The sequence below is a fragment of the Arthrobacter sp. NQ4 genome, from assembly GCF_029077345.1.
GTDB lineage: Bacteria > Actinomycetota > Actinomycetes > Actinomycetales > Micrococcaceae > Arthrobacter.
In genome coordinates, this window is record NZ_JARETC010000019.1 from 1 (window position 1) to 40,553 (window position 40,553).

Consider the following 40,553-nt stretch of genomic DNA (forward strand, 5'->3'; position numbering starts at 1 on the left):
CGCGGGTGCGCCGGTCCAGGTCAATCCCGCCGGGTTGGCGTGCTGCTGCCTTGTCCCCGGCGGTGCGGGGGTTGGTGGCGGTGTTCATGACGGTGAGGAGGTGTTCGTATTGGTCGGTGGTGGCGAAAATCTCGAGGTGATGGAGGCCGTGGCGGGGCTTGCGGATGAAGGCGCCCTGGGTGTGGCGGAGGGCTTCTTCGGTGGGTTCGGTGCCGTCGGCGTCGATGGTGTCGGTCCAGCGAGGCGAGGCGGGTCAGGAAGTCAGGGTCGGTGGTGGTGGCTGTTGTGGTGAGGTGGTGTTCGATCGCGTCCAGGGTCTCGGCGGTGGTGTGGTGCTGGAGCCGGTCGAGGGTTGCCGTGATGATGGCCGCAGCATGCGAGGACACGGCAGGTCCGTACCCGGCCGGGGACATGATCCCGGTGTCGGTGGTGGGAGTGGTTCGCCGGTAAGGCTGGTGGCTGGGAGGACGTGGTGGGCGACGGCGAGGCGGCGGCGGGCTTCGCGGATGGGGATCCGCAAGCGCAGGCGGAGGAACTCTGCGGTGTTCCGGCACCCGTCATCCGCCGGTGACACCACGACCGGGTGGCCGGGACCGGCGGCCAGGCTGGGCCAGTTTCCGGCGGTCTCAGCCATGGCGGCGGACCGGGCGGCACGGGTCCTTGCTGCTGTGTTGGCATAGCTGATGGTCTGGGTGCGGGTCCGGTCCACCGCCCCGGCGCCCAGGAGCTGCAGGTACTCCACGCTCCGGGCGAGCTCCTCCGCGCGGGCGGCGAACTCGGCGGCTTCGAGATAGGAGGCAGACTCCAGCACATCCGGGGCGGCCAGGGAAACGGCCGCGAGCCGGGCCGCCAACCCAGCCAGGAGGTCCTGGTGGCCAGGACCTGTGGCGCGGTGCTGTGAAGCCTCCCCTGGGACCGCATGAAGGTGGGCCGGGTGCGGCAGCCAGCTGCAGGCGTCGTACGCTTTCCGGCCGTACGCCTCACCAAGATGCTCCCCGATGGCCTCCATAACCACACTCTGCCAGCCACCCCGGACAACGAAGAGACCCAAAGACCCCTATGTGGAATACGCGCGAACCGTAGTGGATCCACCCTTAAACACTGCCGGCCGCCGCGTCCCCCAAGGATCGCGACGGCCGGCAAGGCGATTCAGTTGTAGCACAACGGCTGGTCATTCCCATGTCATGCGGGGGGACCCGCGTCATGAATGACCGGTGAAGCGTCAACTAGGACTTCGTGCCGTTCCCATCGGACGTACCAAGGTTGGTGGTCTCCGGGTGGGTGCTGTGGGCTGGGATGTGGTCCCCGCCCAGGGCGCCGGCGTCGCCGGTCCCGGACGTGCCGGTGGAAGTACCAGGGGCAGCAGCAGTAGAGGGTCCTGAGGCCTGGCCGCCACCGGAGGCGCCGTCACGGTGCATGGCAGAGCCGATCACAGTGCCTGCCCTGCGTGCGGCTTCCCCAAGCTGGTCTGCCACTTCAGGCGCCTTTTCCTTGATGGTTTCCGTCGCCACGGACACTTTGTCCTGGACCGGCTTGCTGTCCCAGATGCCGGCCGCGCGGGCCTTCAGCTTGTCGTAAGCAGCGCGGCCTGACCGCGAACCGAGGACGTATCCCACGGCAACGCCTACACCCAAAAGAAGCTTGTTTTTCACGATGATCTCCTGCTCTGCGAGAAGGTTGTCAGTCCCGGCCGGGGCAGCGGGCGCCGGTTGCCGGGGAAAACGAAAGCCGGCCCGGGGATGATGTCCCCAGGCCGGCTTCCTGGCTTGCCCGTGCAGTTATCCGCGGGCGCTGCGCTTGGTGACCATGCCGTAAATGGCAAGGACGATCAGCGAGCCGACGATCGCCAGCAGCCACGTCTGGATCGAGAAGAACTCCTGCAGTCCACTGCCGAAGATCATCCCGCCCAGCCAGCCACCGAGCAGTGCGCCAACGACGCCCAGGATCAGAGTGATGACCCAGCCGCCACCCTGCCTGCCCGGGAGGATCGCCTTAGCGATCGCACCAGCAATAAGTCCGAGAATCAGAAATGCAATAAATCCCATTTGAAGCTCTCTTCCTAAGTAAAGGAGGCCTCCAGGTTCCGGAGGCACTTCATCCTTCTGGCTCAATAGTAATCATGCTTACTATCTTTTTGCCAACCCCGTTTTTGGAAAAAAGTGCAGTTGAGGCTGGTTTCAGTGTCCCGTTTGGTCCGAGTCGTTGCCCGCTCCGGGACCCTCGTCAAGGATCGATAATTCCGCTAGATCCTGCGGATCCAGGGCGAAATCGAACACGTCCAGGTTCTCTGCCATCCGCACCGGCGAAGCGGTCTTCGGAATCGTTACCAATCCGTTTTGTATGTGCCACCGAAGGACGAGTTGGCCAGGGGTTTTCCCATGCTTTTCCGCCAGTTGGGAAAGGATGGGAGCGCCCAATAAACCCGCCCCCGAGCCGCCCAACGGACTATAAGACTCAGTAACAATGCCATGCCGGCTATGGAATTCCCGCTCGGCGGACCGCGTGATGGCCGGACTGAGCTGGATTTGGTTTACCGCAGGCACCACGTCAGTCTCCGCCATCAGCCGCTCGAGGTGCGCCGGCTTGAAATTGGACACTCCGATGGACCGGACTTTTCCCTCGGCCTGCAGCCGTTCAAAGGTCTGCCAGGTGGAGATGTACTGATCCCTGCCGGGCAGAGGCCAGTGGATCAGCAGCAGGTCCACGTAATCCAGCCCAAGACGCGCCAGCGACCCCTCCAGGCCTGCTACGGCGCGGTCGTGGCCTTGGAATTCCCCGTCCAGCTTGGTGGTGATGAAGAGCTCGCTGCGGTCCACGCCGCTGGCCCTGATGCCGTTGCCCACACCGCGTTCGTTGCCGTACTTCACGGCGGTGTCGATATGCCGGTACCCGGCTTCCACGGCCTGTACGACGGCGGCGGCCGCCTGTTCGTCGTCCAGCGGCCAGGTGCCAAGCCCCAGCTGCGGAATCCTGTTGCCGTCATTGAGGTCGATGAGCGGTGCAAGTGTCATGCGATCAGTCTGCCCCCTCCTGGCCGTCCCGGCTCCCGGTGCCCGCGATTCGGGACGGCCCGGAGGATACTGCCGGCGGCCTAGGCCGGTTCCTCCGCCAGTTTCCGCTTCAGGATCTTTCCACTGGGTCCCAGCGGGAGCTCGGACAGTATCCTGACCACGCGCGGATACTTGTAGGCCGCGAGCTGGGCGCTGGCGAAGTCCATCAGCTCGGTCTCGGTGACACTGGCCCCCGCGTCCAGCACGATGGCGGCCGCGATTTCCTGGCCGTGGACATCGTGCGGGATGCCGTAAACGGCGGCGCTGACAACTGCAGGGTGTGTCAGCAGGACTTCCTCCACCTCCCGCGGATACACGTTGTAGCCGTTGCGGATGATCATGTCCTTCTTGCGGTCCACGATGGTGAGGTAGCCGTCGTCGTCCTTGGTGCCAAGGTCCCCGCTGCGGAACCAGCCGTCCACCACGGCCTCGGCGGTGGCCTCAGGCCGGTTGAGGTAGCCCTTCATCAGCAGGTGGCCGCGGATCACCAGCTCGCCGAGTTCCCCGTTGGGCAGCAATTCGATCCGCTCCGTCACCTCAGGGCGGGCGATTTCGATATCAACTCCCCAGATCGGGATACCGATGGTGCCGGGCCGTGGCTGCATGCCCACGTGGTTGAAGGCCGCAACGGGGGACGTCTCGGTGAGGCCGTAGCCCTCATGGATCTCCACGCCGAAGACGTCACGGAACCGGTCCATCACTGCCAGTGGAAGCGAGGCTCCACCGGAGATGCCGTAGCGCAGGGCCGCCGGCCGATCCGGCACGGTCTTGGCGGCCTCCAGGAGTGCCACGTACATGGTGGGGACGCCCAGGAAGATGTTCACGTCGTGCTTCGCCAGCAGCTTCAAGGCGTCCGGGCCGGTGAACCGGGGCATGAGGACGATGGTGGCCCCGGCGCGAAGGCCCGTGTTCAGCACCACAGTCTGGCCGAAGGTGTGGAAGAGCGGCAGGCCGCCGAACAGGACGTCGCCGGGCCGGAAGTCCATCACGCTGGTCAGCAGGACGCTGGTTTGTTCCACCAGGGCGAAGTGGCTGCCCAGTGCGCCTTTGGGCTTGCCGGTGGTGCCTGAGGTGTACAGGATGGTGGCCGTGTCCGATGGGCGGCAGGGTTCGTACGTCCGGATCGGCTCCGCGGCGGCCGCCTCCGCTTCCAGCCGCGGAAGCCCGCCGTCGTCGGGAGCCATGACCGTCAGCACATCGACCCCGCTGGCTGAAGCACCGGCGGCGCCCTCCGTGAGCAAGGGAGCGGCGCAGATGAGCAGCCTGGCGCCGCTGTCCTGCAGGACGTACTCGATCTCGCGGGCCTTGAGCAGGGCGTGGACCGGGACAACGATGGCGCCCAGCGAAAGGATGGCGTAGTACACCCGGGCGAAGTCCGGGACGTTGGGGATCAGGACGGCGACGGCGTCTCCCGGGCCGATTCCCCGCGCCCGCAGTGCACCGGCATACGCGCGGGTTTGGCTCCACAGGTCGGCGTAGCTGACCTGGTCCTCGTCCACAACGAGGGCGATGCTGTCAGGATTCCTCTTGGCTGATTCTGCCAGGACGGCAGCGACGGAGATGGTGGCGAAGCCGTCAGCGGAGTTGTTGTTGGTCATGGCCTGCTTCTTTGTTGGGATGGGTCACGCTGTGAGGATCAGGGCGTCGCCCTGGCCGCCGCCCCCGCAGAGGGCCACGACGCCGGTGCCTCCGCCGCGGCGTTTCAACGCCAGCGCCTGGTGCAGCACCAGGCGTGCACCCGAGGCGCCCACGGGGTGGCCCAGCGCGATGGCGCCGCCTTCGGCGTTGACAGTTTCGGTGTCGATGCCGAGATCGTTGGCGGACTGGATGAGGACCGAGGCGAAGGCCTCGTTGATTTCCACCAGGTCCAGCTCCTGCACAGTGAGTCCCTGGACCTTGAGTGCGCGCTCGATGGCGCGGGCTGGCTGGGAATGCAGGGATCCGTCGGGGCCTGCGGTCTGGCCGTGGGCGCCGATCTCGGCGATCCACTCCAGGCCTGCTGCTTCCGCGGCTGCCTTGCTGGCAATGACCAGCGCCGCTGCGCCGTCGGAAAGGGGCGACGACGACCCTGCCGTGATGGTGGCGGTCTCCGCCTTGGAGAACGCCGGGCGGAGCTGCGCCAGGGATTCCGCGGTGGTGTCCGGACGGATGCCTTCGTCGTGTTCGAGGGTCACGGCAGGTCCCTTGCGCTGCGGTATCCCGATCGGTGCGATTTCCTCCGCCATGATCCCGGCGGCGCGGGCGGCTTCGGCACGCTGGTGGGAGCGGGCCGCGACGGCGTCCTGCTCTTCGCGCGTGATGCCGCGTTCGGCGTTGCCGGCGTCGGTGGCCTCACCCATGAGCTTCTTGCTCACCGGGTCCTGCAGCCCGTCATGGTTCAGGGAGTCCAGCATGGGGGCATCTCCGATGACGACGCCGGCGCGCAGCCCGGGGACCAGGTGCGGCGCGTTGGTCATTGATTCCTGGCCGGCGGCCACGATGAAGTCGGCTTCCCCCGTGCGGATCATCCGGGCGGCGTCGATCACGGCCGTCAGGCCGGACAGGCAGAGCTTGTTGATGGTGATGGTGGGAACGTCCCAGCCGATTCCGGCGGCCAGGCTGGCCTGGCGTGCGGGGCCCTGGCCCGCGCCGGCCTGGATGACCTGGCCGACAATGACGGCGCCGATCTGCTCCGGGGCCACGCCGGTGCGTTCCAGCGCGGCGCGGATGGCGTGGGCGCCCAGTTCGCTGGAGGAAAAGGGCGTGAGTCCGCCGCGGAACCTGCCGAACGGGGTGCGGGCGCCGCCCAGGATGACGGGGATGTTGGCGTTCTGGTTCAAGAACAGTCCTTTCAGGGGATGACGGGCAGCCAAAGCCGAACGGCAGGCTCAGGCGAAGGCGGAGGTGCCGGTGATGCCGCGGCCGATGATGAGCGCCTGCATGGTTTCGGTGCCTTCGTAGGTGTGGATGGCTTCGATGTCGGCAAGGTGCCTGGCGACGCGGTTTTCCAGCAGGATGCCGTTGCCACCCAGCAGGTCACGGGCGTTGGAGGCGATGCCGCGTGCGGTCCGGGTGCAGGTGTACTTCACGAGCGATGCCTGCTCGGGCGTGAGGGTTCCGGCTTCATCGAGCCGCGTCATCTGCACCACCATCAGCTGCATGGTGGCCAGTTCACTGAGCATCCGGGCCAGCCGCTCCTGGACGATCTGGGACGCGGCCAGCGGCCGGCCGAACTGCTTGCGCTGCCTGGCGTACTGGACGGCCGTTTCGTAGCAGGCGGTGGCATGGCCGACGGCGGACCAGGCCACGCCCAGCCGGGTCGCCAGCAGCACCCGGGCCGTGTCTTTGAAGCTGCGCGCACCCGGCAGGACGTTCTCTTCGGGGACGAAGACGTCCTCCAGGCGGATGTGGGCCTGCCAGATGGCGCGGAGGGCAAGCTTGCCTTCGATTTTGGTGGCGGTGTAGCCGGGGGAGTCCTGCGGAACCAAGTAGCCGTGGACCTGGCCGTCGTCGCCCCGGGCCCAGACGATGCTGACGCCGCCCACGGAGCCGTTGCCGATCCACTTCTTCTCGCCGTTGAGCAGGAACCCGCCGTCCGTGCGGGTTGCCGTGGTTTCCAGGGCCACCGAGTCGGAGCCATGGGTAGGCTCGGTGAGGGCGAACGCCGCGTATTCCGTGCCCCTGGCAATCGCCGGCAGCCAGCGCTCCTTCTGCGCCGCGGATCCGCATTCAGCCACGGAGCGCAGGGCCAGGCCGCCCTGGACGGCAATCATCGTGGCCACGGAACCATCGCCCCGGCTGATTTCCATGTTCACCAGGCCGGCGGCCATGCTGCTCATGGGTGCGAAGCCCTCCACGGTGATGCCGTCGCGGAGCAGGTCCAGTTCGCCCAGGCGCTGGAGGAGGTGCAGTGGGTACTCGCCGCGTTCCCAGTAGCCGTCAATGACGGGCAGGACCTCGTCCTGGACAAAGCTGCGGGCGCGCTCCCAGTAGGCGCGGTCCTCGTCTCCGACGCCGGCCAGGATGGACGCCGGGTCCGTCCCGAGGGCCTCGGTCAGGACATATTCCGGCTCCACTGTTCCGGCGGGGAAGCCGGCGGGATCCCCGGTGCGGGTGGGCGCGAGGGCGGGCGACGTCGTCGTCATTGCATGCATCCTTTGAATCAGCGGCGGCGGGAGGGCCGGGACCTTGTGGCCTGGACCACACCAACCAAGGATGCAATGAAACGGAGTTCCACGTCAAGAAACTGGGTACCAAGGCTGGAGGTGGCGCCGCTGGGGCTAGGGGAGCGCGTCCCGGACCGCCTGGGCGATCGCATCCTTGTCGGCAGTGCCGGGAAAAACGGTGACGACGACGGTTGGCGCAGGTTGGGCGGGCGCGGCGGCGTCCGCCGGGCTGCCCAGGAGTGCAGGCCGGAACGTTTCCGCCAAGGCCTGGAGTTCGGCGGCCAGGGCGGTGGCCCTTTCCCGGTCTCCTGCAGCGGTGTCCCCGGCGGCAGGCGCGGCCCGCAGCCATTCCCGCAGGAAGGCGTTGTGCACGGCCACCACCGCTGCAGCGAAGGCGACGGCTTTGTATTCGCGCGGGCTGTTCCGGGGCAGCTTGTCATTCAGGTAGTGCAGGAACGCCCGCTCGTACCGGTGCGAGGTCACCAGTTCCCGGTCGCGGAGGGCCGGCACTGCCTGCAACAGCCCGTACCGGGCGCGTGAGGTCTGGGGGTTCCGCAGGTGGTGGTCGAAAACCAGCAGCGCCGCGTCCGCCACCGCGGCCAGCGGCCCGAGCCTGGATCCGGCGAGCCGTTCATTGACCTGGTGCAGGATCTGCTCGTGGTCGGCGAAGACAACGTCCTCCTTGGACCCGAACCTGCGGAAGAACGTGCTGCGGCTCATGCCTGAGGCTTCTGCGAGTTCCTCAACGGATGTTGCGTCGAATCCCTGCTTCGCCAGGAGGCCAATGGCTGCCGCGACGGGCCCATCGGCAGGGTGCCCCTCGACGGGACGGTGGGAAGGGGGCGAAGTCATGCGCCGAAATCTAGCACAGCCGCGCTCCGGCAGGCTGGCCTGCCGCCGGCTGCGGAAGGCCAGCCTGTGGCCGCTTTCAGGCGCCCTGCCGTGCCCAGCCGGTCAGCTTGTCCGAAAGCTGCATGTACGCCTCGTTGACCTGCTGCAGCTCCGGGTGGTTGTCATGCCAGGCCACGATTTCCCGTGCTCCGTCCGCGAACGGGATGGTGGCGGTGTAGTCCGGGACCAAGGCCTTGATCTTGGTGTTGTCGAAGACCACGGAATGGGACCGGTCGCCCAGGAGGTTGGACCCCAGTTCCTGGTCGTGCGCGGCGATGGTTTGGGACGCCACATGCACCAGTTCCGGTTCCCGGACGCCCGCGGCGCGGGCGAAGAGTCCGTAGATCTGGTTCCACGGCAGGTACTCGTCGGAGGTGATGGTGTAGCTTTCGCCCACCGCCTGCGGCCGGCCAAGCAGGCCGACGAACGCCTTGGCAAAGTCCTTGCTGTGCGTCAGCGTCCACAGCGAGGTGCCGTCACCGTGGACCATGACCGGGAGGCCGCTGCGCATGCGGTGGATGTCCGTCCAGCCGCCCACCATCGCAATCTTGGTGCGGTCATAGGTGTGCGAGGGCCGGACCACCGTCAACGGGAAGTCGTCCTCCCGGTAGGCCCTGAACAGCAGCTCCTCGCACGCGATCTTGTCCCGGGAGTACTGCCAGAACGGATTCTTCAACGGCGTGGACTCGCGGATGGGCAGCCTGGTGGGCGGCTTCTGGTACGCGGAGGCCGAGCTGATGAAGACGTACTGACCCGTCCGCTCCCGGAACAGCTCCATGCTGGTTTGGGCCTGGTCCGGAGTGTAGGAAATGAAGTCCGCCACGGCATCGAACTCCCTTCCGCCCAGCACCTCCCTGACGGAGGCCGCATCGCGGACGTCGGCGTGCAGCACTTCGGTGCCGTCGGGGACAGGCCTGCCGGACTGCCCCCGGTTCAGGATGGTCAGCCGGTGGCCCAGCGCGGCGGCACGTTCTGCCGCCGCCGCGCTGATGACCCCGGTCCCGCCGATGAAAAGGATGCTCCTCGGCGCCACCGTATCTGCGGTGATTGTGCCTACCACGCGTAGTCTTCCGGTGCCGTGCGGTGTCCCGGGAAAATATCTTCCAGGCGCTTGAGTGCGTCCCCATCGAGGGAGACATCCAGGGCGCGGATTGCGGCGTCCAGCTGTTCCTGGGTCCGGGGCCCCACGATCGGTGCGGTCACGGCAGGCTGGTGGAGGAGCCATGCCAGGGCCACGTCGCCGGGTTCGTGGCCCAGTTCGTCGGCGAAGTCCTCATACTGGCGGATCTGGTCCTCGTGCTTCTTCAGCGTTTCCGCTGCCCGCCCCTCCGTGCGGCGGACTCCCTGGCGTTCCTTCTTCAGCACGCCGCCCAGCAGCCCGCCCTGCAGCGGCGACCAGGGAATGAGGCCCAGCCCGTACTGCTGTGCAGCCGGGATGACTTCCAGTTCCACCTGCCGCATGAACAGGTTGTAGATGGACTGCTCGCTGACCAGGCCCGTGTAGTTCCGGCGGCGTGCTGCCTCCTGCGCCTGGGCGATGTGCCAGCCGGCGAAGTTGCTGCTGCCCGAGTACAGGATCTTGCCCTGCTGTACGGCCACTTCGATGGCCTGCCAGATCTCGTCCCACGGAGTGTCGCGGTCGATGTGGTGGAACTGGTAGACATCGATGTAGTCCGTCTGCAGGCGCTTGAGGCTCGCGTCCAGCGCACGGCGGATGTTCAGGGCCGAGAGCTTGGACTCGTTGGGCCGGTCCGTCATGGTGCCGTAGAGCTTGGTGGCCAGGACGGTGTGCTCCCGGCGCTCGCCGCCCTTGGCGAACCAGCGCCCGATGATTTCTTCGGTCCAGCCGCGGTGGTCGGCGCCGCCGTACACGTTGGCGGTGTCGAAGAAGTTGATGCCGGCTTCGTGCGCGGAATCCATGATGCTGTGCGCGTCCGCCTCCTCCGTCTGCGGCCCAAAGTTCATGGTGCCGAGGCAGAGGCGGGAGACTTTCAGGCCGGAGCGGCCCAGATGGGTGTACTGCATGGAAGATCCTTTCAAGGGTAGGCCTGCCAAACCGGTGGGTGGGCCGGCTGGAACCTACATCTGGGTGAAGGAGGCGACGGCGGGATCGGAGCCAATGCGCGCGCCGGACTCCAGTGCGGTGATGGCGGACAGTTCGTCTTCGGACAGCTTGAGGGACGAAGCCGCGAAGTTTTCCCGGATGCGGCCCGGATTCGCGGATTTGGGAATGACGATGTTGCCGTTGGCGAGGTGCCAGGCGAGCACTACCTGGGCGGTAGTGGCGCCGTGGGCGTCGGCGATTGCGGTGACGGCGTTGCCGTTAAGGTCACCGCCCTGCCCCAGCGGGCTGTACGCCTCCACGGCGATGCCCAGGCTGCGGCACTTGGCCGCAAGGTCCGCCTGCTGGTAGCTGGGGTGAAGCTCGATCTGGTTGACGGCGGGCACTGTTTCCGCGGATTCCAGCAGGGTGTCCAGGTGGTCGGACAGGAAGTTGGAGACGCCGATGGCGCGGATCTCCTTGTTTTCGTACAGCCGCTCCATCTCCTTCCATGCCTGGACGAAGAGGCCCTGCGAGGGAACCGGCCAGTGGATGAGGTAAAGGTCGATGAAGTCCAGGCCCAGGGCCTTGCGGCTGTTCTGGAACGCTTCCTGTGCCCGGGCCTGCTCGCCATTGCGGAGCTTGGTGGTCACGAAAATTTCCCCGCGGGGGATCCCGGTAGCCGCGAGGGCTGCCCCTACCCCTGCCTCGTTGCGGTACGCCGCAGCGGTGTCGATGTGGCGGTAGCCCGCTTCCAGCGCATCCTCCACGGTCCGCTGTGTATCCTCCGGCGGGACCTGGAAAACGCCGAAGCCAAGCTGCGGAATGGTGACGCCGTTGTTGAGTGTCAGCTCTGACATGGGTGTACTCCTTGGACGTATGGTGCTGGGAACGATGCCGGTTGCTCGACGAGTGGGGAAACACAGTGAGAAATCGGTTTCCACCGGCTCACCCCTGAGCCTATGCACTTTCCGCCATCAAGTCAGCAGCCAAGGCTGATCCTGTTTTTCCTAGGACCGCCAGTCCTACCTTCGTTGTAGAGCAGGCCACGCCAACGCAGGCACAATGGTCTGCATGGGTCAAAGCGCCGAGTTCGGAAAATTCCTCAAAGCCATGCGGTCCCGGTTGAGCCCGGAAGTCGCAGGGACGGGCCCCAGTACGGGCGCCCGCAGGGTTCCGGGCCTGCGGCGTGAGGAAGTGGCGCGCCTGGCCGGGGTCAGCACCGACTACTACGTGCGGCTGGAACAGGGCCGCAACATCCACCCGTCACGCACGGTCCTGGACGCCGTTGCCAGGGCCCTGAGGCTGGACAGCAGCGAGCACGCGCACATGCTGGACCTGCTCGAGAACTGCGCGGGAGCTCCCCGCGAACCGGGTGCCAATGCAGCCCAGGGCGTCCGGCCGGCGCTGCGCCAACTCCTGGACGCGGTGGGGGAGGTGCCCGCACTGGTGCTGGGTCGCCGCAACGACGTACTGGCGGGCAACAGGATGGCGTTCCTCTTGTTCGCCGATTTCCCCGCGCTGCCGCTGGCGGAGCGGAACCTCACACGCTGGACCATCCTTGACCCGGCTGCGCGGGAACTGTTCAGGGACTGGAAAACCGTGGCGGCAGAAGCCGCGGGCTCCCTCCGCCTGGACGTGGGCCGGCACCCCAACGACCCCCAGGCGAACCACCTGGTGGGGGAGCTGGCGGTCCACAGCGAACACTTCCGCCAGTGGTGGGCGGGGCACCGGGTTGCCACCCGCGCTGCAGGCACCGTCCGGCTGCACCATCCCGCGGTGGGGGACCTGGAACTGAACTTTGAAAACCTGGTCCTGCCGGAGGACCCCGACCAGACGCTCCGGGTGTACTCCGCCCGGCCGGGATCGCCGTCGTCGGACGCCCTGGCACTGCTGGGAAGCCTCGGTGCAGCCCCGGATGCCGGCTTGGAACGGGACCCTGCCGCGGTGGCCGAAAGCGGCGACGCGGGCTGACCGGCCATGCGCGTGCCCACGCCACTGTACATTCGTCCAGCGAAATGGGGTGATTCTGGCCAGCCGCCCATTGGTGGCGGGCCGGCCCTTTCCTAGGGTGGGAGTACCAGATTTCCCTGCCCAGTTCATATCACCCCAGGATGGTCTCAACGATGAAACGCATCGCCCTGCTGAAGGAGCGCCAGGCCTCTGCCGGCGCCGCCTCCACCGCCACCGGTTCCCACTGCCCGGCTTCCGGCCTCTGGAGCCCCGACATCGATCCCCACACGGTCCTGTCCTTCTTCGAGGGCCACGTGTTCCCGGCATTCGACGGCGTGCCCACCGTCTGGCGGCGGCGCAGCCCCGGCACGGCAAACTAGGTCCTGCCTTAAGCACAACTGACCCGCAGCCAACATCGTCAGGAACGTGTTGGCTGCGGGTCAGCTGTGTTTGGCGTTAGTGATCTTCCAGTCGGAAGCCAATCTTGATGGTGACCTGCCAGTCTGCGACCTTTCCGTCCTCCAGGTGGCCGCGGACCTCCTTGACCTCAAACCAGTCGAGGTTCCGCAGGGTCTGGGATGCCTTGGCAATGCCGTTGCGGACAGCGTCGTCCACGCCCTCGGTGGAGGTGCCGACAATTTCAGAAATGCTGTACGTGTGGTTGGACAACTTCGCTCCTCGTGATCGTCGATGCTCCCGGTTGCGGGCCGTTCCTGAAGCCTAGTAGGACTGCGGGAGCGTTGAACAGGGGCCCGGGTCAATCAGGACCGCGGCACGGGAGGCTACTTGGCGTCCAGCACCAGCTGCTTCAAGTCATCGAGGGTCTGCTGCATGTGCGCGTCCATGGCCTGGCGTGACCGGTCGGGGTCACGGGATTCCAAGGCCTCGGCAATGTTCTGGTGATGGCCGATTGCGTGCTCCTGGATCGCAGGGACGGCGGAGGTCTCGGTCCTGCGCTTTTCCAGCACGCGGTGCAGCGGCTCAAACAGGACCGACACGAACACATTCCCGGATGCCCGCAGGATGACGTCATGGAAGGCAAGGTCTGCTTCCACGAAAGCGGCAACATCGTTGATGCTGTGGGCGGCCTTCATCGCGGAAATGTAGTTGAAAAGGGACGTGATGTCTTCCTCGGCAATCCGTCCTGCGGCAAGTTCACAGGCGCCCGTTTCGAGCATCCTGCGCAGCTCGATGAGCTGGATGGAGGCATCGGCGTCGTTCTTGCCCTCGGAAGCGGCGCGCAGCACGGCTTCGAGGGAGGCCCAGCGGCTCAAGGGATTAACGAAGGTGCCCCGGCCGCGCTCCACGCTGAGGATGCGCTGGGCCTGCAGCGTCTTCATCGCCTCGCGGACCGTCATGCGGCTGACCTCGTGGCGGGCGCTCAGTTCGTGTTCGCCGGGAACAGTGGAGCCGGGCGGAAACTCGCCTTCGATGATGCGGTCCAGCAGCTCATCGGCCACCACGCCCACCAGTGACTTCCTTGCCATGTTGCCCCCGATCGCTCTCTCCGGCCGACGCCTGGCGGATATGTCAGACAAGTGTACTTGCGCGTCCGTATGCCGTGTGCCACACTAATTTTCAAATGCAAGATGTCAGACATCTTACAGTTACCTTTACATCTGGATCCGCGAGCCCGGATCGCTACACAACGGAGTGCACTGTGACGCATGAAGCAGACGTTCTGGCCGCCTATCCGGCAGACCTCGAAATTCCCGCCGGGCTGGTTGCCGGCGCGCTGGCCGCTTCCAACGCGGCGGTTCCCCGCGTCCTGGTAGTGCTCGACGACGACCCCACCGGCACGCAGTCCGTGGCAGACCTGCCCGTGCTCACCCGCTGGGAAGTGGAAGACTTCACCTGGGCTTTCGGCCAGGGCAAGCCCGCCGTGTACGTCCTCACCAACACCCGCAGCCTTGACCCGGCCGAGGCGGCAGCCCGCAACGAGGAAGTGGTCCGCAACGCCCTGGCGGCAGCAGGATCGCAGGACTCCGCCGGCTCCAGTCTTCGACTGGGCTTCGTCAGCCGCAGCGATTCCACCCTCCGCGGCCACTTCCCCCTGGAACCGGACGTCATCGCAGCCACGGTTGCCGAAGTCAGCGGCGAGAAGACGGACGGCGTCGTGCTGGTTCCGGCATTCCCGGATGCCGGGCGGCTCACCATCGGCGGTGTCCACTACATGCGCGGCACCGGCGACGCCAAGGGAACCCTGGTCCCCGTGTCCGAGACCGAGTTCGCCAAGGACGCCTCCTTCGGCTTCAGCACCTCCGTCATGGCGGACTACGTCGCCGAAAAGTCGCAGGGCAGGTTCCCGGCAGACTCCGTGATTGTCCTGGACCTGAACATCATCCGTGCCGGCTCCGCCGCCCAGGACCCGGCCATCTCGGCCAAGGCCATCGCCGACGCCATCGAACCGGCCTCCGATTCCACGCCCATCGTCGCGGATATCGTCACCGAGAACGACTTCCGCGCGCTGGCCCTGGGCCTGGAAGAAGCCGAGCGCCGCGGCAAGAAGCTGCTGTACCGCGTCGGCCCGCCGTTCGTCCGCGGCCGCATCGGCCAGGACATCCGCAGCGCGCTGACCTCGGAGGAGGCCTACGCGGGCAACACGCCGTCGGAGGCCGGCGGCCTGATCGTGGTGGGCTCGCACGTGGGCGTCACCACGCGCCAGCTCAACGTCCTCACCGCGGAACACAGCTCCGCCCGGATCATCGAGATCGACGTCGAGAAACTCCTCGGCGAGGAAAATGAAGCCAAGGCGCACCTGGACCAGACCGTGGACGCAGTCGTCGAAGCCCTCCACGCCGGCGACGTCATTGTGCACACCAGCCGGCTCCTCATCAAGACCGACGACCCCGCCGAAAGCCTGCGGATCGCACGGACCGTTTCCGCCGCCGTCGTGGATGTGGTCAACCGGACCCTGAAGACCTTCCCGCCGCGGTTCGTCATCGCCAAGGGCGGCATCACGTCCTCGGACGTGGCAGCCCACGGCCTGGAAATCCGCCATGCCATTGTCCGCGGCCCCATGCTGCCGGGCATCGTCTCCCTCTGGGAACCGGTGGACGGCCCCGCCAAGGGCATCCCGTACATCGTCTTCGCAGGCAACGTGGGCGACGACGACTCCCTGGCCCAGGTCACCCGCAAGCTCAGCAGCACTTTCTGATCCGTCCCACCGCAAGAATTCAACGGAGAACACCATGACCAGCAACTACACCGTCACCGTCCTGGGCCTCGGCGCCATGGGCCTGCCCATGGCCACCCGCCTGGCCTCGCAGCTGACCGTCCACGGCTTCGACATCGCCGAACCCCGCCTGGAACTCGCCCGGGAAGCCGGGATCGCCACCTTCAGCACGGCCCGCGAAGCCGCCAAGGGTGCCGACGCCGTCCTCCTGGCCGTCCGCAACGGTGAACAGCTCAACGACGTCCTCTTCGGCGAAAACGGCGTGGCCTCCGTCCTGGAGCCGGGCGCCGTCGTCATCCTCGGCTCCACCGTGGGCACCGAGGCCATCCCCGCCACGGTCGCCAAGCTGGCCGAATACGGCGTGGACCTCGTGGACGCGCCGCTGTCCGGCGGCCCCAAGCGCGCCGGCGAAGGCGACCTGCTGATCGTCGTCGGCGCTTCCCCTGAAGCCCGCGAAAAGGCCGCCCCCGCCCTGGACCTGCTCGCCTCCACCCTCACCGTGGTGGGCGACAACCCCGGTGACGGCCAGGCCCTGAAAACGGTCAACCAGCTCCTGTGCGGCGTCCACATCGCCGCCGCCGCCGAGGCCCTGGCCCTGGCCGACGCCCTGGGGCTGGACCAGGCCAAGACCCTCGCCGCCCTGGAAGCAGGCGCGGCAGGTTCCTTCATGCTCTCCAACCGCGGACCCCGCATCCTGGAGGCCTACAACGAGGAAGGTGCCGAGGTGCTGTCCCGCCTGGACATCTTCGTCAAGGACATGGGCATCGTGGGCAAGGCAACCCGCGCCGCCGGCCTGGCAGCCCCCGTTGCCGCCGCCGCCGAACAGCTCTACCTCCTGGGCCAGGCCCAGGGCCTCGCCGCCGCCGATGACTCCGCCGTCATCAAGGTGGTCGCGCCCGCCAAGCGCACCAAGTAAGCCACCCCTCCTGCCCTTGCGGCACAAGACGTACGACGACGGCGGTCCCCCCTCCGCCGTCGTCGTACCTCCCAGCGTTGCCGGCGAGTCCCGCACCGTTTATCCCCACCCCACCATTCCCTGATGCCGCCCTGCCCCGGGACCGGCACGTCAAAGGAGACATACCCCCGTGAACCACCTGATGAGCCCGCTGATACAGCGGGCGGCCGATGCCCCGGCCATCAAGCCCGCCGTTGAGCTGGGCACCCCGGTACTGCTCACCATCGCAGCGGTGGGCATCGCCATCCTGCTGGTGATGATCATTCGCTTCAAGATCCAGGCCTTCGTGGCCCTGCTCACCGTCAGTATCCTGGTGGCCGTGGCGGCCACCATCCCGCTGCAGGACATCTTCACCGTGGTCTCCAGCGGTGTGGGCAGCACCATGGGCAAAGTTGCCATCCTGATCGCGCTCGGCGCCGTGCTGGGCCGCATGATCGAGGTGTCCGGCGGCGTCCAGTCGCTCGCGGATCATTTCACCCGCAAGCTGGGAGCCAAGCGCGTTGCCGTGGCGCTGACCGCCGTCGGCTTCCTCGTGGCCATCCCCGTCTTCTTCGAGGTGGGCATCATCGTGCTGGTGCCCATCGTGTACGCCTTCGCCAAGATCGCCAAGGTCCACCCCGTGAAGTTCGGCCTCCCCATGGCCGGCATCATGCTCGCCATCCACGTCGCGGTACCGCCGCACCCCGGAATCGTGGCCGGCGCCGGCGTGCTCGGTGCCGACATCGGGCTCATCGCCCTGATCTCGCTGCTGATCTGCGTGCCCCTGGGCTTCCTGTCCTACTGGGTTGCGTCCATCATGAACCGCAAGGACTACGAGCTGCTGCCGGCCGTGAAGGCCCAGGTGGAGGAGTTCGGCTCCAAATCATTGGTCAAGGTGGGCCACGACGGTCCCGGAGCCGCCGCCATCGCACCCCCGCGCCCGGGCCTGATCATCTTCCTGATCGCAGCGCCCATCGTGCAGATCCTGCTCGGTACCGTTGGCACCCTGGTGCTTCCCAAGTCCGATCCGCTGTACGGCCTCGCGGCCTTCATCGGCAACCCCTTCCTGGCCCTGCTGGTGGCCGTGGCGCTGTCCTTCTTCCTGCTGGCTGTCCGCCGCGGCTGGTCCTTCAAGGAAACCGGCGAGATCTTCGAAGGCTCCCTGCCGCCCATCGCCTCCATCCTGATGGTGGTGGCCGCCGGCGGCGTGTTCGGCAATGTACTGCAGGTCTCCGGCATCGGATCGGCGCTGTCCAAGACCCTGGACACCCTCGGCGTCCCGCTGCTGCTGCTCGGCTTCATCATCTCGCTGGCCCTGCGCGCCGCCCAGGGTTCGGCCACCGTGGCCATCGTGACCACCACCGGCCTGCTGTCCGCAGCAGTCAGCGGCGGCGGCTACAGCCCGGCGCAGATCGCCGTGATCGTCATTGCCATCGGCTTCGGCGCCCTGGGACTGTCCCACGTAACCGACGCAGGCTTCTGGGTGGTGGTGCGCTACTACGGCCTCACCGTCTCCGACGGCCTGAAGACCTGGACCGTCCTGACCACCATCCTGGGCGTGGCCGGCTTCCTGCTGACCTTCGTCGCCTGGATCCTGGTGGGAGGCCTGGGCGCCTGATGCAAACCCGTCTGGACCACCTGGTCACCTCCGCCCTGCAGCAGGGTTCCGCAGTGCCGGCCTTCACCTGCTACGACTTCACCACCGCGCTGGCCGTGGTGGGCGCCGCCGAGGAATCCGGCAGGGGCGTGATCCTGCTGGTGGCACCCAAGACCGCCGCCACCGCGAACGGCCTCCGGCTGATCTCCGCGCTGCGTGGCCTGGCTGACGCCGCAGCCGTCCCCGTCGCTGTGCAGCTTGACCACGCCTCCGACCTCCAGGTGATGGCCGACGCCGTCACGGCAGGGGCGGATTCCGTCCTCGCCGACGGTTCGTCCCTTCCGTATGAGGACAACATTGCGCTGGTCCAGGCTGCCCGGGCGCTGCTGGGCTCCGACGTGGTGCTTGAGGCGGAACTCGGTGGCCTGGCAGGAGACGAGGACCGTGCCTTCGGCGTGGACCCACTGGATGTCGCGGGGGCCGGCCAGTCCGGCGCCGAGGTGGCAGGCCTGACCGACTCAGCCCAGGTGGAGGACTTCGTGTCCCGCACCGGAGCGGAACTTCTGGCCGTCGCAGTGGGCAACGTCCACGGCAAGTACAAGGGCGAGCCGCGGCTGCGCTGGGACGTGCTGCAGGACATTGCGGCGCGGATCCATATTCCGCTGGTGCTGCACGGTGCGTCCGGCATTCCCGCTGAAGAGTTGGTCAAGGCCGCGGCCATGAACGTTGGCAAGGTCAACTTCAACACCGAACTGCGGACCGGCGTCCTGGCCACCCTCCAGGACCAGCTTCCCGCACACCGTGCCGACGGTGAGAACCTGCAGGGCCTGCTGGCTTTGTGGAACACGTCGGCGAAGGGCTTCGCTGCCACCACGCTGGCCACGCTGGCACGGTAACGGGAACGGAATCTTCCACGAACGGGAGGCCAGGATCAAGCAGCCGGTCCTGGCCTCCTCCTTTTAGCTTTCATCCCGCCTGCCAGTCGGGCGGAAGGTCTCGTCGGGAGGCTAGGCTCAAGCAATGATCCTGGCCTCCCTTCTCTTTGCCTTCCTTGCCGCCGCACTGCACGTCTTCATCTTCACCATGGAGTCGCTCACCTGGACCCGGTCCGCCACCTGGAAGCGCTTTGGGGTTGCCTCCCAACAGGACGCTGAGACCACCAAATCCCTTGCGTACAACCAGGGCTTCTACAACCTGTTCCTGGCCGTCGGAGCGTTCGTTGGAGTGGGGCTCGTGGCGCTTGGCGGGTCGGGATCCGTGCAGGACGTGGCAGGCTGGACCCTGATCTTCAGCTGCTGCGTTTCCATGCTGCTGGCGGCCGCCGTCCTGGCGTTCACCGGACGCAAGTACCTCCGCGCCGCGGCAACCCAGGGCACCACGCCGCTGCTCGCCGTCGTGCTCGGACTGCTTGCAGTGCTGCAATAGGGGCAGAAGGGGCGTAAGTCCTTAAACCCGCGCAGGCAACGGGGGCACAATAGTGCCGTGGGCAGCGTCGAGCCGTTGTAGGTCCCATGCGCAGCACCGTGGGGCGGGGGACAGGAACCGGGGCGGACACGGTTGACCGTGATCCGGTCATCGACCTTGTCCGGTTCATCTGCCTGGCGCTGGTGGTGGTGGGGCACTCCATGATGGTCAGCCCGGTCCTGCACCCGGACGGAACCGTGACCACCGAGAACACCCTGGCCCAGCAGGACTGGTTCGAGCCCATCATCTGGATCTTCATGGTCATGCCCCTGTTCTTCGTCACCGGCGGCGTGACCGGACTGCAGTCCTGGCGCCGGCTCAGGGCAAGCGGAGGCACCGCGGCCCAGTTCATCCGCGCCCGGCTCCTGCGCCTCCTCCGCCCCGCCACCCCTTTGCTGGCAACGATGGTGGTGGGTTTGTCCGTGGCGGCGGCGCTCGGCGTGGACCGGCGGGTGGTCCAGCTCATGGCAGCCGGGGCGGGCATGCCCCTGTGGTTCCTGGCCGCCTACCTCGCGGCGCAGCTGAACATCCCGGCCCTGGCGGCACTGCACGCGCGGGCGCCCTGGCTTGGCTTCTGCCTGCTCACCGGGCTCGTGGTTGCCGTGGACTGCCTGCGGGGCGTCCTGCCGGACCTCGCCAACGCCAACCTGGTGTTCGTGTGGTGCGCGGTCCAGCAACTGGGTTTCCTGGCCGCCGACGGCCACTTTTCCCGTCTGTCCCGTTCCGAGCTGCTGGGCATTGCCGTGGCCGGACACCTGCTGCTGGGACTCGTGACCGGGCTGGGGCTGTACCGCGGAAACATGCTGGTGAACCTCAACCCGCCCAACCTGACCCTGGTGATCCTGGCCGTCCCGCAGCTGGCCACCATGGAACTGGCGCGTCCGGTCCTGGCGCCGCTGGCCGGGGTGGGCTGGGTCGGCCGGCTGCTGGTGCTGGTTGGCGGCAGATCCCTCACGGTGTACCTGTGGCACCTGCCGCTGCTGGTGGGCATGTCCGGGCTGCTGCTCCTGGCGCCGATCCCCAAGCCCGGCGCCGGCACCGCTGCATGGTGGTGGTCGCGGCCCCTGGTGGTCCTGGCGCTGCTCATTTTGCTCCTGCCGGTGGCCGCCGCGTTTGGCCATCTGGAGGAACGGACGACGACGGCCGTCACCCTGCGCTGCCGGCCCGCCACGGCGGGGGCCGCCGTCGTCGTGGTCTTCATTCCCGTGGCGGACGCCGCGCTCAGCGGACTGTCACTGGGCCTGCTGGCCGCCGGCACGGTGTGTTTCTCGGTGGCGATCGTTTTGCTGGGCGGTTTTCCGCTGCGGCGCCGGCAACCATACCGGCGCCGCCATGGCCGAAGGACCATTGCCAGCGGACTGAAGTAGTGCCAGTGTCGAACCATGACCGAGAACACCACGTCCGCTGAGGACAAGTTCACCGCAAATGTCTCGCTGCGGCGCAATGACGCACAGCACCGGTACGAACTCCTGGTGGACGGCAAGCTGGCTGTCCAGGCCTTTTTCCACGATCTTCCCGGGCACATCGATTTCACCCACACCGAGACCGGCGAGGATTTCGAGGGACAAGGCCTGGGCAAGGTCCTTGCACACTTTGCCCTGGATGACGTGGTGGCCACCGGCAAGCGGATCATTCCGCACTGCCCGTTCATTTCCAGCTACCTGCGAAAGCACGAAGGCTACGAACAATTCGTCGATTGGCCGGAGCGCTGATCCCGGGCCGCCGGCATTAGTGCCGGCGGCGGGTCAGCTGGCCAGCGCCTGGTCGGTGATCCCCATGGCGGTGCCCGGATCATCGATAGTGAAGCCGCAGGCGCAGCGGTAAGTGACGATACTGTCCGGGACGGACCCGGGACGCAGTGAAACTACGGTGTCCCCGTCAACATAGACGGGCTGCCGGACCGGAAGCTCGTCATGGTCGACGCGCTGCATTGGCGTGCGGCAGTGCATGCGCGAATTCAGGGTCATCAGCAACCCTGCGTCCACGGGTACGGTTGTGGACAAGAGCTGCCCAGCTGCCTCGGTGCGCGCCCCAAACGCCGTCAGCTGGTGTTCCATTGCGGTGGTCATTATGTTCTTCCTTGGGCTTCTTCACGGAACCGCCGGCATTGGCAGCCCCGCCGCGAACTGCTTGCGGAGGTTCATCTATCACCGTAAGCAAAGCATGCTTACTATTTGTTGCACAAGTTACGGCTGGGAATCAGCCCCGCAGCCAGCAGCCACAACAGCCCACACAGCCGTCTCTCTGGCTAGGCTTGCAGCATGACGCCAACCACCACCCGAACCACAGCACTCGTTACTGGCGCCAGCGCCGGCCTGGGCCACGAATTTGCCGAGCAGCTCGCTGCCCAGGGGCATGACCTGGTCCTGGTGGCGCGCAACGCGTCCCGGCTTGCAGAAACAGCGGAAGACTTCCGGCGGCGGTACGGCGTCACGGCTGAGGTGCTTCCCGCCGACCTGACGCAGGACGACGACGTCGCGGCCGTCGTCGAACGCCTTGAGGACGCCACGCGGCCGGTGGGGATCCTGGTGAACAACGCCGGGATCGGCCTGCTGCACAACTTTGAGGACAACCACGCAGCGGAGGAGAGGCGCCACCTGAAGCTGCACGCGGAAACGTCCATGGTGCTCACCCACGCGGCACTCAGGGGGATGCTGGAGCGCGGGGAGGGCAGGATCATCAATGTGGCCAGTGTGGCTGCGTTCCTGCCGCGCGGCACCTACTCGGCGGCGAAGGCGTGGCTGGTGAGCTTCAGCCGGTGGGCAAACCTGGCCTATCGCAAGCGGGGCATCAAGGTCACAGCCGTCTGCCCGGGCTTCACCCATACGGAGTTCCACGACCGGATGGGGATGGACAAGTCGGTGGCCCCGTCCTGGACGTGGCTGCGCGCGGAGCGGGTGGTCAGGGAAGGCCTGGCGGACAATGAACGCGGCAAGGCGGTGTCCATCCCCTCCAAGAGGTACAAAGTGGTTGCCGCCGTGGCCAAGGTGGCGCCGGCGCGGCTAATGGCCGGGCCGGCGCGGAAGCCGAAGTAGGCCGGGGCGCCTGGCCGGCAGCCCGGGAAGGGCCTTCCGCGGCCGGGCACCGGACCTGCGGACGGCCAGCACCACCAGGATCCCCAGCAGCGCGCCCACCAGCGTCTCCACGGCCCGCTCAAGGATCAGGACCCGGGGTTCGGTGGGGGAGGCCAGCTGGGTTATCAGCAGGATGACCGGGGTGAACCAGACCATGGCCAGGCCATAGTGCCTGGTCATGAACAGTTCCGTGGCGAACTGGAAGAGGATCACCAGCAGCGCCAGCACCACCGCCCGGTGTACCGGCTCCTGAAGCGCCGGGTACAGCGCCGCCAGGGTCCAGGGTCCCGGGATGATGACGACGGCGGTGACCGCCAGTCCCAGGAACGTCCCGACGATGCGGTGGACGCCCCGCCGGACGCTGCTGGGCAGGTCTGCTCCGGCAAGGGGTACGGCGGCCGCGGCCATGGCCCAGTGCGGGTGGCCGCTGCCGCTGATGACGCCCACGGTCCCGGCGGCACCCACCGCCAGGACGTACCGGGCGGCGTGGACTGACAACTCCCGGCGCCCCGCCGCCGAACGGCGCGGGACGCTCCGGGTGGCTCCTGGCTCCCAGGACCGCCGCCGAACCCAGCCGCTGAAGCCAATCAGGATGGAGAATACCGACGACGCCACCGCGATGAGCATGGCGGTGTACCAGGGGACTGCGGTGGGAACGGAAGCGCAGGCGCCCAGGGCGAGGATTCCAAAGAAGGGCCCGTTGGGTTTCAGCCGTACCCTGTCCGCGTATACCGACCCCACTCCGGCCAGGGTCGCTTCCACTGCCACGAGCCACCAGGAGTGGATGTGGTTGATGGAGAGCGTTACTCCCACCACCACGCCGGTGAGCAGCACCAGGGCGCCCTGGCCCTGGTGGCGGAGCCGGAGCTGGTGCGGTTCCGAGCGGCCGTACATGCCGGTGAGCGCGCCGAACACGGCGTAGATGATGAGGTCGGTACGGCCGGCGGCCAGCAGGAGCAGCGACGGTACCGCCACGCTGAGGGCCACGCGGAGCGCGGCAAGGTGGTCGCCGTTGGCAGGTTCCAACCGGTGGAGCGCGCGTACCTGCTCCACAACGCGCTTCATGTCCCGACCTGTCCTGTTTCTATGGATCTACTGCAGCCCGAGGGCCCTTGCGACCGTATCACCGCGCCCCATGCAGAGCCACATGCCGGCAGTCACGGGAGGACATCGGGCAGGCGCGCAAAGGCCCGCCCAGCGTGCTTCCCCCAAGGAAGCACGCGGGACGGGCCTGTGAGCGTGGGCTACAAGAGTGCCCGGGAGGCTGGGCCTATGCCCCGGCCGGAACCCCGCGGTGTGCGTGGGGGTCGGTGCCGTCCTGGGTGTCGAACGGCAGTTCGTCCAGGTTGATCAGCGGGTTCTCGTCCTGGGTCGCCACCAGTTCCTTGGCCTCTGCCTGGGTGTCAACGCTGGGCATCGATCCCGGGAGCGGCCGGTTGGCGGATTCCTTCAGGAAGTAGATGGCCACGGCGCCCACCAGTGAGGTGGCCATCAGGTAGTACGCCGGCATCATGTCGTTGCCGGTGGCCCCGATCAGCGCGGCCACGATGAACGGGGTGGTTCCGCCGAAGATGGCTACGGCGAAGTTGTAGGCAATGCCCATCGCTCCGTACCGGCTGGAGGTGGGGAACTGGGCCGGCAGTGCCGATGCCAGGTTGGCCACGTAGAAGGTCACGGGGAAAGCGATCAGGGCCAGGCCCGCGAGGGTGGACCAGATCTGCCCAATGCCAATCAGCATGAACGCCGGGATGGCCAGGACGATAGTACTGACAGCGCCGATCCAGAGCACGGGACGGCGGCCAATCCGGTCGGAGAGCTTGCCGGTCAGCGGGATGCAGAGGCTCATGACCACCAGGACGGGGATCGTCAGCAGCGTGCCGTGCACCTCGTCGTAGCCCTTGGACTCGGTCAGGTACGTGGGCATGTAGGACGTCAGCGCGTAGCCGGCAGTGTTGGCAGCGGCCACAACAACCATGGCCACAATGATGGGGCGCCAGTAGGCCTTGACGATACCGACGGGTCCCTTGGCCGTGGCGGTGTCCCCGGCGGAGGCGTTCTTGGCGTTTTCTTCCTGGGCGTCAAGGGTGGCCTGGAACTGCGGCGATTCCTCGATCTTGCTCCGGAAGTACACGGCGATCAGGCCCAGCGGCCCGGCAACCAGGAACGGGATGCGCCATCCCCAGTCCTCCATGGTGCCCTGGCCCAGGGTCAGCTGCAGGACAGAGACCAAGGCAGCGCCGATGGCGAAGCCGAGGTAGCTGCCCAGGTCCAGGAAGCTGGCGAAGAAGCCGCGGCGCTTGTCAGCGGCGTACTCGCTGACGAACGTGGTGGCGCCGGCGTACTCGCCGCCGGTGGAGAAGCCCTGGATGACCTTGAGAAGCACCAGGAGCGCTGCAGCCCAGAGGCCGATCTGGGCGTATCCGGGCAGGAGGCCGACGGCGAACGTGCTGGCCGCCATGATCATCAGCGTGGTGGCCAGGATCTTCTGGCGGCCCATCTTGTCGCCCAGCCAGCCGAAGATCACGCCGCCCAGGGGACGGGCGATGAAGGTGGCGGCAAAGGTTCCCAGCAGGAACAGCGTCTGGGTGGTGGGATCGGATTCAGGGAGGAACACCGGGCCCATGGTGGTGATGAGGTAGCCGAAAACGCCTACGTCGTACCACTCCATGGTGTTGCCAACGATCGTGCCGCCCAGTGCTTTTTTGAGCATGGGCTGGTCCACCACGTTGACATCGGATTCCTTGAGCCGGCGGCGTGGCAGCAGCCTGGGCTTCTTGGCAGCCGTGGGGGCTGCAGGGTCGGTTCCGCGGGCGCTCCTGGCGCCTGCTGAAGAGTCGGTCATGCTTCGGTCTGTGGGCATTTGGGCAACTCCTGTGGAGGTCATTTGCTTGCGACTTGTAGCTGCCCCGCTCCGGGCAGGCCTTCAATTTTACGGGATTCCTCTAGCGTCCGGGCAGTTTGATGGCGTAGCATGCTCCCTTTTGGGCCCGATATGGGGCCGGTTCCGGAAATTTTTCCCCCGGCTTTTCCCGCGTGATCACTGGGAAGCAGGCTGATGAACGGCGCCGTTACCAAAATTTTTCCAAGTTGCTCCGTTTCAAGCCCGCTCCCGCGGGAAACCGGCCGCAAAAAGTGACCGCTGCCACGGTCCCCGGAGGGGTTCCCAGCAGCCCCGGACGTGCCTATGGTAGAGCGATGAACACACTTCTTTCCGGGCAGTAGTCCGCGCGCCCGGGCGCTTTCGTCGGCATTCGTTTCAAGGAAGAACGAAGGAAAGAAGGGAAGAACCACATGGGTGAAGAATCCAACCAGTTCCACATCAGGCCTGAGGTGGCGGACCACCTTGCCGCAGCCATGGATGCGCCTGTTACGCCCGGCCCCGCGGCAACGGGTGGCGTTCCGCTGGCAGGGCAGGGCGGGTGGCCGGACGGAATGGGAAAGCGCAGGCACCCGAAGGACCGCGGCGCCGGCCACGGCCGGATGGGGCACGAGGCCGCCGTGGTGGCGGTCCACCGCACCGGCCGGCCGCAGATGCCGCACTCCTCATAGCTGCCTGCAGCGCGCGGATCCAGCATGGCGACGCGCGCTGTCCATATCGACACGGAAGTTACCTGGCGCCCCCGACATCGGGGGACGCCAGGTAATTTGCGCGCCGCGGACCCGCAAGCGCGCCGAAAAGCGTGCGCCCCGCCGGGAGTCATCGCGCCGGGCTCACCCTTCGCGGACCACGTCAGACGGGTCCTTGTCGAGGCGCCAGCCCCGCCACCGTGGATGCCTGAGCCTGCCCGGGCCCGTCCACTCGCTGTAGGTCACCTCGCCTACAAGCTCCGGTGATACCCAGTGGGCGTCGGCGGAATCCGGCCGGGGGACGTCGTGGAACGGTGAGGTCTTCCGGCCCAGGCGTTCCACCGTCTGGCGGAGTTCCGTGAGCTCCCGGCTGCTGAAACCGGATCCGACCCGGCCCACGTACTGCAGCTTGCCGCCGTCGGGAATGCCTACCAGCAGCGATCCCACGGTGTCCTGCCGCCCGCCCTTCCCCGGCCGCCAGCCGCCCACCACCACTTCCTGCGTCTGCTCCGTCTTGAGTTTGATCCAGGTCCTGGTCCGCTGCCCGCTCACGTAGCGGCTGTCGGTCCTCTTGGCCATCACGCCTTCAAGGCCGAGCTCCCGGGCGCTGTCGAGGAGGAGGTCCACGGATTCCTCAAGCACCATGGACAGGTCCACCGGGCAGCCGGAGGGACGGAAGAATTCCTCCAGCCGCTGCCGCCGTGTGCTGAGCGGCAGGCGCCGGAGGTCCTTGCCGTCGTCGAAGAGCAGGTCGAACAGCATCAGCTGGACCGGGATCGAGGTGCGGGCTTTGGCGACGTCGGCGGCCCGGGTGAGTTTCATCCGCCCCTGCAGCAGGCCAAAGTCAGGCCTTCCACCGGGCCCGACGGCGATGATCTCACCATCCGCCACGAACGGCTGCTCCGGCCAGCAGGCCCGGTCCGTGAACTCGGGGTAGGTCTTGGTGACATCATTGCCGTTGCGGGAGAAGATCCGGACCTTTTCGCTGTCCGCCACCAGCAGCGCCCGGACGCCGTCCCACTTGAGCTCGTACTGCCACGTGCTGCCGTGCAGGTCGGCGGTGCTTCCTGAGGTTGCCATCATGGGCGCGTACTCCAGCGGGTCGGCGGGAGCGCTGTGCGTTGCTGCGGGAGCCTCGGACGCCTCTTCGCCGCCGGCGTCCTGCGAAGGTTCCGGCACTGCCCGGGCCGGCTGCCGTCGTCGTCCGCCTTGCTGCTCCTGGTCCATCAGGTGGATGAGCCATTGGTTTTCGGCGTCCTTGCCTTGCCCGCGTCCGGTGTGGATGAGGGCCACCTTCCTGCTGCCGCCCAGGCCGCCGCTTTCCGAGCCCGTCAGGGTGACAATGACTTCCTTGCCGTTGATCCACTTGTGCAGTTCGTAGGTGCCGGTGTCCCAAATCGTCATCTCGCCCGCGCCGTACTGCCCCTTGGGGATGGTGCCGTGGAAGGTGAGGTAGTCCATGGGATGGTCCTCGGTCTGGACTGCCAGATGGTTCCTGCCACCGGATTCCGGGACGCCCTTGGGCAGGGCCCATGACGCCAGGACCCCCTCGTGTTCCAGCCGCAGGTCCCAGTGCAGGCGGCTGGCGTGGTGCTCCTGGATGACAAAACTGTTGCCGCCGGCCGGGATGCCAGCGAACGGTTCGGGGGTCGCCTTGGGGTCGCGCATGGAACGGTACCTGCCCAGCCGGGCGTCGGCGTCGTGGTGTGCGTCCCCCTGGTCCGGGCTGTCGGTTGTCCCACCCGCCGCCGCGCCTGCCGCGGCGTTGACGACGGCGGCGAACGGGTCCTTGCCGTCCCGCACCCGGCGCAGCACCTCCTGGTAGTCCAGGTGCTTCAGCGTGGGAGACTGGATTTCCCGCCATGTCCGCGGGGCGGCCACCATGGGCGTGGGCCTGCCGCGCAGCGAGTAGGGGACCACCGTGGTTTTTGCCGCGTTGTTCTGGCTCCAGTCCACCAGCACCTTGCCCGTGCGCAGGGATTTCTTCATGTCGCTGACGGCAAGGTCCGGGTGGTCGGCCTCGAGTGCCCGGGCCAGTTCACGGGCGAAAGCGGAGATCTGTTCCGAGGTCTGGCTGCCGTCCAGCGACGCGTACAGGTGGATGCCCTTGCTGCCGCTGGTCACCGGGACCGGGTCCAGGCCCACGTCCTGCAGGATGGTCCGGGCCAGGAGGGCCACCTCCCGGCATTCCGGCAGCCCGGCACCGTCGCCCGGGTCCAGGTCCAGCACCAGCCGGTCCGGATTGAGCTGGTGGCCGTGCGAATCCACCCGCCACTGCGGCACGTGGATTTCGAGGGAGTTGATCTGGCCGAACCAGGCCAGCGTGGCGGCGTCGTTGACCAGGGGGTAGTGGATGGTCCGGTCCTTGTGGGTGATCGCGGCCCGGGGCAGCCAGCCGGGGGCTGAGTCCTCCAGGTCCTTCTGGAAAAACACCTCTCCCGGTTTGTCCGCGGTGCCCACCCCGTTGACCCACCGCTTCCGCGTGGCCGGGCGGTTGGCGGCCGCCGGTATCAGGACGTGCGCCACTGCGGCGTAGTAGGCCAGCACATCCGCCTTGGTGGTGCCGGTCTCCGGGTAGATGATCTTGTCCAGGTTGGTCAGTGTCAGTTCGCGCCCCGCCACCCGGACACGTTCCCGGCTACCTGCCATGGGGCTTCACCTCCGGCCCGCTCTGATGTTGACTGTATGAATGAGAGCCATCTGGAAAGGTGCCATCGCGTTCGGCCTGGTCAACGTGCCCGTGAAGGTCTACAGCGCCACTGAGGATCATGACATCAGTCTGCACCAGGTTCACAATGCCGATGGCGGCAGGATCCGCTACCAGCGCCGGTGCGAGGTCTGCAGCGAGGTGGTGGACTACTCGGACATCGAGAAGGCCTTCGAGGAGGACGGCCGCACGGTGGTGCTGTCCAAGGATGAGCTCAAGTCCATTCCCGCCGAGAACAGCCACGAGATCGAAGTGGTGCAGTTCGTGCCGTCGGAGCAGCTCGAACCCATGATGTTCGAGAAGAGCTATTACCTGGAGCCGGATTCCAAGTCGCCCAAGGCCTACGTTCTGCTGCGCCGCGCGCTGGAGGACACGGACCGGGTGGCCATCGTCCAATTCGCACTGCGCGAGAAGACCCGGCTGGGTGCCCTGCGGATCAAGGACGACGTCCTGGTGCTGCAGTCCCTGCTCTGGCCCGACGAGGTGCGCGAGGCGAGCTTCCCGTCCCTGGAGGCGGACATCAGGATCTCCGCCCAGGAACGTGACATGTCAGCGGCGCTGGTGGAATCCATGGCCGCCGACTTCGAACCAGACTCCTTCACCGACGAGTACCAGGTGCAGCTCCGCCAGCTGATCGACGCCAAGCTGGAACAGGGCGAATCGCTGGACACGGAGGAAACCTTTGGCGTGGAAGCCGGCGAGGGCGGCAAGGGCGAGGTCATCGACCTCATGGAGGCCCTCAAACGGAGCCTGGACCGGAAGCGCGGCGGCGGGGAAGCTGCCTCCGCCGGCGGGGAATCCGACGACGAAGCGGACGCAGGGGACGAGGAAACTGAGACTGCCAAACCTGCGCGCAGGCAGTCCGGCACCAAGGCGGCCGCGTCCAGGACGGCGGCAGCGAAGACCGGCACGGACGATGCCAAACCGGCCGCCCGGTCATCAGCGAAGTCCACACCGGCTTCCGCCAAGTCCACGGCGTCCAAGTCGACGACAGCCAAATCCACTGCCGCCAAATCCACGGCGGCCAAGTCCGCTGCAGCTAAAACAACCGCGTCCAAGTCCTCCGGCACGGGCACGGCGGACACCAAGGCGTCCGGCGCAAAGGCCGCGGCAAAGCCGGCTGCCAAGACCACCAGGGCGCGCAAGCCGGCCTGACCGGCACTCGGGACGGCATCCCGGAAGGGCCTCGCCGGCCGGTCCGGCGCGCTTTCGGGAAACACCGCCTTTACAGCGGCCTCCAACGCGCCCACAATGAGTCGCATCGCAGCCTCCGCTGTGCCAACAGCGTGCTGTCACCCATGTGGACCTGACACGTAGAGGGGCACGGACATGAGCCAGCAGACCGATGCAGTGGAGGCGGACCGGGAGCTGAAGAGAAAGCACCGGGCCATGTGGGCGTCAGGGGATTACCCCGCCCTCGCGGACGAGATGCTCCTGGAACTGGGCGCCGTCCTGGTGGAGGCCTGCGGCATCAGGTCACGCCAACGGGTCCTGGACGTTGCGGCCGGAACCGGCAACGCGGCCATTCCCGCGGCCATGATGGGTGCCAAGGCGGTGGCCAGCGACCTTACTCCTGAACTTTTTGAGGCAGGGCGCAAAGAGGCAGCCAACCGTGGCGTCAGCCTGGAGTGGCAGGAGGGCGACGCGGAAGCCCTGCCCTTTGGTGATGCGGAGTTCGACGCCGTGATGTCCTGCATCGGGGTGATGTTCGCGCCGCATCACCAGGCGGCCGCGGACGAGCTGCTCCGGGTCTGCAAGCCGGGCGGCTCCGTCGGGCTGCTCAGCTGGACGCCGGAAGGATTCGTCGGGCAGATGCTGGCCGCACTGAAGCCGTTTGCCCCGCCGCCCCCGCCCGGCGCGCAGCCGGCCCCGCTGTGGGGGAGCGAGGAGCATGTCCGCGAACTGCTGGGGGACCGGATCACCGACGTTCACACCCGCAAACAGAACCTGGCCGTCAGGAGCTTCCACCAGCCCGCGGACTTCGTCCGGTATTTCAAGTCCCACTACGGCCCCATCATCGCCGTCTACAAATTCCTGGGCGAGGACCAGGAAAAGGTCAAGGCCCTGGACAAGGCCCTGACCGACCTTGCCGATTCCTTCGGTGATGCGCACGGCGATTCCCCGTTCCAGATGGAGTGGGAGTACCTGCTCTTCACGGCAAGAAAGGCTGCAGCATGACCGAAAACCATGTAGCAACGTCCGTCACCATGATCGACGCCGGGCCGGAACGCGTGTGGGAGGTGATCACCGACCCCGCCGCCGTGAAGGAGTTCATGTTCGGGGCAACCCTGCAGACCGACTGGAGGGTCGGCAGCCCCATCACATGGCAGGGGGAGTGGGAGGGAAAGCCCTTCCAGGACAAGGGCCGGATCCTCGAGGTCGAACCAGGCCGGAAACTGGTGTACACCCACTTCAGCCCGTTGTCCGGCCAGGAGGACAAGCCGGAGAACTACCACACGCTCGAATGGACGCTGGAGGACCAGGACGGTGCCACGAGGCTTTCGCTGTCGCAGGACAACAACCCCAGCGAGGAAGCTGCCGCGCACTCCAAGGGCATGTGGGACAAGCTCGTGGCGGACGTCAAGGCGCTCGCCGAGCGCGGCTGACTGCTCCCCGCCCGGGTGGGCTGGGGGTTAAAACCGGGCGGCCGCCGTCGGACGTTTCCCTTGGGAGGAAAGCCCGACGGCGGCCGCCGGCGTTGTGCTGCCTGGGGCAGCGCAGCTGCTACTCGGCGTCGTGATCCGTTTCGAGGATCTGCACCAGGCGCTCCAGCGCATCGTCTGCGCCGGCACCTTCGGCGCGGAGGACCACCACGTCGCCGTGTGAGGCGCCCAGGCTCATGAGGGACAGGATGCTGGCGGCATCCATGGCCTCGTCTGCCGGCTCGCCTTCACGGGCGATGGTGATGTCCAGGTCGAACTCTCCGGCTGCCTCGGCAAAGATAGCGGCGGGGCGGGCGTGCAGGCCCACGCGGCTGGCGACTGTTGCGGTGCGTTCTGGCATTTTTGCTCCTTTGTCTTTCGGCGTGCTGATGGTTCAGCGCCGGGAAGGTCTGTGGCTAAACCGGCTCAGACGGTTACGGGAACCGGTTCAACCGTATCAACGGTCTTCTTGACTGCCCAGCGCTTGAGGGCGATGACCGACAGGGCGGTAACCACCACGCCGACGATGATCGAAACAACGAACATCAGGAAGTTGTCGATGGCGAAGAAGACGAAGATTCCGCCGTGGGGTGCCTTGGATCCGACGCCCGCAGCCATCGAGATGGCACCGGTCACCGCACCGCCCAGCATGCTGGCGGGGATAACGCGCAGCGGATCGGCCGCGGCGAACGGGATGGCACCTTCGGAGATGAAGGACGCACCCAGCAGCCATGCTGCCTTGCCGTTTTCCTGCTCCGCCAGGCTGAAAAGCTTCTTGTTCAGGACGGTGGAGGCCAGGGCCATGGCCAGCGGCGGAACCATGCCGGACGCCATGACGGCGGCCATGATCTGCCACGGAGCCTGGTTGTCGATGGTGGCGGCACCAAGGCCGGCGACGGCGAAGGAGTAGGCAACCTTGTTGACCGGGCCGCCGAGGTCGAAGCACATCATCAGGCCCAGGATCACGCCCAGGGCGATGGCGCCGGCACCGGTGAGGCCGGACAGCCAGGAGTTCAGGCCGTTGGTGATGGCGACGATGGGGCCGCCCAGGATCACGAACATCAGGCCCGAAGCCACCAGCGAGGCCAGCAGCGGGATGATCACCACGGGCATCAGGCCGCGCAGCCAGCGTGCCACCTGCAGGCGCCCCACCACGTGGGCGATGTAGCCGGCCAGCAGGCCGCCAACGATGCCGCCCAGGAAGCCGGCACCCATGAACCCGGCAACTGCACCGGCAACGAAGCCGGGCGCGATGCCCGGACGGTCAGCGATGGCGTAGGCGATGTAGCCTGCCAGCGCCGGAACCAGGAACCCGAGCGACAAGGCGCCGATCTTGAACAGGACCGCGCCGAGGTACGCGCCCAGCGGACCCCAGGCGTTTTCGGGGAATTCGGTGGGCAGGTTGAACAGGCTGTTCTGGACAACGATGGTGTCCGCGTACTTGGTGATCAGGTAGCCGCCCATGAGGAAGCCGAGGGCGATCAGCAGGCCGCCGCCGGCCACGAACGGAATCATGTAGCTGACACCGGTGAGCAGGGCCTTCTTGAGCTTCTGGCCGATGTGCTCGCCCTTTTCCTCAGCCTCGTGCTCGGCCTGTTCTTCCGCGCCGAAGTGCGGGACTCGGCGGGCGTTGGGGTTCTCTGCCGCGGCGAGTGCTTCCTGGACCATCTTGTCCGGTTCGTCGATGCCGCGCTTTACGGGGGCATTGATGACCGGCTTGCCGGCGAAGCGCTCCTTGCCGCGCACGTCCACGTCCACGGCGAAGATGACGGCGTCTGCTGCGGCGATGACCGCGGGGTCCAGTGCCTTGGCGCCGGAGGAACCCTGGGTTTCCACCTGCAGGTCTACGCCCACTTCCTTGGCAGCTGCCACGAGGGAGTCGGCCGCCATGTAGGTGTGGGCGATGCCGGTGGGGCACGCGGTGACGGCTACCAGGCGCTTGGGTCCGCGGGCGGCCGAACCGGTGGAAGCCCCTGAGGGGGCACCCACGGCACTGGCACCAGCTGCCCCGGCTGCGCCTACTCCGGCGCCGACCGGAACTGCATCGGCCGGAGCCGCTGCGGCGTGGGCTGCGGGCTTGTCCGCCAGGGCGCCGTCCACGAGTTCCACGATCTCCGCCTCGGAGGAGGCGTTGCGGAGGGCCGCCGTGAAGTCCTTTTTGATGAGCGACCGGGCCAGCTTGGAGAGCAGCTTCAGGTGCTCCTGGTCCGCTCCGTCCGGAGCGGCGATGAAGAACACCAGGTCAGCGGGGCCGTCCTTGGCACCGAAGTCCACCTTGGGGTTCAGGCGGGCCATGGCCAGGGTGGGCACGGTGACGGCGGCGGAGCGGCAGTGCGGGATGGCGATGCCGCCGGGGATTCCCGTGGCGGTCTTCTGCTCGCGGGCGAAGGCGTCGGCGAAGAGTCCTTCGACTTCTGATGCGCGTCCGGTGGCAGCTACCTTGCTTGCCAGATGCCGGATCACCGTCTCGGGGGCGTTGCCCAGGTTCTGGTCGAGCTCGACCAGGTCCGTGGTGATGAGCTGGGTCACTGTCAATCCTTTCGAAGGGCCGTGATGGTTACGGCATCCGGGGTGGTTTGGTTTACTGCCGGAACGGTGGAACCCGGCAGCGAGGCAGCGGCGGCACCATGGGCCACCGCCTGACGAAGGCAGTCGGCAGGGGCGGCGCCCCGGCCATGGGCAAGCAGGTAGCCGGCAAGTGCGGAGTCGCCCGCACCCACCGTGCTGACCGCGGCGACCGGCGGGTGCGTGGCCAGCCACGCGCCGTCGGCCGTAACGAGGACAGCTCCCTTGGAACCGAGAGTTGCCAGCACAGCACCCACACCGGAACGGACGACGGCGGCTGCGGCGGCAGCGGCAGCAGCCGGATCCGCTTCCAGTTCGTCACCGGATGCCGGGGGGAAACCGGCAGCTGCGGCCAGCTCCGCCAGTTCCTCGGCGTTGGGCTTCAGGAGGTCGGGCATGCCTTCCGGGCCGCCGGTGAGGGCAGCCGCGAGTGGCAGGCCGGACGAGTCGACGGCGATCCGCGGGGCGGTGCCGTCGGCGGAAGAACGCAGGCGGCGGGCTGCCGTTGCGTAGAAGTCAGAGGGGAATCCCGGCGGCAGAGAGCCGGCCAGGACCACCCAGGTGGCGCCGCGCGAGCTTTCGACCAGCAGCTTGATGAGGGCTTCCTGCTGGTTCTCATCCAGTGCGGGGCCCGGTTCGTTGATCTTGGTGGTCACGCCGCCGGGTTCGGTGAGCGCCACGTTGGTGCGCAGCGGCTCGTCGATGGGAAGCGAAACGAAGGGCACTGCGTGCTCGCGCAGCCCGGCCAGGACGGGATCGCTGTCCGCGCCGGGGAGGACGGCAAGGGACTCCAGTCCCGAGGCGACCAGGGCGCGGGAGACGTTGACGCCCTTGCCGCCGGATTCCTGGCGGACGGAGACGGCGCGCTGTACCTCGCCACGCTCCAACGGGCCGGGAAGGGCGACGGTCCGGTCAAGGCTGGGGTTGGCCGTGAAGGTGACGATCATGCGACCACCACATCAACGCCGGCCTCTTCCAGGGCGGCTGCGAGTTCAGGTCCGGGTTCACTGTCTGTGATCAAGGTGTCCAGATCTTTCAGGGAGGCGAACTGGACCAGGGTTTCCGTGTCCAGCTTGGAGGAGTCGGCCAGCACCACAATGCGGCGTGCCGACTGGACGAAGGCTGCCTTGACGGCGGCTTCTTCAGGATCGGGAGTACTGACGCCAAAGGTGGCGTGGATGCCGTTGGTTCCGATGAACGCGATGTCAGGGCGGATCCGGGCGGCAGCGTTCACCGTTGCCTGCCCCACGGCCACCTGGGTGAGGCCGCGAACCCGGCCGCCCAGGATCTGCAGGGCAACGCCGGGGACGTTGGAGAGTTTGCTGGCAATGGGTACTGCGTGGGTGATGACCACCAGTTCGTGCTGGGGGCCCGTTCCGTCGGAAGGTTCGACGGCGGCGCGGCGGGCCAGCATGTCGGCAAGCACCTCGGTGGTGGTGCCTCCGTCCATCAGGACGCTGGCGGGCGAGTTCCGGGGGATCAGGGCAAGGGCGGCTTCGGCGATCCGGATCTTTTGGTCCGGCCGCTGGATGGCCCGTTCAGTGACGCTTTCCTCGGTGGTGCTGAAGCGGTCTGCCGCAACGGCCCCACCGTGGACACGGCGGACCGTGCCGGCGTTTTCGAGGGCTGCAAGGTCCCTGCGCACCGTCTCGGTGGTGATGCGGAAGCGCTCAGCCAGCAGGGTCACGCTGACCCGGCCGCTGCCGGCTACAAGCTCGGCAATCTGCTGCTGGCGCTCTTCGGCGAACACATACCCTCCGTTGCGTAGGTCCTGCTGTGAGTCTGTACGCCTGGCCGTCTTCCCGGTCCTGCGTGACTGGCATCACATTGATGTTGAGTTACTTGACTTTATCTTTGGTTCTGTTGGTTTGTCAATGGAAACCAACATGAAACAAGATCGAGCTTTTTCAGGCCCGGGCGCAGGCGCGAAAAAGCCGGGCTGGACACGTGGTGGTCCAGCCCGGCTTTTCGGGTTCATCGGTGGTGGCCCGGATCCCGTCCCCGGTGGTGGCCCGGCTAGATGCCGCCGTCCCGGCTTTCGTGGCGGGTGATGCGCTCGCCGGTGGTGGGATCGATGACCGAGCGGGACTCGCTGACCCGGCGGCTGCGGCCCGGGGAAGCGAGGATGAGTGAGGCGATCAGCCCGATTACGCCTACCGCCATGAGGATGTAGCCCACCAGTTGCTGGTCCACGAACGGGATGAGTCCGGGCGCCACGGCCCAGGCAAGGATGGCGCCGAGGGCGATGAGGAAGATTGACGATCCGATTCTCATGACTTGCTCCTTATGGCCGCGGGCTGCGCGGCGCTGGTAGGGCGATACGGGAGGGTGGTGCGTACACTGCCAAAAGCCAAGCCTGCTGTCTATCAAGCGTCACGCTACCTCCCGGTGATTGCGGATTCAATGATCCGGGCGGGGCGTCGTGCTTCCGTAGTTAGGCTTGACCAGTGGAAACAGTTGTGTGGTCCAAGCCGGAGGACCAGCGCGCAGGCACCCCCCTGCTGGTGATGATGCACGGTTACGGTACGGACGAGTCCCGGATGGTGCGCCTCTTCGAGTACCTGCCTCCCGAGTTCACGTTTGCCGCCCTGCGGGCTCCGATGCCCATCGGGGACCACTGGGGCTGGTTCCTGCTCGACTACTTCCTGGCGAACGACTTCGCGGATGTCATCTCCGCCGCCAACTCGGTGCGGGCCTGGATCAGTTCCGTCAGGGACCAGCACAGCAGCGTCACCCTGATGGGTTACTCGCAGGGCATGGCCATGGCCAGTACGCTCCTGCGGCTGCACCCGGATGACTACAAGGCCGTTGTGGGACTGTCCGGCTTTGTGCTCAACAACGAGCTCCTCTCGGTGACGGACTCCTTTGACGTCAGGCCGCCCTTTTTTTGGGGCCGGGACAAGGCGGACCTGGTGATCAACGAGGACGCCGTTGCCTACACCGCGGAGTGGCTGGAAAAGAACACGCTGCTGACGGCCCGGACGTACCCGGGAATGGGGCATGCGATGTCCAAGACCGAGATGGTGGACGTCAGCGCCTTCCTGCGCCACTACGTGCTGCGCTGACTGTGTAGCTGCCCCATCGGTGGGTACGAAAAAACAGTTGCCAGCGAAATTTGCAAGCGCTTACACTCGTCTACGGCCATGATCGGTCCTGCAGCGGGCGGACAAGGAAGTAATGCTGCGTGCATGAGGCGCAGCAGTATCCTCCTTCAGGCTGTCCCGGCAGGGCCGGCTGTCCACGAACCGAAAGGACACCGCACTGCCGATGACACTCGAAACTGCAGCTGGGACCGCCGGCTGGACCGGCGCCGCAGCAATCCTCTTTGACCTGGACGGCGTTCTGACGCCCACCGCCACCGTGCACGAGCGCGCCTGGCAGGAACTGTTCGATGGCTACCTGGCCTCGCATCCGGAGGTCCCCGGGTACCGGGAAAGCGACTACTTCGACCACATCGACGGCAAGCCCCGCTTTGACGGTGTGCGCGACTTCCTGGCTTCGCGGGGGATCACGCTCCCGGAAGGCCCGCTGGATGACGACCCTGCCCACGAAACCGTCCAGGGCCTGGGCAACCGGAAGAACGCGATCTTCAATGACATCGTGAGCGCCGGCGTCGAACCGTTCCAAGGCTCGGTCCGCTTCCTCGAAGCCGCCCTGGAACGCGGACTCAAGGTCGCCGTCGTCTCTTCCTCCCGCAATGCCCCTGCCGTCCTCAAAGCCGCCGGACTCAGCCACTATTTCCCCGTGGTGGTGGACGGTGTGGTGGCCGCGGAACAGGGCCTGCCCGGAAAACCAAGCCCGGCCACCTACGAATACGCGGCCAAACTCCTGGACCTCTCCAGTCCGGAGTGCGTAGTGGTCGAGGACGCTGTGTCAGGGGTTCAGGCCGGACACGCGGGATCGTTCCACTCCGTGATCGGCGTGGACCGTGGCGCCGGGCGGCAGACGCTCCTGGACGCCGGAGCCACCCTGGTGGTCAACGACCTCCAGGAACTCGTCCCCTAAACCCAGGCCTCAAACCCCGTTGCCTGCCCCGGGCAACCCTGCTGCTCCCCGGCAGCACCCATCCGAGTATTGCCCTTCCCCCGAATATTCCGTGCCGGCCAGTCCGGCACCACAGCAAGGCCAAAAGGACCCCGACCATGGCATTGATCTCCGCGGACCGCGAACGGTTCCCCGATACCCCCTGGCAACTCGTCGAAACGCGCTACGGAACCGATGGCGCCGGAACCCTGGAGGCCCTGTTCGCCCTGGGCAACGGCCATCTGGGCATCAGGGGTGCCCATTGGGCGGCGGCCGACGCAGAGCTGCCAGGCAGCTTCATCAACGGCCTGCACGAAATCTGGGACATCAAGCACGCCGAAAACGCCTTTGGCTTCGCCCGGACGGGCCAGCGAATCCTCTACATCCCCGACGCCAACAACTTCACCGTGGTGGTGGACGGCGAAAACCTCAGCCTCGCCGAATCAGAGGTCCTGGACTACCGCCGGAGCGTCGACTTCTCCACCGGGATCTACGAGTGCCGCATCACCTGGCAGTGCCGTTCCGGCGCCACGGTGACCACCACGGAACGGCGGGCGGTGGGCTACGAATCCCGCGGCTGCCTGGGCATTTCCCTGGAGGTGGATGCGGACCGGCAAATCTCCCTGGACGTCACCTCCGCAGTGATCAACCGCCAGGACCAGCCGGTGGAAGACCACTCCGTCCACGATCCCCGCCGGGCGGGACGGCACGCCGGGCGGGTGCTGCTCCCCGTGCGGCTGGACGGCGGCGACGGCTCGCTGCGGTTGTCCTGGGAGGCAGCCGAGTCCAAGCAGCGGGTGGGGATCGCGGTGGACCACTGGACCTCCGCCGGCCACCAGCCGTTCGAAACGGTGGTGGACCAGGACGACAGCACCGTCCGGTACGTCCTTGCAGTGGACGCCGGTGACCCGTTCCGGCTGGAAAAGACCGTCAGCTACGCAGCCGGCCCCACCGTCCAGGACCCGGACGTGGATGCGGCCGCAGTGGCTGAGGAGGCCCTCCGCCCGGTGGACAGCATCTTTGCCGAAAGCATGGCCCACTACCGCGGCTACTGGGCCACCTCGGACATTGTGGTTGAGGGCGGCCGGCCCGGGCTGCAGCAGGCCATCCGCTGGAACCTGTTCCAGCTGGCCCAGGCCACGGCGCGTGCCGATGTTGCCGGCATTCCCGCCAAAGGCGTGACGGGCTCGGGCTACGAGGGGCACTACTTCTGGGACCAGGAGGTGTACCTGCTGCCGTACCTTACCTACACCAACCCCGACGGCGCCCGGCAGGTCCTCGAGTTCCGCCACGGCATGCTTCCCGAGGCCAGGATCCGGGCGAAGGAGCTGAGCGTGGACGGCGCCCTCTTCCCGTGGCGCACCATCAACGGGCTCGAGGCCAGCGCCTATTACGCGGCCGGTACCGCACAGTTCCATATCGCCGCCGCGATTGCCTTCGCCACCAACAGGTACCTCTGGGCAACCGGGGATGCCGGATTCCGGGATGGCATGGGCGCTGAACTGCTGATCGAGACGGCCCGGATGTGGATCTCCCTGGGCTTCTTTGGCAAGGACGGGCTCTTCCACATCCACGGCGTCACCGGCCCTGATGAGTACACGGCAGTGGTGAATGACAACCTGTACACGAACGTGATGGCCCGCTTCAACCTGCGTGCCGCCGCCGCGCTTGGGCACGCAGGCATCACCCACGAGGAGCGCCAGCTGTGGGAGGCGGCCGCCAACCGCATGCAGTTGCCCTTCGATGACCGGATGCAGGTCCACTCCCAGGACAACGACTTCATGACCCTGGAGGCCTGGGACTGGACCACGCCGCGGTCCAAGTATCCGCTGCTGCTGCACTTCCACCCGCTGGTCATCTACCGGCACCAGGTACTGAAGCAGGCCGATACGGTCCTGGCCATGTTCCTGCAGTGGCAGGACTTCACGGCTGAGGAGAAGCAGCGGGCCTTCGACTTCTACGATCCCATCACCACCGGCGATTCCACACTGTCCGCCTGCGTCCAGGGGATCATGGCGGCCGAGGTGGGCTATTCGAGGGAGGCCCTGGACCACTTCACCAATGCCGCCTTCATTGACCTTGACAACACGCACGGCAACACGATCGACGGCGTGCATATCGCCTCCACCGGCGGAGTTTGGAGTTCGCTGGTGTGCGGTTTCGCCGGCATGCGCGACCAAGGCCCGGTCCCGTACTTCGATCCCCGCCTTCCCGCGGAGTGGGAGGGGCTGACCTTCCACCTGAAGATCAGGGGCCGCCTGCTGCTGGTCCAGCTCGCCGCCGGCTTTATCACGCTGACGGTCCAGGACGGCGGTCCGCTGGAGATTGACGTCCGTGGCCAGCGGCTGATGGTGGGCAACGAGCCGGTGCGGGTTCCACTGGAACCGGTCGCGGAACCGGAACCCACGGTGTTCCCCAGCGGATTGCCGACGGCGAGCATCCCGGTGGTGCGCGGCAACAGCTGAGCGGGTTGCCGGGCTGGGCGGACGCGCCGGGGGGAGGCCGGCGGCTTCCCTTGCCGGCCTCCCCAGTCTCCTGTTGTCTTCCGGCCTGGTGCCCCCCAAAACAGCACCAGGCCGGAGCGCAGTGGCCTAACCGGCGAGGAGGGTGGCGGCTTCCTGGCGGGTGGTGCCGGAGTCCTGGATGCCTTCGGCGATGTGGGCGAGTTCGGCGGGGATGTCGCGGCCTTTTTTGCGCATGGCGGTGGCCCAGAGGCGGCCGGCGC

39 protein-coding genes and 1 pseudogene are annotated in these 40,553 nt (G+C 67.0%); 17 read left to right on the forward strand and 23 right to left on the reverse strand.

All coding sequences use genetic code 11. The features are described from left to right. Positions 1-253 precede the first annotated feature (253 nt). The 11 genes from PUN51_RS19805 to PUN51_RS19855 all read right to left on the reverse strand — a co-directional run bounded on the left by PUN51_RS19805 (position 254) and on the right by PUN51_RS19855 (position 10,987). Positions 254-1,009 carry a hypothetical protein gene (locus tag PUN51_RS19805; protein ID WP_275182251.1) on the reverse strand — a complete coding sequence of 252 codons (756 nt, stop codon included), beginning with the start codon at positions 1,007-1,009 and terminating at the stop codon, positions 254-256. A gap of 217 nt (positions 1,010-1,226) precedes the next feature. Beyond that, positions 1,227-1,652, reverse strand: coding sequence for a YtxH domain-containing protein (locus PUN51_RS19810; RefSeq protein WP_275182252.1), 426 nt, complete (start codon positions 1,650-1,652; stop codon positions 1,227-1,229). Between the two features lie 126 nt (positions 1,653-1,778). Further along, on the reverse strand, positions 1,779-2,045 hold the full coding sequence (locus PUN51_RS19815) for a GlsB/YeaQ/YmgE family stress response membrane protein (RefSeq protein WP_043451908.1): 267 nt from the start codon (positions 2,043-2,045) through the stop codon (positions 1,779-1,781). Positions 2,046-2,177: 132 nt separating this feature from the next. Further along, complete coding sequence (locus PUN51_RS19820) at positions 2,178-3,011, reverse strand: aldo/keto reductase (RefSeq protein WP_275182253.1); 834 nt, start codon at positions 3,009-3,011, stop codon at positions 2,178-2,180. An 80-nt stretch (positions 3,012-3,091) separates the two neighbouring features. Beyond that, complete coding sequence (locus PUN51_RS19825; RefSeq protein WP_275182254.1) at positions 3,092-4,648, reverse strand: long-chain-fatty-acid--CoA ligase; 1,557 nt, start codon at positions 4,646-4,648, stop codon at positions 3,092-3,094. Between the two features lie 24 nt (positions 4,649-4,672). After that, entirely contained in the window at positions 4,673-5,869 is a 1,197-nt protein-coding gene (locus PUN51_RS19830; RefSeq protein WP_275182255.1) for an acetyl-CoA C-acetyltransferase, read from the reverse strand. Positions 5,870-5,917: 48 nt separating this feature from the next. Then, positions 5,918-7,174, reverse strand: a complete 1,257-nt coding sequence (locus PUN51_RS19835) for an acyl-CoA dehydrogenase family protein (RefSeq protein WP_275182256.1) — start codon at positions 7,172-7,174, stop codon at positions 5,918-5,920. A 135-nt stretch (positions 7,175-7,309) separates the two neighbouring features. Continuing rightward, positions 7,310-8,047, reverse strand: a complete 738-nt coding sequence (locus PUN51_RS19840; protein ID WP_275182257.1) for a TetR/AcrR family transcriptional regulator — start codon at positions 8,045-8,047, stop codon at positions 7,310-7,312. A 76-nt stretch (positions 8,048-8,123) separates the two neighbouring features. Next, a complete protein-coding gene (locus PUN51_RS19845) occupies positions 8,124-9,146 on the reverse strand; it encodes an NAD-dependent epimerase/dehydratase family protein (protein WP_275182258.1) in 1,023 nt (340 codons plus the stop codon). Further along, positions 9,140-10,111 carry an aldo/keto reductase gene (locus PUN51_RS19850; protein ID WP_275182259.1) on the reverse strand — a complete coding sequence of 324 codons (972 nt, stop codon included), beginning with the start codon at positions 10,109-10,111 and terminating at the stop codon, positions 9,140-9,142. Before PUN51_RS19850 ends, PUN51_RS19845 begins: the two co-directional genes overlap by 7 nt. Positions 10,112-10,165: 54 nt before the next feature. After that, on the reverse strand, positions 10,166-10,987 hold the full coding sequence (locus PUN51_RS19855) for an aldo/keto reductase (RefSeq protein WP_275182260.1): 822 nt from the start codon (positions 10,985-10,987) through the stop codon (positions 10,166-10,168). Between the two features lie 214 nt (positions 10,988-11,201). On the opposite strand from PUN51_RS19855, the gene PUN51_RS19860 reads away from it, so the two are divergent. Further along, complete coding sequence (locus PUN51_RS19860; RefSeq protein WP_275182261.1) at positions 11,202-12,101, forward strand: helix-turn-helix domain-containing protein; 900 nt, start codon at positions 11,202-11,204, stop codon at positions 12,099-12,101. Positions 12,102-12,253: 152 nt separating this feature from the next. Beyond that, a complete protein-coding gene (locus PUN51_RS19865; protein WP_159633882.1) occupies positions 12,254-12,460 on the forward strand; it encodes a hypothetical protein in 207 nt (68 codons plus the stop codon). A 76-nt stretch (positions 12,461-12,536) separates the two neighbouring features. Here PUN51_RS19865 and PUN51_RS19870 read toward each other — a convergent pair whose 3' ends face one another. Both PUN51_RS19870 and PUN51_RS19875 read right to left on the reverse strand, forming a co-directional pair. Continuing rightward, the gene (locus tag PUN51_RS19870) at positions 12,537-12,749 is read right to left on the reverse strand and encodes a dodecin (protein WP_159633879.1); all 213 of its coding nucleotides are present in this window, start codon (positions 12,747-12,749) and stop codon (positions 12,537-12,539) included. 113 nt (positions 12,750-12,862) lie between these two features. Continuing rightward, positions 12,863-13,567, reverse strand: coding sequence for a FadR/GntR family transcriptional regulator (locus PUN51_RS19875; protein WP_275182262.1), 705 nt, complete (start codon positions 13,565-13,567; stop codon positions 12,863-12,865). 173 nt (positions 13,568-13,740) lie between these two features. On the opposite strand from PUN51_RS19875, the gene PUN51_RS19880 reads away from it, so the two are divergent. The 7 genes from PUN51_RS19880 (at position 13,741) to PUN51_RS19910 (ending at position 20,962) form a co-directional block, all read left to right on the forward strand. Beyond that, positions 13,741-15,237: a four-carbon acid sugar kinase family protein gene (locus PUN51_RS19880; protein WP_275182263.1), complete on the forward strand. Its 1,497-nt coding sequence runs from the start codon at positions 13,741-13,743 to the stop codon at positions 15,235-15,237. A gap of 34 nt (positions 15,238-15,271) precedes the next feature. Then, positions 15,272-16,171 (forward strand): NAD(P)-dependent oxidoreductase, encoded by a 900-nt coding sequence (locus tag PUN51_RS19885; protein ID WP_275182264.1) that lies wholly within the window; start codon positions 15,272-15,274, stop codon positions 16,169-16,171. Positions 16,172-16,340: 169 nt separating this feature from the next. After that, positions 16,341-17,807 carry a GntP family transporter gene (locus PUN51_RS19890; protein WP_275182265.1) on the forward strand — a complete coding sequence of 489 codons (1,467 nt, stop codon included), beginning with the start codon at positions 16,341-16,343 and terminating at the stop codon, positions 17,805-17,807. Further along, complete coding sequence (locus PUN51_RS19895; RefSeq protein ID WP_275182266.1) at positions 17,807-18,682, forward strand: class II fructose-bisphosphate aldolase; 876 nt, start codon at positions 17,807-17,809, stop codon at positions 18,680-18,682. The genes PUN51_RS19890 and PUN51_RS19895 overlap by 1 nt, the downstream gene beginning before the upstream one ends. A 124-nt stretch (positions 18,683-18,806) precedes the next feature. Beyond that, on the forward strand, positions 18,807-19,211 hold the full coding sequence (locus PUN51_RS19900) for a DUF1304 domain-containing protein (RefSeq protein WP_275182267.1): 405 nt from the start codon (positions 18,807-18,809) through the stop codon (positions 19,209-19,211). 86 nt (positions 19,212-19,297) lie between these two features. Further along, the gene (locus tag PUN51_RS19905) at positions 19,298-20,617 is read left to right on the forward strand and encodes an acyltransferase family protein (protein ID WP_275182268.1); all 1,320 of its coding nucleotides are present in this window, start codon (positions 19,298-19,300) and stop codon (positions 20,615-20,617) included. Between the two features lie 15 nt (positions 20,618-20,632). Then, on the forward strand, positions 20,633-20,962 hold the full coding sequence (locus tag PUN51_RS19910; RefSeq protein WP_275182269.1) for a GNAT family N-acetyltransferase: 330 nt from the start codon (positions 20,633-20,635) through the stop codon (positions 20,960-20,962). A 33-nt stretch (positions 20,963-20,995) separates the two neighbouring features. On the opposite strand, the gene PUN51_RS19915 is transcribed toward PUN51_RS19910, so the two are convergent. Further along, positions 20,996-21,319, reverse strand: coding sequence for a hypothetical protein (locus PUN51_RS19915; protein WP_159633852.1), 324 nt, complete (start codon positions 21,317-21,319; stop codon positions 20,996-20,998). Between the two features lie 192 nt (positions 21,320-21,511). Here PUN51_RS19915 and PUN51_RS19920 point away from each other — a divergent pair, with 192 nt between their 5' ends. Next, positions 21,512-22,285: an SDR family NAD(P)-dependent oxidoreductase gene (locus tag PUN51_RS19920; RefSeq protein ID WP_159633849.1), complete on the forward strand. Its 774-nt coding sequence runs from the start codon at positions 21,512-21,514 to the stop codon at positions 22,283-22,285. On the opposite strand, the gene PUN51_RS19925 is transcribed toward PUN51_RS19920, so the two are convergent. Both PUN51_RS19925 and PUN51_RS19930 read right to left on the reverse strand, forming a co-directional pair. Further along, positions 22,253-23,389, reverse strand: a complete 1,137-nt coding sequence (locus PUN51_RS19925) for an FUSC family protein (protein ID WP_275182270.1) — start codon at positions 23,387-23,389, stop codon at positions 22,253-22,255. The genes PUN51_RS19920 and PUN51_RS19925 overlap by 33 nt on opposite strands. Before the next feature lie 205 nt (positions 23,390-23,594). Beyond that, positions 23,595-25,184 carry an MFS transporter gene (locus tag PUN51_RS19930; protein WP_159633843.1) on the reverse strand — a complete coding sequence of 530 codons (1,590 nt, stop codon included), beginning with the start codon at positions 25,182-25,184 and terminating at the stop codon, positions 23,595-23,597. Positions 25,185-25,615: 431 nt separating this feature from the next. Here PUN51_RS19930 and PUN51_RS19935 point away from each other — a divergent pair, with 431 nt between their 5' ends. After that, positions 25,616-25,873, forward strand: coding sequence for a hypothetical protein (locus PUN51_RS19935; RefSeq protein WP_275182271.1), 258 nt, complete (start codon positions 25,616-25,618; stop codon positions 25,871-25,873). A 162-nt stretch (positions 25,874-26,035) separates the two neighbouring features. On the opposite strand, the gene PUN51_RS19940 is transcribed toward PUN51_RS19935, so the two are convergent. Then, the gene (locus PUN51_RS19940; RefSeq protein WP_224024519.1) at positions 26,036-28,540 is read right to left on the reverse strand and encodes an ATP-dependent DNA ligase; all 2,505 of its coding nucleotides are present in this window, start codon (positions 28,538-28,540) and stop codon (positions 26,036-26,038) included. Between the two features lie 40 nt (positions 28,541-28,580). Here PUN51_RS19940 and ku point away from each other — a divergent pair, with 40 nt between their 5' ends. The 3 genes from ku to PUN51_RS19955 all read left to right on the forward strand — a co-directional run bounded on the left by ku (position 28,581) and on the right by PUN51_RS19955 (position 31,204). Then, positions 28,581-29,753, forward strand: a complete 1,173-nt coding sequence (gene ku / locus PUN51_RS19945) for a non-homologous end joining protein Ku (RefSeq protein WP_275182272.1) — start codon at positions 28,581-28,583, stop codon at positions 29,751-29,753. Between the two features lie 174 nt (positions 29,754-29,927). Beyond that, entirely contained in the window at positions 29,928-30,776 is an 849-nt protein-coding gene (locus PUN51_RS19950; protein WP_275182273.1) for a class I SAM-dependent methyltransferase, read from the forward strand. Continuing rightward, complete coding sequence (locus PUN51_RS19955) at positions 30,773-31,204, forward strand: SRPBCC domain-containing protein (protein ID WP_275182274.1); 432 nt, start codon at positions 30,773-30,775, stop codon at positions 31,202-31,204. Before PUN51_RS19950 ends, PUN51_RS19955 begins: the two co-directional genes overlap by 4 nt. 118 nt (positions 31,205-31,322) lie before the next feature. Here PUN51_RS19955 and PUN51_RS19960 read toward each other — a convergent pair whose 3' ends face one another. The 5 genes from PUN51_RS19960 to PUN51_RS19980 form a co-directional block, all read right to left on the reverse strand. Next, the gene (locus PUN51_RS19960) at positions 31,323-31,601 is read right to left on the reverse strand and encodes an HPr family phosphocarrier protein (RefSeq protein ID WP_015935750.1); all 279 of its coding nucleotides are present in this window, start codon (positions 31,599-31,601) and stop codon (positions 31,323-31,325) included. A 65-nt stretch (positions 31,602-31,666) separates the two neighbouring features. After that, positions 31,667-33,769 carry a PTS fructose transporter subunit IIABC gene (locus PUN51_RS19965; RefSeq protein WP_275182275.1) on the reverse strand — a complete coding sequence of 701 codons (2,103 nt, stop codon included), beginning with the start codon at positions 33,767-33,769 and terminating at the stop codon, positions 31,667-31,669. A 2-nt stretch (positions 33,770-33,771) separates the two neighbouring features. Next, positions 33,772-34,752, reverse strand: coding sequence for a 1-phosphofructokinase family hexose kinase (locus PUN51_RS19970; protein WP_275182276.1), 981 nt, complete (start codon positions 34,750-34,752; stop codon positions 33,772-33,774). Further along, positions 34,749-35,555: a DeoR/GlpR family DNA-binding transcription regulator gene (locus tag PUN51_RS19975; protein WP_224024530.1), complete on the reverse strand. Its 807-nt coding sequence runs from the start codon at positions 35,553-35,555 to the stop codon at positions 34,749-34,751. Before PUN51_RS19975 ends, PUN51_RS19970 begins: the two co-directional genes overlap by 4 nt. A 266-nt stretch (positions 35,556-35,821) precedes the next feature. Then, a complete protein-coding gene (locus tag PUN51_RS19980; protein WP_159633816.1) occupies positions 35,822-36,079 on the reverse strand; it encodes a DUF6458 family protein in 258 nt (85 codons plus the stop codon). A gap of 173 nt (positions 36,080-36,252) precedes the next feature. Here PUN51_RS19980 and PUN51_RS19985 point away from each other — a divergent pair, with 173 nt between their 5' ends. From PUN51_RS19985 to PUN51_RS19995, 3 genes are all read left to right on the forward strand, one after another. Continuing rightward, a complete protein-coding gene (locus tag PUN51_RS19985) occupies positions 36,253-36,870 on the forward strand; it encodes an alpha/beta hydrolase (RefSeq protein ID WP_224024532.1) in 618 nt (205 codons plus the stop codon). Between the two features lie 202 nt (positions 36,871-37,072). After that, positions 37,073-37,810, forward strand: coding sequence for an HAD family hydrolase (locus tag PUN51_RS19990; RefSeq protein WP_159633811.1), 738 nt, complete (start codon positions 37,073-37,075; stop codon positions 37,808-37,810). Between the two features lie 137 nt (positions 37,811-37,947). Beyond that, on the forward strand, positions 37,948-40,293 hold the full coding sequence (locus PUN51_RS19995; protein WP_224024534.1) for a glycoside hydrolase family 65 protein: 2,346 nt from the start codon (positions 37,948-37,950) through the stop codon (positions 40,291-40,293). A gap of 126 nt (positions 40,294-40,419) precedes the next feature. Here the strand turns inward: PUN51_RS19995 and PUN51_RS20000 are convergent. Continuing rightward, positions 40,420-40,553: pseudogene (locus tag PUN51_RS20000) on the reverse strand (lipoyl synthase); the annotation flags it as partial.

Bases quoted from the DNA above. Each gene is read 5' to 3' on its own strand.
- PUN51_RS19805 (WP_275182251.1), bottom strand. From the start codon at position 1,009: ATGGAGGCCATCGGGGAGCATCTTGGTGAGGCGTACGGCCGGAAAGCG.
- PUN51_RS19885 (WP_275182264.1), top strand. From the start codon at position 15,272: ATGACCAGCAACTACACCGTCACCGTCCTGGGCCTCGGCGCCATGGGC.
- PUN51_RS19825 (WP_275182254.1), bottom strand. From the start codon at position 4,648: ATGACCAACAACAACTCCGCTGACGGCTTCGCCACCATCTCCGTCGCT.
- PUN51_RS19850 (WP_275182259.1), bottom strand. From the start codon at position 10,111: ATGCAGTACACCCATCTGGGCCGCTCCGGCCTGAAAGTCTCCCGCCTC.
- PUN51_RS19920 (WP_159633849.1), top strand. From the start codon at position 21,512: ATGACGCCAACCACCACCCGAACCACAGCACTCGTTACTGGCGCCAGC.
- PUN51_RS19960 (WP_015935750.1), bottom strand. From the start codon at position 31,601: ATGCCAGAACGCACCGCAACAGTCGCCAGCCGCGTGGGCCTGCACGCC.
- PUN51_RS19905 (WP_275182268.1), top strand. From the start codon at position 19,298: ATGCGCAGCACCGTGGGGCGGGGGACAGGAACCGGGGCGGACACGGTT.
- ku (WP_275182272.1), top strand. From the start codon at position 28,581: ATGAGAGCCATCTGGAAAGGTGCCATCGCGTTCGGCCTGGTCAACGTG.
- PUN51_RS19875 (WP_275182262.1), bottom strand. From the start codon at position 13,567: ATGGCAAGGAAGTCACTGGTGGGCGTGGTGGCCGATGAGCTGCTGGAC.
- PUN51_RS19820 (WP_275182253.1), bottom strand. From the start codon at position 3,011: ATGACACTTGCACCGCTCATCGACCTCAATGACGGCAACAGGATTCCG.
- PUN51_RS19855 (WP_275182260.1), bottom strand. From the start codon at position 10,987: ATGTCAGAGCTGACACTCAACAACGGCGTCACCATTCCGCAGCTTGGC.
- PUN51_RS19930 (WP_159633843.1), bottom strand. From the start codon at position 25,184: ATGCCCACAGACCGAAGCATGACCGACTCTTCAGCAGGCGCCAGGAGC.
- PUN51_RS19940 (WP_224024519.1), bottom strand. From the start codon at position 28,540: ATGGCAGGTAGCCGGGAACGTGTCCGGGTGGCGGGGCGCGAACTGACA.
- PUN51_RS19950 (WP_275182273.1), top strand. From the start codon at position 29,928: ATGAGCCAGCAGACCGATGCAGTGGAGGCGGACCGGGAGCTGAAGAGA.
- PUN51_RS19910 (WP_275182269.1), top strand. From the start codon at position 20,633: ATGACCGAGAACACCACGTCCGCTGAGGACAAGTTCACCGCAAATGTC.
- PUN51_RS19860 (WP_275182261.1), top strand. From the start codon at position 11,202: ATGGGTCAAAGCGCCGAGTTCGGAAAATTCCTCAAAGCCATGCGGTCC.
- PUN51_RS19900 (WP_275182267.1), top strand. From the start codon at position 18,807: ATGATCCTGGCCTCCCTTCTCTTTGCCTTCCTTGCCGCCGCACTGCAC.
- PUN51_RS19865 (WP_159633882.1), top strand. From the start codon at position 12,254: ATGAAACGCATCGCCCTGCTGAAGGAGCGCCAGGCCTCTGCCGGCGCC.
- PUN51_RS19815 (WP_043451908.1), bottom strand. From the start codon at position 2,045: ATGGGATTTATTGCATTTCTGATTCTCGGACTTATTGCTGGTGCGATC.
- PUN51_RS19935 (WP_275182271.1), top strand. From the start codon at position 25,616: ATGGGTGAAGAATCCAACCAGTTCCACATCAGGCCTGAGGTGGCGGAC.
- PUN51_RS19990 (WP_159633811.1), top strand. From the start codon at position 37,073: ATGACACTCGAAACTGCAGCTGGGACCGCCGGCTGGACCGGCGCCGCA.
- PUN51_RS19895 (WP_275182266.1), top strand. From the start codon at position 17,807: ATGCAAACCCGTCTGGACCACCTGGTCACCTCCGCCCTGCAGCAGGGT.
- PUN51_RS19915 (WP_159633852.1), bottom strand. From the start codon at position 21,319: ATGACCACCGCAATGGAACACCAGCTGACGGCGTTTGGGGCGCGCACC.
- PUN51_RS19840 (WP_275182257.1), bottom strand. From the start codon at position 8,047: ATGACTTCGCCCCCTTCCCACCGTCCCGTCGAGGGGCACCCTGCCGAT.
- PUN51_RS19835 (WP_275182256.1), bottom strand. From the start codon at position 7,174: ATGACGACGACGTCGCCCGCCCTCGCGCCCACCCGCACCGGGGATCCC.
- PUN51_RS19995 (WP_224024534.1), top strand. From the start codon at position 37,948: ATGGCATTGATCTCCGCGGACCGCGAACGGTTCCCCGATACCCCCTGG.
- PUN51_RS19980 (WP_159633816.1), bottom strand. From the start codon at position 36,079: ATGAGAATCGGATCGTCAATCTTCCTCATCGCCCTCGGCGCCATCCTT.
- PUN51_RS19925 (WP_275182270.1), bottom strand. From the start codon at position 23,389: ATGAAGCGCGTTGTGGAGCAGGTACGCGCGCTCCACCGGTTGGAACCT.
- PUN51_RS19955 (WP_275182274.1), top strand. From the start codon at position 30,773: ATGACCGAAAACCATGTAGCAACGTCCGTCACCATGATCGACGCCGGG.
- PUN51_RS19970 (WP_275182276.1), bottom strand. From the start codon at position 34,752: ATGATCGTCACCTTCACGGCCAACCCCAGCCTTGACCGGACCGTCGCC.